Origin of the sequence: Microlunatus phosphovorus NM-1 (assembly GCF_000270245.1) — a bacterium.
GTDB classification, from domain to species: domain Bacteria; phylum Actinomycetota; class Actinomycetes; order Propionibacteriales; family Propionibacteriaceae; genus Microlunatus; species Microlunatus phosphovorus.
Genome location: NC_015635.1, coordinates 519042 through 575520, shown reverse-complemented (window position 1 = coordinate 575520; position 56479 = coordinate 519042). Strand labels below are relative to the sequence as shown.

57 protein-coding genes and 2 pseudogenes (2 of these 59 only partly in view) are annotated in these 56479 nt (G+C 67.8%); 38 read left to right on the top strand and 21 right to left on the bottom strand.

Going from position 1 to position 56479, the window contains the following annotated elements:
* Nucleotides 1-8 carry the 5' end (the start) of an Hsp20/alpha crystallin family protein gene (locus MLP_RS02500; RefSeq protein WP_013861428.1) on the bottom strand. The gene continues 415 nt to the left of window position 1, outside the view, so 8 of the gene's 423 nt are visible here — the first part of the coding sequence; the start codon lies at nt 6-8; its stop codon lies off the left edge, out of view.
* 113 nt (nt 9-121) lie between these two features.
* Here MLP_RS02500 and MLP_RS27810 point away from each other — a divergent pair, with 113 nt between their 5' ends.
* Nucleotides 122-424: a MerR family transcriptional regulator gene (locus MLP_RS27810; RefSeq protein WP_013861427.1), complete on the top strand. Its 303-nt coding sequence runs from the start codon at nt 122-124 to the stop codon at nt 422-424.
* Nucleotides 425-553: 129 nt separating this feature from the next.
* Here MLP_RS27810 and MLP_RS29410 read toward each other — a convergent pair.
* Both MLP_RS29410 and MLP_RS02490 read right to left on the bottom strand, forming a co-directional pair.
* Nucleotides 554-874: pseudogene (locus MLP_RS29410) on the bottom strand (FUSC family protein); the annotation flags it as partial.
* A 33-nt stretch (nt 875-907) separates the two neighbouring features.
* Entirely contained in the window at nt 908-1540 is a 633-nt protein-coding gene (locus MLP_RS02490; protein ID WP_013861426.1) for a hypothetical protein, read from the bottom strand.
* Between the two features lie 24 nt (nt 1541-1564).
* Between MLP_RS02490 and MLP_RS27800 the strand changes: the two genes are divergently transcribed.
* The 4 genes from MLP_RS27800 to MLP_RS02475 all read left to right on the top strand — a co-directional run bounded on the left by MLP_RS27800 (nt 1565) and on the right by MLP_RS02475 (nt 3455).
* The gene (locus MLP_RS27800; protein ID WP_013861425.1) at nt 1565-1729 is read left to right on the top strand and encodes a hypothetical protein; all 165 of its coding nucleotides are present in this window, start codon (nt 1565-1567) and stop codon (nt 1727-1729) included.
* A gap of 74 nt (nt 1730-1803) precedes the next feature.
* Complete coding sequence (locus MLP_RS02485) at nt 1804-2301, top strand: YybH family protein (RefSeq protein WP_013861424.1); 498 nt, start codon at nt 1804-1806, stop codon at nt 2299-2301.
* 12 nt (nt 2302-2313) lie between these two features.
* Nucleotides 2314-2724 (top strand): hypothetical protein, encoded by a 411-nt coding sequence (locus tag MLP_RS02480; protein ID WP_013861423.1) that lies wholly within the window; start codon nt 2314-2316, stop codon nt 2722-2724.
* A gap of 29 nt (nt 2725-2753) precedes the next feature.
* A complete protein-coding gene (locus MLP_RS02475) occupies nt 2754-3455 on the top strand; it encodes an HAD family hydrolase (RefSeq protein ID WP_013861422.1) in 702 nt (233 codons plus the stop codon).
* A 95-nt stretch (nt 3456-3550) separates the two neighbouring features.
* Here the strand turns inward: MLP_RS02475 and MLP_RS02470 are convergent, their stop codons facing one another.
* Entirely contained in the window at nt 3551-4207 is a 657-nt protein-coding gene (locus tag MLP_RS02470) for a DsbA family oxidoreductase (RefSeq protein WP_041789634.1), read from the bottom strand.
* A gap of 178 nt (nt 4208-4385) precedes the next feature.
* On the opposite strand from MLP_RS02470, the gene MLP_RS27210 reads away from it, so the two are divergent.
* The 4 genes from MLP_RS27210 to MLP_RS29175 all read left to right on the top strand — a co-directional run bounded on the left by MLP_RS27210 (nt 4386) and on the right by MLP_RS29175 (nt 7515).
* A complete protein-coding gene (locus MLP_RS27210) occupies nt 4386-4667 on the top strand; it encodes a carboxypeptidase-like regulatory domain-containing protein (RefSeq protein ID WP_083843672.1) in 282 nt (93 codons plus the stop codon).
* Between the two features lie 93 nt (nt 4668-4760).
* Nucleotides 4761-5153 (top strand): YciI family protein, encoded by a 393-nt coding sequence (locus MLP_RS02465; protein ID WP_013861419.1) that lies wholly within the window; start codon nt 4761-4763, stop codon nt 5151-5153.
* Nucleotides 5134-6414: an RNA polymerase sigma factor gene (locus MLP_RS02460; RefSeq protein ID WP_013861418.1), complete on the top strand. Its 1281-nt coding sequence runs from the start codon at nt 5134-5136 to the stop codon at nt 6412-6414. Before MLP_RS02465 ends, MLP_RS02460 begins: the two co-directional genes overlap by 20 nt.
* A gap of 351 nt (nt 6415-6765) precedes the next feature.
* Nucleotides 6766-7515, top strand: coding sequence for a hypothetical protein (locus tag MLP_RS29175; protein WP_013861416.1), 750 nt, complete (start codon nt 6766-6768; stop codon nt 7513-7515).
* A gap of 281 nt (nt 7516-7796) precedes the next feature.
* Here the strand turns inward: MLP_RS29175 and MLP_RS02440 are convergent, their stop codons facing one another.
* Both MLP_RS02440 and MLP_RS02435 read right to left on the bottom strand, forming a co-directional pair.
* The gene (locus tag MLP_RS02440; protein ID WP_013861414.1) at nt 7797-8528 is read right to left on the bottom strand and encodes an HAD hydrolase family protein; all 732 of its coding nucleotides are present in this window, start codon (nt 8526-8528) and stop codon (nt 7797-7799) included.
* Nucleotides 8529-8640: 112 nt separating this feature from the next.
* The gene (locus tag MLP_RS02435; protein WP_013861413.1) at nt 8641-9414 is read right to left on the bottom strand and encodes a helix-turn-helix transcriptional regulator; all 774 of its coding nucleotides are present in this window, start codon (nt 9412-9414) and stop codon (nt 8641-8643) included.
* A gap of 49 nt (nt 9415-9463) precedes the next feature.
* On the opposite strand from MLP_RS02435, the gene MLP_RS02430 reads away from it, so the two are divergent.
* The gene (locus MLP_RS02430) at nt 9464-10141 is read left to right on the top strand and encodes an alkylmercury lyase family protein (RefSeq protein WP_041790972.1); all 678 of its coding nucleotides are present in this window, start codon (nt 9464-9466) and stop codon (nt 10139-10141) included.
* A gap of 12 nt (nt 10142-10153) precedes the next feature.
* On the opposite strand, the gene pgi is transcribed toward MLP_RS02430, so the two are convergent.
* Nucleotides 10154-11821: a glucose-6-phosphate isomerase gene (gene pgi, locus MLP_RS02425; protein ID WP_013861411.1), complete on the bottom strand. Its 1668-nt coding sequence runs from the start codon at nt 11819-11821 to the stop codon at nt 10154-10156.
* Nucleotides 11822-11906: 85 nt separating this feature from the next.
* On the opposite strand from pgi, the gene MLP_RS02420 reads away from it, so the two are divergent.
* The 3 genes from MLP_RS02420 to MLP_RS02410 all read left to right on the top strand — a co-directional run bounded on the left by MLP_RS02420 (nt 11907) and on the right by MLP_RS02410 (nt 14534).
* Complete coding sequence (locus MLP_RS02420) at nt 11907-13427, top strand: deoxyguanosinetriphosphate triphosphohydrolase family protein (RefSeq protein ID WP_013861410.1); 1521 nt, start codon at nt 11907-11909, stop codon at nt 13425-13427.
* Between the two features lie 91 nt (nt 13428-13518).
* Entirely contained in the window at nt 13519-13800 is a 282-nt protein-coding gene (locus MLP_RS28790; protein WP_013861409.1) for a hypothetical protein, read from the top strand.
* A 14-nt stretch (nt 13801-13814) separates the two neighbouring features.
* The gene (locus MLP_RS02410; RefSeq protein ID WP_013861408.1) at nt 13815-14534 is read left to right on the top strand and encodes a M50 family metallopeptidase; all 720 of its coding nucleotides are present in this window, start codon (nt 13815-13817) and stop codon (nt 14532-14534) included.
* A gap of 115 nt (nt 14535-14649) precedes the next feature.
* On the opposite strand, the gene MLP_RS28255 is transcribed toward MLP_RS02410, so the two are convergent.
* From MLP_RS28255 to MLP_RS02390, 5 genes are all read right to left on the bottom strand, one after another.
* Nucleotides 14650-14799, bottom strand: coding sequence for a hypothetical protein (locus MLP_RS28255; protein ID WP_172641532.1), 150 nt, complete (start codon nt 14797-14799; stop codon nt 14650-14652).
* Nucleotides 14800-14965: 166 nt separating this feature from the next.
* Nucleotides 14966-15424 carry a hypothetical protein gene (locus MLP_RS25945; RefSeq protein WP_013861407.1) on the bottom strand — a complete coding sequence of 153 codons (459 nt, stop codon included), beginning with the start codon at nt 15422-15424 and terminating at the stop codon, nt 14966-14968.
* A 63-nt stretch (nt 15425-15487) separates the two neighbouring features.
* The gene (locus tag MLP_RS02400) at nt 15488-17044 is read right to left on the bottom strand and encodes an APC family permease (protein ID WP_013861406.1); all 1557 of its coding nucleotides are present in this window, start codon (nt 17042-17044) and stop codon (nt 15488-15490) included.
* Nucleotides 17045-17049: 5 nt separating this feature from the next.
* On the bottom strand, nt 17050-17955 hold the full coding sequence (locus MLP_RS02395; protein ID WP_013861405.1) for a universal stress protein: 906 nt from the start codon (nt 17953-17955) through the stop codon (nt 17050-17052).
* 424 nt (nt 17956-18379) lie between these two features.
* On the bottom strand, nt 18380-19171 hold the full coding sequence (locus MLP_RS02390) for a shikimate dehydrogenase family protein (protein ID WP_013861404.1): 792 nt from the start codon (nt 19169-19171) through the stop codon (nt 18380-18382).
* Nucleotides 19172-19391: 220 nt separating this feature from the next.
* Between MLP_RS02390 and MLP_RS02385 the strand changes: the two genes are divergently transcribed.
* From MLP_RS02385 to MLP_RS02375, 3 genes are read left to right on the top strand one after another with little or no spacing between them, the layout of a single operon-like run.
* Nucleotides 19392-20795: an MFS transporter gene (locus tag MLP_RS02385; RefSeq protein WP_013861403.1), complete on the top strand. Its 1404-nt coding sequence runs from the start codon at nt 19392-19394 to the stop codon at nt 20793-20795.
* Between the two features lie 5 nt (nt 20796-20800).
* Nucleotides 20801-21679 (top strand): helix-turn-helix transcriptional regulator, encoded by an 879-nt coding sequence (locus tag MLP_RS02380; protein ID WP_013861402.1) that lies wholly within the window; start codon nt 20801-20803, stop codon nt 21677-21679.
* Between the two features lie 8 nt (nt 21680-21687).
* Nucleotides 21688-22659 (top strand): aldo/keto reductase, encoded by a 972-nt coding sequence (locus tag MLP_RS02375; protein ID WP_013861401.1) that lies wholly within the window; start codon nt 21688-21690, stop codon nt 22657-22659.
* Nucleotides 22660-22704: 45 nt separating this feature from the next.
* Here the strand turns inward: MLP_RS02375 and MLP_RS02370 are convergent, their stop codons facing one another.
* Nucleotides 22705-23241, bottom strand: coding sequence for an ester cyclase (locus MLP_RS02370; protein ID WP_013861400.1), 537 nt, complete (start codon nt 23239-23241; stop codon nt 22705-22707).
* Between the two features lie 91 nt (nt 23242-23332).
* On the opposite strand from MLP_RS02370, the gene MLP_RS02365 reads away from it, so the two are divergent.
* A complete protein-coding gene (locus MLP_RS02365) occupies nt 23333-23953 on the top strand; it encodes a TetR/AcrR family transcriptional regulator (protein ID WP_013861399.1) in 621 nt (206 codons plus the stop codon).
* A gap of 352 nt (nt 23954-24305) precedes the next feature.
* Here the strand turns inward: MLP_RS02365 and MLP_RS25940 are convergent, their stop codons facing one another.
* The gene (locus MLP_RS25940; protein WP_013861398.1) at nt 24306-25250 is read right to left on the bottom strand and encodes an SH3 domain-containing protein; all 945 of its coding nucleotides are present in this window, start codon (nt 25248-25250) and stop codon (nt 24306-24308) included.
* A 159-nt stretch (nt 25251-25409) separates the two neighbouring features.
* Here MLP_RS25940 and MLP_RS02355 point away from each other — a divergent pair, with 159 nt between their 5' ends.
* The gene (locus tag MLP_RS02355) at nt 25410-26768 is read left to right on the top strand and encodes a mercuric reductase (protein WP_013861397.1); all 1359 of its coding nucleotides are present in this window, start codon (nt 25410-25412) and stop codon (nt 26766-26768) included.
* 95 nt (nt 26769-26863) lie between these two features.
* Here the strand turns inward: MLP_RS02355 and MLP_RS02350 are convergent, their stop codons facing one another.
* Genes MLP_RS02350 through MLP_RS02335 form a run of 4 tightly spaced genes read right to left on the bottom strand, consistent with a single transcriptional unit; the run spans nt 26864 to nt 32477 of the window.
* Nucleotides 26864-27463, bottom strand: coding sequence for a DNA-3-methyladenine glycosylase (locus MLP_RS02350; RefSeq protein WP_013861396.1), 600 nt, complete (start codon nt 27461-27463; stop codon nt 26864-26866).
* Nucleotides 27464-27500: 37 nt separating this feature from the next.
* Nucleotides 27501-30080, bottom strand: coding sequence for a PEP/pyruvate-binding domain-containing protein (locus MLP_RS02345; RefSeq protein WP_013861395.1), 2580 nt, complete (start codon nt 30078-30080; stop codon nt 27501-27503).
* Nucleotide 30081: 1 nt separating this feature from the next.
* Nucleotides 30082-31230: a Gfo/Idh/MocA family protein gene (locus MLP_RS02340; RefSeq protein ID WP_041789630.1), complete on the bottom strand. Its 1149-nt coding sequence runs from the start codon at nt 31228-31230 to the stop codon at nt 30082-30084.
* 53 nt (nt 31231-31283) lie between these two features.
* Complete coding sequence (locus MLP_RS02335; RefSeq protein WP_013861393.1) at nt 31284-32477, bottom strand: MalY/PatB family protein; 1194 nt, start codon at nt 32475-32477, stop codon at nt 31284-31286.
* Nucleotides 32478-32561: 84 nt separating this feature from the next.
* On the opposite strand from MLP_RS02335, the gene MLP_RS02330 reads away from it, so the two are divergent.
* From MLP_RS02330 to MLP_RS02305, 6 genes are all read left to right on the top strand, one after another.
* Nucleotides 32562-32969, top strand: coding sequence for an adenylyltransferase/cytidyltransferase family protein (locus tag MLP_RS02330; RefSeq protein ID WP_013861392.1), 408 nt, complete (start codon nt 32562-32564; stop codon nt 32967-32969).
* 268 nt (nt 32970-33237) lie between these two features.
* A complete protein-coding gene (panB, locus tag MLP_RS02325; RefSeq protein ID WP_013861391.1) occupies nt 33238-34077 on the top strand; it encodes a 3-methyl-2-oxobutanoate hydroxymethyltransferase in 840 nt (279 codons plus the stop codon).
* Nucleotides 34068-34940, top strand: a complete 873-nt coding sequence (panC, locus tag MLP_RS02320) for a pantoate--beta-alanine ligase (RefSeq protein WP_041789628.1) — start codon at nt 34068-34070, stop codon at nt 34938-34940. The genes panB and panC overlap by 10 nt, the downstream gene beginning before the upstream one ends.
* A 122-nt stretch (nt 34941-35062) precedes the next feature.
* Complete coding sequence (locus MLP_RS02315) at nt 35063-35938, top strand: hypothetical protein (RefSeq protein ID WP_013861389.1); 876 nt, start codon at nt 35063-35065, stop codon at nt 35936-35938.
* Between the two features lie 25 nt (nt 35939-35963).
* Nucleotides 35964-37031 (top strand): carboxylate-amine ligase, encoded by a 1068-nt coding sequence (locus tag MLP_RS02310; RefSeq protein ID WP_013861388.1) that lies wholly within the window; start codon nt 35964-35966, stop codon nt 37029-37031.
* A 12-nt stretch (nt 37032-37043) separates the two neighbouring features.
* The gene (locus MLP_RS02305; RefSeq protein WP_013861387.1) at nt 37044-37514 is read left to right on the top strand and encodes an NUDIX hydrolase; all 471 of its coding nucleotides are present in this window, start codon (nt 37044-37046) and stop codon (nt 37512-37514) included.
* 19 nt (nt 37515-37533) lie between these two features.
* Here the strand turns inward: MLP_RS02305 and MLP_RS02300 are convergent, their stop codons facing one another.
* Nucleotides 37534-38298 carry a DinB family protein gene (locus MLP_RS02300; RefSeq protein ID WP_013861386.1) on the bottom strand — a complete coding sequence of 255 codons (765 nt, stop codon included), beginning with the start codon at nt 38296-38298 and terminating at the stop codon, nt 37534-37536.
* A gap of 128 nt (nt 38299-38426) precedes the next feature.
* On the opposite strand from MLP_RS02300, the gene MLP_RS02295 reads away from it, so the two are divergent.
* Nucleotides 38427-40865, top strand: coding sequence for an ATP-dependent DNA ligase (locus tag MLP_RS02295; RefSeq protein ID WP_013861384.1), 2439 nt, complete (start codon nt 38427-38429; stop codon nt 40863-40865).
* On the opposite strand, the gene MLP_RS02290 is transcribed toward MLP_RS02295, so the two are convergent.
* Complete coding sequence (locus tag MLP_RS02290; protein ID WP_013861383.1) at nt 40849-41970, bottom strand: winged helix DNA-binding domain-containing protein; 1122 nt, start codon at nt 41968-41970, stop codon at nt 40849-40851. The two genes, MLP_RS02295 and MLP_RS02290, sit on opposite strands and share 17 nt — an antisense overlap.
* A 73-nt stretch (nt 41971-42043) precedes the next feature.
* On the opposite strand from MLP_RS02290, the gene MLP_RS02285 reads away from it, so the two are divergent.
* The 3 genes and pseudogenes from MLP_RS02285 to MLP_RS02275 all read left to right on the top strand — a co-directional run bounded on the left by MLP_RS02285 (nt 42044) and on the right by MLP_RS02275 (nt 43950).
* The gene (locus MLP_RS02285; protein ID WP_041789625.1) at nt 42044-42259 is read left to right on the top strand and encodes a hypothetical protein; all 216 of its coding nucleotides are present in this window, start codon (nt 42044-42046) and stop codon (nt 42257-42259) included.
* 472 nt (nt 42260-42731) lie between these two features.
* Nucleotides 42732-43295: pseudogene (locus tag MLP_RS02280) on the top strand (TIM barrel protein); the annotation flags it as partial.
* The gene (locus tag MLP_RS02275) at nt 43282-43950 is read left to right on the top strand and encodes a nucleoside/nucleotide kinase family protein (protein ID WP_013861380.1); all 669 of its coding nucleotides are present in this window, start codon (nt 43282-43284) and stop codon (nt 43948-43950) included. The pseudogene MLP_RS02280 and the gene MLP_RS02275, both read left to right, overlap by 14 nt.
* A gap of 162 nt (nt 43951-44112) precedes the next feature.
* On the opposite strand, the gene MLP_RS02270 is transcribed toward MLP_RS02275, so the two are convergent.
* Complete coding sequence (locus MLP_RS02270) at nt 44113-44550, bottom strand: VOC family protein (RefSeq protein ID WP_013861379.1); 438 nt, start codon at nt 44548-44550, stop codon at nt 44113-44115.
* A gap of 122 nt (nt 44551-44672) precedes the next feature.
* On the opposite strand from MLP_RS02270, the gene MLP_RS02265 reads away from it, so the two are divergent.
* The 10 genes from MLP_RS02265 to MLP_RS02220 form a co-directional block, all read left to right on the top strand.
* A complete protein-coding gene (locus MLP_RS02265) occupies nt 44673-45980 on the top strand; it encodes an NAD(P)/FAD-dependent oxidoreductase (RefSeq protein ID WP_172641530.1) in 1308 nt (435 codons plus the stop codon).
* 34 nt (nt 45981-46014) lie between these two features.
* Nucleotides 46015-46707, top strand: coding sequence for a class I SAM-dependent methyltransferase (locus MLP_RS02260; RefSeq protein WP_013861377.1), 693 nt, complete (start codon nt 46015-46017; stop codon nt 46705-46707).
* Entirely contained in the window at nt 46701-48104 is a 1404-nt protein-coding gene (locus MLP_RS02255) for a cytochrome P450 (protein ID WP_013861376.1), read from the top strand. The genes MLP_RS02260 and MLP_RS02255 overlap by 7 nt, the downstream gene beginning before the upstream one ends.
* A 26-nt stretch (nt 48105-48130) precedes the next feature.
* A complete protein-coding gene (locus MLP_RS02250; RefSeq protein ID WP_041789623.1) occupies nt 48131-49132 on the top strand; it encodes a hypothetical protein in 1002 nt (333 codons plus the stop codon).
* A complete protein-coding gene (locus MLP_RS02245) occupies nt 49129-51486 on the top strand; it encodes an MMPL family transporter (RefSeq protein ID WP_013861374.1) in 2358 nt (785 codons plus the stop codon). Before MLP_RS02250 ends, MLP_RS02245 begins: the two co-directional genes overlap by 4 nt.
* A 61-nt stretch (nt 51487-51547) precedes the next feature.
* On the top strand, nt 51548-52117 hold the full coding sequence (locus MLP_RS02240; RefSeq protein ID WP_013861373.1) for a hypothetical protein: 570 nt from the start codon (nt 51548-51550) through the stop codon (nt 52115-52117).
* Entirely contained in the window at nt 52110-53147 is a 1038-nt protein-coding gene (locus MLP_RS02235) for a bifunctional lysylphosphatidylglycerol flippase/synthetase MprF (protein ID WP_013861372.1), read from the top strand. The genes MLP_RS02240 and MLP_RS02235 overlap by 8 nt, the downstream gene beginning before the upstream one ends.
* A gap of 57 nt (nt 53148-53204) precedes the next feature.
* Nucleotides 53205-54350 (top strand): acyl-CoA dehydrogenase family protein, encoded by a 1146-nt coding sequence (locus tag MLP_RS02230; RefSeq protein ID WP_013861371.1) that lies wholly within the window; start codon nt 53205-53207, stop codon nt 54348-54350.
* 8 nt (nt 54351-54358) lie between these two features.
* Complete coding sequence (locus MLP_RS02225; RefSeq protein WP_172641529.1) at nt 54359-55480, top strand: SDR family oxidoreductase; 1122 nt, start codon at nt 54359-54361, stop codon at nt 55478-55480.
* A 2-nt stretch (nt 55481-55482) separates the two neighbouring features.
* Nucleotides 55483-56479 carry the 5' portion of an aspartate aminotransferase family protein gene (locus MLP_RS02220; RefSeq protein ID WP_041790946.1) on the top strand. The gene runs 311 nt beyond the window's last position, so the window shows 997 of its 1308 coding nt (coding positions 1-997); its start codon is at nt 55483-55485; the stop codon falls past the right edge of the window.

The following is a 56479-nucleotide window of genomic DNA, read 5'->3' as shown; positions in this document are numbered from 1 at the left end:
AGCGCCATCGGATACCTCCTTCGTGTCGATGGCCTATGCCATCAATAAACTATATTGACTGATATAGATTATCTAGCACTCCGATCATGACAGGTCAAGACTGAAATGGAAGGATGACCAGGTGAGCGAGGATCCGGAGCTACACGACCGCCAGCTGGCCGTCTATGGCATCACGGTCGCCGCCGGCTTGGTCGGCACCGGCGTGCAGAACCTCCGGGCGTACGAACGGGCCGGTCTGATCGATCCGCACCGCACCGGGGGCGGAACCCGCCTCTACAGCCAAGACGACATCGAGCGGCTGGCCGAGGTCCAGGTGCTGCTGCAGCGCGGCCTCAATCTGGTAGGCATCGCCATGGTCTTCGAGTTGCGCGCGGACAACGATCGGCTTCGGCAGTTGCTCGCCGATCTCGACCCCGACAACTGATCCACTCAGGACTCGACCGGCGACGATTCCCCACCACCAGGAGCCGCCGGCGCATCGGCCCGATACAGCAGGGCGGCGAGCAAGGCAGCGACCAGGGCACCGATCACGGTGAGCACCAACCGGAGCAGGCCGAAGAGCGACCGAGATCACGACGCCGACCAGGGTCCCGGTGACGCGCGCTCGCGCGGTCGGTACGGTCTCGTGCCGGACCGGTCGCAGCACCAGGGCGAGGGTGACCACCAGCCAGTATCCGTGGTCGATCTGGAACGCCAACGCGATCCCCAGAGCCACCCCGCACGACACCGCGGTAGCCACTGCGTGCCGCAGTGCGATGCGCGGTTCCGCCGGAGTCGGTGGCGCCTGCAGGCCGAGGACCGCGGTGATCACGATCACCGGTGCCAGCGCGATCGCTGCAGCTTTCAGCGCCGGTCGCGGCGGCAGCACGTGCATGGCCTCAGCCAACCATCTCCGCGATCAGCCGACTCAGCCTGCGCCCCGCTCAATGCCGAGAGTGGCGACCAGGTCCTCGTGCAATTCCATCCACACGGTGTGACAGGAGTCCTCCCGAACCTTGGTCACCCAGCTGAGATCGCCGCCGTGCACCCGCTCCAGCGCCCGGCTGAACCGATCGTGATATCCGGCGAATCGGCCGAGACACGCGGTCAGCCGCGGTTCCAACTCCCCGAGCGCCCGTGCCAAGACGTCGAAGACACCAAGCACCCGCGCGTCCCAGTTCGGATCGTCGTGCTTGTTCGCGGCCAGCGGGTCGGTGGCTGTCGGGCGCAGCTGCCAGTCGGTGCCGGCCAGCAACAGTCGGGCGTTCAGCGGCAGGAAGTCGCGGTGCACCGACTCGACCTGCGTTTGCGCACCCGCTGTCGTCAGCTCCTGCGCGAGTTGCTGCTCGTTGCGCCGCTTGCCCGCCTCGGTCAGCGTCCATCCTCCGGTGCCGGCAAAGTCGACCCGCGTGATCCAGCCGTACGCCTGGAAGTCCAACAGCAGTTCGCTGACCTCAGCCCGGTCCAAGCCGAAGCGCGCCACGACCTCGTCATCGTCCGCCATACCCTTCAGGCGTACGGCGTGCAGGACGAGAAGATCACACGCCGAGTCTTGGGACACGCGGCCGAGCCTAGTAGTGCCGAGATGCGGACGGACTCCGACGCGGACCGAGGCGAAAGCATCATCTTCGTTCTCGCCGTCCCTACCGCCGCCCTCGACGCAGAGACCGAGCATGCCCTGTTCGCCGGCTACGCCAACGGCTCGTACGCCGATCTCTACCGCCTCCAAGCCGCCGCCTACCGGAGCTGACCGAGAAGGTCTGGCTTTAATCTCCGTAGTCGCTACTGATGTGCGCGGGGCGCCGGCGGGGCATCCTCCAAGGTATGACCCCACACTCGCACCCGACACCACGTCATCCAGGCATCGACGACCGCCAACTGGCGGAACTGCTCGACCGAATGAGCGACGCCGCCTCGGCATATATCCGTGGCGACATCCGGCGCTACCTCGACCTCTTCGACCACCCGGACGACTACTCGCTGATGCCGCCGTACGGCGGCGAAACCAGCGTCGGATATCGCCCGACGGAAAGCGACCTCGAAGCGACGAGCCGATTCTTCGCCTGGGGTGAGGCGACTCTGGAGGTGCAGCACACCTACACCTCCGGCGATCTGGTGGTGCTGGTCGCTGTCGAACGCCAGCACGGCGAGGTCGGCGGCTACGCCGACCAGGACTGGTCGCTCCGGGTCACCATCGTGTTCCGGCGGGCGGGTGATCGCTGGCAGATCGTGCACCGACACGCCGACCCGCTGGTCGAGGAGATCCCGTTTGCCGACTTCGCCGAGTTGGCCCGCGGCCCCGAAGCGGACCCCGCCGCGTGACAAGGTTGCCGAATGGCCCTGCTGCATCGGTACAACCCACCACCGAACTGGCCGCCTCCACCACCCGGATGGACACCACCGCCGGGATGGCAACCGGATCCGGCCTGGGGTCCGCCACCGAACGGCTGGCCGCTGTGGATCGGTGAACGTGCCAACCCCAAGGCCTGGCTCTGGGCGTTCGTGGCAGCCGGCAGCTTCTATACGACGCTGCTGGTGATCATGGCCGTGGTGACCGGCGGCAACCTGAACCCCCGAACGGCCGGCGAGTTCATGTTCCCGTTCCTGGTGGGCGGGGTCGTCGTCGGCGCCATCGGCTGGGCTCGGCCCAAGCGATGGTCGATCGGCCTCTACTTCCTGCTCGTCTTCGCCATCTTCGTGGGGGTCCGCTTCCTCTCCGTCCTCGGACAAGGAGGGTTGAGCTGACGTCGGCCGAGCCCCCTACCGTGGATCCCATGCCGTACGACGTGCAAGGCGTCCTGTTCGACCTCGACGACACACTGATGGATCACACCGCCGCCTCCAGAGCCGCGGTGCTCGAGTTCGTCGCCGGCCTGCCCGAGTGGCCCCTCGACGAGGCCGGCACTCTGGCCCGGTGGTACGCCCTGGAGGATCAGCACTTCGCCCGCTACATGGCAGGTGAGGTCACGATGCTGGAGCAGCGGCGGGCCCGGATCGGAGGGTTCCTCGAGCTCGAGGACGCCGCCGACGACCTGCTCGACACGTGGTTCAGCCGCTTCCTGAGCGGCTATCAGGCCAATTGGCAACCCGTGCCCGGCGGACCGGAGCTGGCGCTACGGCTGCTCGAGGAGGGCTATCGGGTCGGGATCCTCACCAACGGCCAAGCCGCTCAGCAGCGGGCCAAGCTGGCGGCGATCGGGCTCACCGATCCGAGGCTGGTGGTCTGTGTCTCCGAGGAGCTACCGGCGCCGAAGCCATCGCCCTTGGCATTCGCCGCGGCCTGCGGCGCGTTAGGGCTGGCGCCGCACCAGGTGCTGATGGTCGGCGACAGCAGGGTCAACGACATCGACGGCGCTCGATCCGCCGGGTTGCACGCCGTCCACGTCACGGCGGAATTGCTCACCGACCCGGACGACTCCGTCGGTCGGATCGCCACTATCGCTGACCTCCACCGCCTGATCGGCGTCAGCATCTAGCCGGCCCACCGGACCGCACCAGCCGTCGACACAGATCTCGGCGTTCGGATCACCGAGGGTGACCAGCGGCGCCGCGAGGATGGTCGGGCGTTCGATCACGACACCCGCTCCCCCGACTCGGCCGCCACCTGCTCCAGCACCTGCCGGAACGTGTCGGTCTCCTGCGCCCCGGACACCCCGTATCGGCCGTCGAAGACGAAGAACGGCACTCCCGCGATCCCGTACGCGGCCGCCTGCGCGACATCGGCCTTGACGTCGCCGAGGTAACGGTGATCGGTCAACGCTGCCTCGGCCTCGGTCCGGTCGAGACCCACCTCCGCGGCCAGATCGGCGAGGTCGGCCACTCGACCGACGTGGCGGCCCTCGAGGAAGTACGCAGCCAGCAGTCGCTCCTTCAGCCTCTCTTGGAGCCCGTGGGCCTTGGCCAGGTGCAGCAGCTCGTGGGCGAGGACGGTGTTGGTCTGGTGAATGGCGTCATAGTCGTAGTCGAGACCGACCGCGGCGGCGATGCCGACCACCCGGTCGATCATGGTCTGGGCCTGTGACCGGCTGATCCCCTTGCGTTGGCTGAGGTAGTCCAGCGGGGTGCCGTCGAAGTCGACGGGGGTGTCGGGGGCGAGCTCGAAGGAGTGGTACTCCACCTCGACCTCACCGCCAAAGGCCGCGACGGCCGCCTCGAACTTGCGCTTGCCGATGTAGCACCACGGGCACTGGATGTCGGACCAGATGTCGACCTTCACGGGATTGCTCACGTCGAGAGTCAACGCGGGCCGCCCGGCTCGGCATTCCCGCCGTCGACCACGATTGACTCCGGCGACCCGCACCCTGCCTGCCTAGCGCGGTTGCGCTTGCTGTGGAATCCGAAGTTCGAGATTGTCATGCCGCACCACCGAGTGGTATTTGTTCGAAGCTCACACTAGGAGGCGTACGATGGATAGCGGAGTTATCAAAGGCACGGTCAAAGACGGAGTGACGAGACAACCGCTTGGGGAGGTTGTGGTCACTGCCAGCTCTCCGGCAGATCCGGACACCCACAGCGTCGTGACCGACGATTCGGGAGGGTTTCTCAGAACCGACCTTCCTCCAGGCACCTACGCGGTCCGGTGTGAGAAGGACGGCTACCAACCGTTTGAGAGGCACGGCATCGAGTTGCGAGCCAACGGGTTCCTGACAATCGAAGTCCAACTGTCGCCGGGGTCCGCAGAAACATGACGAGTGCCCGGAGCCCCGATGTCGAAGGGGCCTGGCCTGCTCCGACGTCTCGATGACAGGCTCGACCGGAGCCACCGAGATGAGGAGCATCGCATGAAGTACGTGATCTTGATCCACAGCAATCCTGACCCCTGGGGTCATCCCACCCAGGAGTTCACCGCCGAGGGCCGCCAACTGTCCGCGGCGCAACACACCGCGATGAACCGCGACTTCGAGGCGCTGATGCAGGAGATCTCGGAGTCCGGCGAGTTCGTCACCGCCGAGGCCCTGGCCGACCCCGTCTCGGCCACGCTGTTCGACTGGACTCCCGAAGGCCACCTGGCCAGCGAAGGACCCTACGCGGAGAGCAAAGAGCATCTGGCCGGCTTCTTCCTGATCGACTGTGCGACTCGAGAACGTGCCGAAGAGATCGCAGCCCACTTCGCCCAGCCGGGCGGGGTAGTCGAGCTGCGACCGGCGATGTGGGGTGGCGGCGACGACCAGTAGCGCGCCGAGTTCGACCAGTGCGGATCACGAGAAACTGTGGCGCACCAGTGCGCCGCAGGTCCTCGCCGCGCTGGTCCGCCACTACGGCGACTTCGATGCCGCCGAGGACGCGGTCCAGGAGGCTCTGCTAGCGGCCTCCCAGCAGTGGCCGAGCGACGGAGTCCCTGACAACCCGAAGGCCTGGCTGATCAGAGTCGCCTCTCGGCGGCTGATCGACCAGAAGCGTTCGGAGCGGTCCCGAGCCGAGCGAGAGCGTTTGGTCACTCGTCGCACCCCGGACGACGAGCTGGTGGACGCGGGCGTCGACCGTGGCCGACGCCCGTTCGACGACTCAGTGATCGTGCTGCTCCAGTGCTGTCACCCCGACTTGTCCCTGCCCAGCCAGATCGCCCTCACGCTGCGGGCGGTCGGTGGCCTCAGCACCGGTCAGATCGCGCATGCCTTCCTCGTCCCGGAGGCCACCATCGCCCAGCGCATCAGCCGAGCCAAGGCCCGCCTGCGCCAGCTCGACGCCCCGTTCGCTCCCCCACTCCCTCACGAGTTGCCTGGCCGGGTCAACGCGGTTGCCCAGGTGCTGTACCTGATCTTCACCGAAGGCCACCTGAGCACCGTGGGCGGACTGCTGTACGACATGTCGTTGAGCGAGGAAGCGATCCGGCTGACCCGTTGGCTGCACCGCCGGCTACCCCGAGCCGACGAGATCACCGGGCTGCTGGCGCTGATGCTGCTGACCGACGCCCGGCGGGCCGCCCGGCTCGCACCCGACGGTTCGCTGATCCCGCTCGCGGAGCAGGACCGCGCGCGGTGGGACCGACGCCGGGTGACCGAGGGGATCGCGCTGATCGAGTCGGTGCTGGCCACCGGACCGGTCGGCCCGTACCAGCTGCAGGCCGCTATCGCGGCGGTACATGCCGAAGCAGTCCGCGCCGAGGACACCGACTGGACTCAGATCGAGGTGCTCTACCGGATGCTGGCAGAGCTGGCCCCCAGTCCAGTCCTCACTTTGAACCACGCTGTCGCGGTCGCCATGGTCCGAGGGCCCGAGGCCGGACTGGCGATGATCGAACCGCTGGCCAATGACAAGGCACTGCGACGAAGCCATCGGCTGCCTGCCGTCCGCGCACATCTCCTTGATCTGGCGGGACGCGCCAGCGAGGCACAGGTCGAGTACGCGGCTGCCGCTCGGTTGGCGACCAGCATCCCGGAGCAACGCTATCTGGGAGCCCGCGCCACCGGATGGGCGAGCCGGCCTTCCGCGTAGTTCCAGGTACGACCGACGACGAGTTCACGAGCGATGTCCGGATGTCCGCTGTGTCTGCTACGACCAGCGACCAGGTCGCCGATCGGGGTATCGGCCTGCAAGCCGGGGGCGTCGTCACTGGGCGCAGCACTGATCCCGCTCCTCGTCGGGCTCGCGATGGGTTGGACGCTCGGCGCATTCGGCCCGCGATCACACTCCTGTGCTTGCTGACCGGTTGTCGGCACGCCCTCATCCGCATCCGGCGGCACGCTCGCAGCTAGCAGACCCGAACCTCTGAGAATCCAGGCGCTTGCGATATATCGGTAGATGTGTAATCATGTAATCACACATACACAGAAAGGAGTGCACGTCATGAAGACGCACGCATTCAATCCAGATCAGCCCGAGGTCGGTCCTCGGGGACGCCGCCGGATCCGCGGCGGCGAAGAGTTCGGTGGCCACCCGCGCGGACGCGGTCGTGGCATCGAAGACGCCGACGAGACCCCTGGTCCGCGTGGCGGAGGCCGCGGCGGGCGAGGCCCGCGTGGTGAAGGCCGTGGTGAAGGCCGCGGCGAAGGCCGCGGACGCGGCGGCCGGCATGGCTTCGGTCGACCGGGAGGCTGGCAGAACGCCGACCTGCCCGCGGCCGACGACGCCCAGTCCTGGTTCGAGGGACGGCTCCCTGAGGACTGGTTCTCCGAGGTCAGCGTCAGCACCGATCGCGAGGAAATCGTCGTGGTCGGCACCCTGACCGGCGAGACGACCGACTCAGCACAGGCGGAGGGCCGGATCAGCCGGTTCCGCGAAGAGACGCGCGGCACCCGGATGCAGATCGCCGACGAGGCCGAGGCCCGCTATGGCCGGAAGGTCTCCTGGGGCGCCCGATCCGGCGAGGTCACCGCGCTGTTCACCCACCTGTCCGTGCCTGTGATGACCCGGCTACGGCAGCCGGAGCGCCAGGTGCTCGACACCCTGGTCGACGCCGGTGTCGCCCGCTCCCGCTCCGAGGCCCTCGCTTGGGCCGTCACCCTGGTCGGCGAGCACACCGAGAGCTGGCTCGCGGGACTGCGCGACGCGATGGCCGAGGTGGACAAGCTCCGCGCCCAGGGCCCCCAGCTCTGAGCGACACATTGCACATCGGTTGGCCGAGTCCCCCGGTCCAGCTGGGGTTACCTACTCAAGAGAACGTCCCGCCAGAGATCGAAGATTCGGTCAACCTCGGCAGGGTCGACGAAGGTGTCTAGGTTGGACTTGACCCGTTCGCGGCTCACCTGGTCAGCTAGCACAGCGGCAGTCCACTCCACGCTCTGACGCACGTCGGGAGCAACATCGGCGTGATCGACGAACTTGACGATCACTGCCACGGTCTCGGCGGGTTCAGCGTCACCCCCAAGCCAACGATCTCATCCGATCTCGATCGTGGCGATCGCGTACGCAACGTCGTCGCGCGACAGATGGTGATCGGCGAAGGACAGCACCGGATGAACTCCCACGCAATAGCTGGTCCTGGCATGGCGGAGCATCAGTTCGTCGTTGGCGTCGTTACCGAAGGCGACGTATGCGCCGTCGGCGATGCCGAGTCGACCGAGCGCGTGGCGCTTGGTGATGCCGCTGGGAGCGATGTCGATGATTCCCTCGTCGGGATGGACGTTGATCGACAGCGGCGATCGGCGCAGCTCGTCCTCGATCCGCGAATCCGAGGCGAAGAGGACGACCTTGGAATACCGCTCGATCTGCTCGCGTGGGATGTTGCTGGCGAGTTGGCCGGCATCGAGTTGGCGAAAGATCCGGTGAGCCTGGTCACCAGTGAAGGAGTAGTCCCACTCTCCGTCGATCAGGACAGTCAGCTCGTACTCATCGATGAGGCGATCGATGAGTACGCGATCCGCATGATCGATCCCGAGCACTGTCAGCTCACCCCCAGTGCGGGAGAACGCGCCGTTGCCCCCGATCAGGGTGGCGTCGTGGAGATCGTCCGGCAGCACGGGTAGCAGATCACGGATCGGCCGGGCTGAGGCGAACACGAGATTGCATCGCTCCCGCAGCGATCGGAGCGCTTCGACGATGTCGGGACCGATCGTGCGACCATCGAAACAGATCGTGCCGTCGACATCGAAGACCACCACCTTCCGCATTCGGTGAAATCTATGCGAGAGGCATGGATGACTGCGACAGATGGCGCCTGCCTGCCGGCTCGCAACTCGACGCTCACGGTTCCTGCCAGGCGCATTGGATCGTGACCCGCAGCTACCTGCAGAAGACAGCAGGGGTGACACCGAGGACGCGCCGAAAGTGTCGGGTGAGATGAGCCTGATCATGGAAGCCTGCTTCCACGGCGGCATCCGCCGGCCGATGCCCCTGGACGAGCAGGCGTCGGGCATGGTCGACGCGACGGCTGATGACGTACTGATGCGGGGCGATGCCGTAGGTCTGAGAGAACACACGCACGAGATGACTGGGGTGAGCCCCCAGCTGCGCCGCACCGGCGGCGATGGTGAACGACTCGGTGTAGCGGTCATCGAGTAGCTCTCGCAGCCGCCTGGCCAACGGCACGTCACGCCGCGCTGTCGTCGGATTCCCCAGATGGGCAAGGACATGCCGGTGGAGGATGAGCATCCAGTACTCGGCCGCCATCTGGTCATCCGGATCCCGCAGCGCGGCATGGACCCGTTGCACCACGGCCAACGAACTCGGATCTGCGAGGGTGGGCCGGGTCGCCGCCAGACCCTGGGCTCTTGCTGGAAGCCATTCGGCACCCAGGTAGAGGACGCGTTTGCGGTAGCTCTTGCCATCGATCGCGGAGCGCCCGTCATGAGGCACGCCGGGCGGCAACAGGGTCAGTGCCGTGGTGGTCGCGTAGTGCCCAGCCCGGTCCAAGCGATAGGCAACGACACCGTCGTCGACGAGCATGACGGTCCAGTCGTCGTGAGTATGCACCGGGTAGGCGTGGTCGAAGCTTGCGTGGTAGACCTCGCGCAGCGCCGGCACTCCAGGGTGCCAGGCGCGTACGCGATCGACCATGCAAGAAACGTACAAGACCGCAAGGAAGGCACCTGGGGAGACTGAGGCCATGACCTCTGAGAGCTGGCGCGTCCGCAATCTCGTCTACGAGACCTTCACCGCGGAGGGCCGCGCTCCCTCCGTAGCCGAACTCGCCCGCAGGATCGAGAGCACGCCTAATCGGGTGCAGCAGCTCCTCCGCGAACTAGCCGATGCCCATGCCCTGGTGCTCAGCCAGGACGGTGATGCGGTGCGGATGGCACACCCGTTCACCGCGGCTCCGATGGCGTTCGTCCTCACCCCGGCGGATGGCCGCGATGATCGTCGCTGGTGGGGCGGCTGCGCCTGGGACTCCTTCGGCATCAGCGCCGCCCTCGACCTTGATGTGCGGATCGATACGACCTGCCCGCACTGTGCCCGGCACCTCGCCGTGCACGCCGGGCCGACGACTGCGCCTCCGGAAGAACTCGCAGTCCGGTTTCCCAGGCCCGCCGCCGAGTGGTGGGAGGACGTCGTGGCCACCTGCACGATGATCCGTCTCTTCTGCACTCGTGAGCACGCGGAGCGATGGACCGCCGAGCACAGCCCCGGCAGCGGGTACATCGCGGACGCGAGGACGGTGTGGGATCTCGCCCAGGCCTGGTATGGCGATCGCCTCGACGCCACCTTCCAGCCCCACACCCGCGACGACAACCAGGTACTCCTCGATGAGCGCGGCCTCACCGGAGAGTTCTGGCGCCTTCCCTGAACGCGACCCGCTTCAGCCCCGCTGAGTGCGGTAGTAGCGGATCAGCTCCTGGGTGGAGGCATCCTGCTCGGCGAGCGCGGCCTCGTCGCCACCGACCGCTGGGGTCACCTTCAGTGCCAACTGCTTGCCCAGTTCGACACCCCACTGGTCGAAGCTGTCGATCCCCCAGACGATGCCTTCGGTGAAGGTGATGTGCTCGTAGAGCGCGATCAGCTGTCCGAACACTGACGGAGTCAGCGCGGGGGCCATGATCGAGGTGGTCGGCCGGTTTCCGGAGAAGACTCGGGCCGGCACGATCGCCTCGGCCGTGCCCTCCTCACGGACCTCGTCGGCGGTCTTGCCGAAGGCGAGGGCCGCGGTCTGGGCGAAGAAGTTGGCCAGGAACAGCTCGTGGACGTCCGCGTCGCCGTCGGTCAGCCCATACGCCGGGTTCGCGACCGCAATGAAGTCGGCCGGGATCAGCTGTGTCCCCTGGTGGATCAGCTGATAGAAGGCGTGCTGACCGTTGGTGCCGGGCTCGCCCCAGAAGACCTCGCCGGTGTCGGTGGTGACCGGGGTGCCGTCCCAGCGGACGCTCTTGCCGTTGGACTCCATGGTCAGTTGTTGCAGGTACGCCGGGAAGCGGTGCAGCAGCTGCGCGTACGGCAGCACGGCATGCGTGGCCGCGCCGAAGAAGTTGCGATACCAGACATTGAGCAGCCCCATCAGCGCCGGCACATTCTCCCCGAGCGGCGTCGATGCGAAGTGTTCGTCGATGGCGTGGAAACCGGCGAGGAAGTCGGCGAAGTTGTCCCGCCCGATGGCCACCACCAAAGCGGTGCCGATCGCAGAGTCCACCGAGTAACGACCGCCGACCCAGTCCCAGAAGCCGAAGGCGTTCTGCGGGTCGATGCCGAAGGCGGCGACCTTGTCCAGCGCCGTCGAGACAGCGACGAAGTGCTTCGCGATCGCCTCCGCCTCACCGCTGTCGTCGATCGCCCCGGATGCCTTGAGACCCGACAGCAGCCAGGAACGCGCCAGCCGGGCGTTGGTCAGCGTCTCCAAGGTGGTGAACGTCTTCGAGGCGACGATCACCAGGGTCGTCTCCGGGTCCAGATCGGCGGTCTTGGTCGCCACGTCGGTCGGGTCGATGTTGGAGATGAACCGTGCGCTGAGCCCGTCCTGCACGTAGGGCTGGAGGGCCTCATAGACCATTACCGGACCGAGATCGGAACCACCGATACCGATGTTGACGATCGTCTCGATCCGCTTGCCGGTCACCCCCTTCCATTCCCCGCTGCGTACTCGATCAGCGAAGTCGTAGACCTTCTCCAACACCTTGTGCACCTCGGCCACGACGTTGGTGCCGTCCAGGTCCACCGCCACGTTGTCCGGGTCGCGCAGCGCGGTGTGCAGCACCGCTCGGTCCTCGGTCACATTGATCCGCTCGCCGGCGAACATCGCGTCCCGCCGCTCGGTCAGCTTGACCTCTTCAGCCAGCGCGATCAGGGCGGCCAGCACCTCGTCGTCGATCAGGTTCTTCGACAGGTCGACGTGCAGATCGGCGGCGTCGAAGGTAAACGCCTGAGCCCGGTCCGGGTTCGCGGCGAACCAGCCGCGCAGGTCGGGCACCAACCCGTTCTTCAGCTCGGTCAGCTTGGCCCAAGCGGCAGTGCTGGTGGCATCGACAGGTGCACTCATCGGTCAGTCCTCTGGTTCGTCGTCCGTGGCGGTCGGTCCGACACTAGCGAGCGGCGCTGACGTCGCGGATCTAGGGTGGGTTGTCATGGACGCCCGGTTGCAGCGACCTCGACCCGAGGCCGGTATGCCGAACGCCGGCCAGGAGTCGGGATTCCGTACCGATCTGGAGCGGATCCGCTTCGCCCAGTCGTACTCCCGGCTGGCCGAAGTGACCCAGGTGATCACCGCCGGGGCAACCGCGGGCATGGTGCACAACCGGTTGTCGCATTCCATCAAGGTGACCGCCGTTGCCCGGGCGATCGCGGTCCGGCTGCTGCGCGACGCCGACCCGGCGTTGCTCCGCGAGCTCGGCGGGCTGGACCATGTCGTCGTGCAGGTCGGCGCCAACGCGCACGACCTTGGTCACCCGCCGTTCGGCCACCTCGGCGAACGTGTGCTGGACGATGTCCTCCGGATCCGATTCGGGCTGCACGACGGCTTCGAGGGCAACGCCCAGACCTTCCGCATCCTCACCGAGCTTGAGGTGCTGGGCCCGGGCGACGAGGGTCTCAACCTGACCGCGGCCAGTCGCGCCGCGGTGCTGAAGTATCCCTGGGGCCGGTACGTGGTTCCTGACCCTCATCCTTCCGGGTGGCCCGAACCGCCGCGCGGCGCGGGCGTGGGTCCGGCCGGACCCGGGTCGACGAAGTTCTCCGCCTACACCCTCGACCTGGACGAGATGCTCAGCGCCTTGTCTGCCTTTCCCGAGCTGCCGCCCGGCCGCCAGACACTCGAGTGCTCGATCATGGACCTGGCCGACGACATCGCCTATTCGCTGCACGACGTGGAGGACTTCCACCGCTCCGGCATCCTGCAGTTCTCCCCCGTCTCCGGCGAGTTTCGTTCCTGGCTCAGCGATCGCCGGGCACTGGCCGCGATGAGCACCGACGAACTGGATCTGATGGGCCGGTGGCCGGGCGCCGGTTTGGAACAGCTGCGCCGGCGGCTGATCGAGAAGGACGACTGGATCTTCGACGAGGACCGCTTCGGCGCTGCCGTCAGCACGATCGGCGAGGAGTTCGTCGATGGCGTTCTCGCGGCCCCGTACGACGGATCACGGATGGCCGACCGCGCCATTTCCGGCTTCGTTTCGCGCTGGATCGACCTTTTCATCTCATCGGTCGAGCTGATCCGCGATCCACCGGTGCGGTCGGCGTACGTGTCACTCGCCGCCGATGCGTGGCACCAGGTCTCGGTGTTGAAGTTCGTGCATCAGTACTTCATCCTCGACCGGCCGGATCTGGCCATGTTCCAGCGGGGCCAGGCCCGCACCATCGATGCGCTGGTCACCGGATTCGACGACTGGCTCTCGGATCGGCAGGACGCGCCCAAGGCCCCGCGCCGGCTGATCGATCTGGTCCGGATCGCGACCGACGGATACGAGCGGGTCGCCCAGCAGCATCCCGACTGGCTCGACGGCGTCACCTCCCCCCGCCAGCTGGCCGGGATGGGCCGCGGCCGGGGCATCGCCGACTTCGTCAGCGGCCTGACCGATCAGCAGGCGGTCTCCTTCGCCCAACGGCTCAGCGGTGCCCGGGAACTGCTCTGGACCTCCGGCGCCCTCTGAGTTTGCCTAGGGGCCTGCTCCTAGCTGGGACGTTGAATAGACGGGACCTTCGACCCTATAGGGGCCGCCTCATGCCCCGGATCATTGATGGATGGCCACCGTCACCACCCGTGCCATCATCATCGCCGCCCCGCTGATCCGGGTGCGCCCGGTCGTCGACTCGGTCAACGAGCAGCTGGTCAAGGCCTGCGAGGAGTTCACCCTCAGCGAGCTGCCGCCGGTCCTGCCCGACGGGGCGCCCCGGACCCGCCTGATGGTCCGTGGCCACCAGCAATCCAACCAGCCACCAGGCCTGACGGTCAGCCAGGAGTTGCTGCGCAGCATCCGGGATCACGCCGAAGGGCGGCTGAACGGCAACTTCCTCGCTGCCTGAGGAGTTGGGACCGTGTGGGTGAGGTCCTGAGTCAGATCTGGTCGCGAGCGACGGCGTCCCAGCCGGCACCGGAGCCGGCGATCGTCGCCGGTATCGCCGTGCTTGCCCTCGGTCTCGTCCTGGTGCCGCGCGCCTGGACCGTCACCCGCCATCTGGTGACCATCAGTCACGAAGGCGGTCATGCGCTGCTCGCGGTCCTCACCGGGCGCCGGCTGGTGGGCATCCGACTGCATGCTGACACCTCAGGGGTCACCCTCTCTCGCGGCAAGCCGACCGGTCTCGGCATGGTGGCGATGCTGGCCGCCGGCTATCTCGCGCCGGCGGTCGCAGGCCTCGGGGCGGCCTTGCTGCTGGCCGGCGGGCACAGCCTGGCACTGCTCTGGCTTGCGGCGGGCTGGCTGTCGCTGATGCTGCTGCAGATCAGGAACGCGTACGGCCTGCTGGTGCTGGTTCTCTGCGGGGCGGCCGCCGGGCTGGCGAGCTGGTATCTGCCCGGCACGACCGTCTCGCTGCTCGCCTATCTGCTGACCTGGCTGCTGCTCTTCGCCGCACCGAAGCCGGTGCTGGAGCAGATGGCGCAACGACGCCGCGGCGCGGCGCGGGGCTCCGATGTCGACCAGCTCACCCGGCTGACCCATGTCCCTGCCCTGCTGTGGGAGCTGCTGTTCCTGCTCGCCAACATCGCCGGTCTGGTCGTCGGCTTCCTGGTCCTACTCCCGATCCCTCTTGGCTGACTGACGCGGAGCCCGGAGACGAAGCAGGAACGGGCCCGAGAAACGAAAGAGCCCCCGTCGCCATCGACGGGAGCTCGGTTTGTTGCGAGGAGACGGCTGCACGCAGCCGGCGACCTCAGATACGCGGGCTGATACCCGACCGCACCGCAGCCGCCATCAGCTCTTCGCGCATGGTGGCGCTAGGAGCCTCGGCGATCGCACGCTCCATGGCCCGGCGGTTGCGCCGTGCCTGGTTGCGCGAGCGGAGGTTGGAGACGAACGACATCTCGGATCATTCCTTCATAGGGTGTGTTGCTGAATCTTCTTCTATTTCGAAACCTTCGGCTTCGAAGTCAACTGTAGCAACTCCCGTACAGCCGCGCATATTCCCGAAGGGAGATCTCCGACACATCTGTCGGTATTGGCCGCGCGTGGGGAACCTGGGTTGTGGCTCAGGCAGCTTTGCCGTACCGCTTGTCGGTGAGCACGACGCCGGCCCGCTCGAGATCGGCCTCGATCCGGATCCGCTCGATGTCCCGGTCCAGGCCGGACAGGTCGGCGCTGAGATCGTGGGAGATGTCGAGCATGGCGCAGATGTCGGTCAGCACGCGGTCGTACGCGAGAAGATGGCCCAGTTGGTGTGCCGCGGACTGATGCTCATCGGAGCTCACCAGGGCACGCAGACGGCGCAGGTCGTTGGTGAGCCGCTCCAGCGGGACGCCCTGCTGCTGTCGCATCGAACGAAGATCGCGGCGACGCTCCGCACCGACCCGCCAGCGCTCACGCAAACTGCCGGGTCGCAGGTCCCAGCGACCGGCGAGGGCGTCGTAGGCCACGACCATGCCGATCGGGACGAGCACGATGATCGACACGGCCACCATGCCGAGGATCACCTGGTAGGCATCCGCCATGACAGCACACTAGGTCGGGCGCCGCGCCACCACAAGGCCCTCCCAGGCATCCCAGCCAATGGTCTACCGGCGTCGCAGGCTCTCCGGCGCCGCCTTGGCCAGGGTCTCACCACGGAAGAACGCCGGTCGCTTCATCCGCTGCCAGATCATCACCACGACCCCGACCAGGATCACGCCCAAGCCGAGCACGAACACCAGCCCCAACCCGCCGATGTTCGACCCGCTGCCGTAGTCGGGATCCATCGACTCGACCAGCGTCGTCACGAACATCACCGCCAAGATCACGCCGCCGACGAGAGGGAACACGAAGGTGAACAGCGTGCTCCGCAACGAGTCGAACCACTGCTTGCGGAAATACCAGACGCACGCGAACGCGGTCAGCCCGTAGTAGAAGCAGATCATCATGCCGAGCGCGGTGATGGTGTCCCACAGCACGTTCTCACTGAGGAAGCGCATCACCGCATAGAACACGGAGGCGACGACCGAAGAGACGATCGTGGCGTAACCGGGCGTGAAGAACCGCGGGCTGACGCGCGCGAACGACGACGGCAGGGCGCCGTAGTGACCCATCGCCAAGAGGGTTCGGGCCGGTGAGACGAAGGTGGACTGCAACGACGACGCCGAACTGGTGAGCACCGCGAGCGAGACCAGGAAAGCAAGCGGGCCGAGGATCGGACCGGACAGATAGAAGAAGACGTTCTCCTGGATCTCGGGGTTGCCAAGACCGAGCTCTCCGGTGCCGATGCCGGCGTACATGATCATCGCGACCGCCAGCAGCACGTACAGGCTCACGATCGTGAGCACGGTCACCGTCGCCGCGCGACCGGGCGTCTTCTCGGGATCCTTGGTCTCCTCGTTCATGGTGAGGGTGACGTCCCAGCCCCAGAAGATGAAGATCGACAGCGACACCCCGGCTGCGAACGCACCGAACGAGGCGACCTCGAACGGGTTGAACCAGGACCAGCTGAAGGCGGTGGAATCAAATCCGGTGCCGGACGCACCCTGGACGATGGCGCTTCCGGCGAAGAACAGCAGCACCACGACCTGAAAGCTCACCAGCACGTACTGGAGCTTCTGGGTGGTCTGCATGTCCCGGTAGGAGATGGCGGTGGCGCCGAGCATGAAGAGCAAGCAGACCCCGATATTGATCCCGCGGATGTCCGCGAGCCCGGCGATCGACTCATTGCCGCTCAGCTGGGAGATCAGCAGGAAGAGGAACTCCACCGCAACCCCGGCGAGATTGGACAGCACCAGGATCGTGGCTGCGACCAGTCCCCAGCCCGCCATCCAGCCGATCCAGGGCCCGAAGGCACGGCTCGCCCAGGTGAAAGAGGTACCGGAGTCAGGCATTTCGCGATTCAGCTCCCGGTAGCCGAACGCCACCAGAAGCATCGGGATGAAGCCGACCAGGATGATCGCGGGGACCTGCAGGCCCACCACCGACGCGGTCGGCCCGACGGCCGCCGTGAACGTGTACGCGGGTGCGATGCACGAGATCCCGATGACGACCGCGCCGATCAGACCGACCGTGCCGGCACTCAGGCCTTTGGTGGAGAGCTCACCGGCATGCTCGCCGGAAACCGGCGCCAGGGGCGCCTCCGCACCGTGGTGATCGTCCATTGCCGTCATCCCTTCGCTGGATCGGACGCTGAGCCGACATTGGGGCCGATCCCAGGCCTGGGCCGGGGAATCACGGCCACGGGGACCGGCAAGGCTCGCAGGAGACGGACGCCGGCCGCGCCCAGGAACACCTGGCCAGGCTGGGCGAGCCGGCTCGATCCGACGAAGAAGATCTCCCCAGCCAGCCAGTCGAGCCCGTCGACGGCCTCCATCATGTTGTCACCTTCGGCAGCAAGCACCTCGGCCTCGATGTCGAGGTGCTCGCGGACGTGGTTGACGATCTCCTCAGTGTGTGCGGCGGCCGCGATGCGGATCAGACCGGTGTCGAGGTCGGCAGGGAAGTTCGTGGTCACCAGCGAGACCAGCCGCAGGTCCGCGCCGGTCGCGGTGGCGAAGGCAGCGGCTGCGGCCAAGAGCCCGTCGGCGTCCAGTTCCACCCCTACCCCGGCCGTGATCCGCGGGATCCCAGCGCCTTCCCGCTTGCGGAAGCCGCGTGGGGCGAGGATCACCGGTACGTGGGACAGATGTAGCAACTCATTGGCGGCGGTGCCGATCCGGTGGTGTCGACGGGGTGCTCCGTTGGCAGCCCCGACCACCAGAACCGAGGCACCGAACTCGTCCGCCGCCGCTACCAGACCCTCACCGACGGAGTCGGCGGCGCGGAGGTAGGTCATGCAGGTGATCTCGCTGGGCACGGCCTCGATCGCCTCGGCGAGCCAACCCTCGGCCTGCTCACGCACGTAGCGGTCATAGGCGGCATCAGGTGGAGTGATCACGCTCCGGCCGATGCCCGGCAGCACGACCACGACATCCAGTCGCGCCCCCGTCGTGATCGCGATCCGGGCGGCCAACGCGAGCGCGTCCCGTCCGGCCTTTGTTGCGGTGTATCCCGCCAACACACGAGTGATCACGCGGCCTCCGCCTCTCGTTCGTCATCGTCTGAGACGACCCTGAGGTGATTATTGCCCAGAACCTCAGCCAACGGGGTGAGAACTGGTCAGCAAGCGGCTCGGGATCGCCCTGTCCACGCGCCGAGGTGACGGCGCGCCACGCGCGTGTGGTTTCCCCTACGAGGGGGAACTCGTCACGGAGGCGGAGAGCCTGTCGACCTGGGAGAACATCCGCAGCGTCATCCCGCTCATCGAGAGTGCCGATCGGATCAATATCGTGTCGAACGCTGTCCACGCCGAGAAGGGCCGTCTCCATTTGGAGCGCCTCCCCTCCAGACCTCACGGAGCGGTTGGTGAGGGCGGAGGATCGCAGACGTGCCCACCTGCTCGGCCAGCTCGCCCACCACCGGCTCGTCGCCACGGACGGGAAGGAGGGTGCTGGGTGTCATCGCTGGAAGAAGTCGGCCATGACGTCCTGTGCGGCCTCGACCATGTGGCCGCCGTCGGCCGTCTTGCAACCGGCGGCCTTCGCCGCCGCGAGGAACGGAGTCAGTCCGTGGCCGGAGATCACATCGCCGACGAACATCGACGAGGTCAGCAAGGCGGGATCGACCGGAAGCGGGTCTCCGGCTTCCATGCCCATCGGGGTTGCGTTGCAGACCAGATCGCAGCCGGTGGGATCCGGCGGGCCGGCGATCACCCGACCTCGGCCGAGGTCGGCGACCAGCTCGAGGAGCGCGTTGACCCGCGACTCGTCGGCGTCGTGGACGATGAGCTCACGGACTCCGGCCTCGAGCATGGCAATGGCGATCGCGCTGCCCGCACCACCCGCCCCGACCAGGAGGACCCGGGCACCCGCCGGCTCGGCCCCGTGATCCACCTGCGCCTTGACGAAGGCGAGTCCGTCGAGCATGTCGCCGTGCCAAGTCCCGTCCGGATTGCGGCGGATGACGCTCACCACCCCGAGCATCCTGGCGCGTTCGGAGCTGGTTGCGCAGTAGCCGAACGCGGTGAACTTATGGGGCATGGTGACGAGGATCCCGTCCACGTTCCGCGAGGCTGTGAGACCGGCCATCACGGCATCGAGATCCTCGGCCGACACCTGCATCGGGACGCAGATGCCGTGGTAGCCGCGTTCCCCGAAGGTACGGGTGAGGCGCACCGGGGACTCGACGTACTTGATCGGATCACCGATGATCGGGAACAGCCGCGTAGCGCCGCTGAGCTGGTCGAGCATGTCGATTCGTGCCTTTCTGGTCGCGCTGGCTGGGTCTAGGTGTGGGTGTGGGTGAACGGTCTCACGGCACGTCGGTCGGCGGTCCGCGGATTCCGCGTGAACCGGCAGCCGGCCGGCTCAGGGAGACCCTGTCAAGACATCCTCCGTCCAGACATGCCCTGGCAGGGCACCCTTCGACAGGGTGTCCCTGCGGGGCCGACCGGTTGGTTAGATCTTCATCATGCCCCAGGACGCCACCGAGCCAGCGAGCCTGCCGCGAGCTCGGGTCTCGCTGCTGCTGGCCTCGCTGGGGTTCTTCCTGATCACTCTGGACATCCTGATCGTCAACGTGGCGCTGACCCAGATCAGTCGTGAGCTGGGCGGTGGCACGGTCGGGCAGCAGTGGGTCGTGGACGGATACACGCTGCTGTTCGCAGCACTGCTGCTGTTCGCCGGGAACCTATCGGACCGAGTCGGGTCGAAGCGGGCCTTCTCGGTCGGGGTGGCACTCTTCGGGCTGACGTCCGCGGCGTGTGCGTTCGCGCCGACGATCGCGACGCTGATCGCGGCCCGAGCGGGTCAAGGTGTCGCAGCAGCGCTGATGCTGCCGTCCTCGATGGCCCTGATCCGGGAGGCCTTTCCCGATCCGGCCCGGCGGGCTCGCGCCCTCGGCACGTGGGCGGTGGGCGGAGCGGTCGCCGCGGCGGTCGGGCCGTTGCTGGGCGGGATCTTGACCACCCTCGACTGGCGCTGGGTGTTCGGTATCAATATCCCGGTCTGCGCGGTGATGCTGCTGCTCGTGGCTCGGATCCCGACCTCACCCCGCCGCGCCATGCCCTTCGACTGGGCTGGGCAGATCCTTTGCTTCGTCGCGCTGTCCGCATTGATCTACGGGCTCATCCACGGCGGGTCGGTGGGATTCGGCTCGGTGCAGGTCATCGTCCCGCTGGCGGTCGCGGTGACCGGCTTCGTCGCTTTCGTCGCCGTGGAGGCTGGGGTGACGCATCCGATGATGCCGCTGTCGTTGTTCCGTCCGCCGGACATGCGGATCGCGTTGACGATCGGGTTCGCGTTCATGGTCGGCTGGTTCGGCACGGTCTTCCTCGGCAGCCTCTTCCTGCAGCAGCATCTTGGTGTTCCGCCACTGTGGGCAGGGCTGGCCTTCCTGCCATCGGCTCTGATCAGCGTGGCCGGAAACCTGACCAGCGGGCGGATGACCAACCGATTCGGCCCCCGCGCCCCGGTTCTGGTCGGTTTGACGTCGATGGTGGTCGGCCTGACGGCGATGACCCTGACGGCGCCCCTGGGACTGCCGCTGCTGACGGCGGCGCTGATCATCCCCGTCGGTGCCGGCGGTTCCTTGGCGATGCCACCGACCACGGGGTTGGTGTTGGCCAGCGTGGCACCCGAGCTCGCCGGCACGGCCAGCGCCGTCTTCAACACCTTCCGTCAGGTCGGCGGCGCCGTCGCGATCGCCGTCTTCGGCGCCCTGATCGTCGACCGGGAGCGATTCGTCCCCGGCATGCAGGTCAGCTTGACCATCGCGGCAGCCGTCCTGCTGGTGGCGGCCCTGGCCAGCCTCCGCATCCAGCGCCGAGGTGTACTGACAGAGAACCCCACCAACGGCCGACCCCTCCTAGGCTGACCGACATGGCTGCACCTAATCGGGAGGAGGTCCGCGACTTCCTCATGACCCGCCGCGCCAAGGTCCGACCCGACCAGGTTGAGCTTCCCGCCGGCGGCATCCGGCGGGTGCCCGGACTGCGCCGCGCCGAGGTCGCGATGCTGGCCGGGGTCAGCGTGGAGTACTACTCCCGACTCGAGCGTGGCAACCTCGCGGGTGCCTCCGAATCGGTCCTGGATGCGATTGCCCGCGCCCTGTTGCTCGACGAGGCAGAACGCGATCATCTGTACGACCTCGCCCGCGCCGTCAACTCCTCCCCGGCTACGCGACAACGTCGCAACGCCCGCACCACCGCGGTGCGGCCAGGGCTCCAACTCGCGCTGGACGCGATCACCGGCGGACCGGCGCTGATCCGCAACGGCCGGATGGACATCCTTGCCGCCAATACCCTGGGCCGGGCCCTGCACTCGGTCGCGTACGCCCAGCCACGCCGGCCCGTGAACCTCGCCCGGCACTGCTTCCTCGCCCGCGACAGCGCCGAGTTGTTCTACGCGGACTGGGACAAGGCGGCTGCCACCATCGTCGCAATCCTGCGCGCCGAAGCCGGCCGAGACCCGTACGACAAGGACCTGCAGGACCTGATCGGGGAACTCTCCACCGTCAGTGACGACTTCCGTGCCAAGTGGGGCGCCCACGACGTCCGTCGCCATGCCAGCGGGGAGAAGAACTTCAACCACCCCGTCGTCGGGCGGCTCGACCTGCTCTTCGAGTCCGCCGACCTGACCGCCGAACCCGGTTGGAAGCTGCTCATCTACACCGCCGAACCCGCGAGCCCCACCGCCGACGCGCTCGCCCTCCTCGCCAGTTGGGCCGCCACCCACGATCAGCTCACCGCTCAAGCCTAAGGATTCAGATGAAGTACACCCGTCTCGGCAGCACCGGACTCAGAGTCAGCCGTCTCGCGCTCGGCTGCATGAGCTACGGCGACCCCAACACCCCCGGCGCTCACCAGTGGGCGCTGCACGAAGGCGACGCACGGCCGTACTTCTGGCAGGCCGTCGAGCTCGGCATCACCTTCTGGGACACTGCGAACAGCTATCAGGCCGGCACCTCCGAGGAGGTGGTCGGGAGGGCGATCACCCGCTACTCGCGGCGTGAGGACATCGTCTTGGCGACCAAGGTCTTCGGCACCATGCACCCCGGGCCGGGCGGCTCCGGCCTGTCCCGCAAGGCGATCCTGGAGCAGGTCGACGCCTCTCTGTCCCGGCTCGGCACCGACTACATCGATCTCTATCAGATCCACCGCTTCGACCCGAACACTCCGGTCGAGGAGACGATGGAGGCCTTGCACGACATCGTCAAGGCCGGCAAGGTCCGCTACCTGGGCGCCTCCTCCATGTACGGCTGGCAGTTCGGCAAGCTGCAGCACGCCGCCGACCTCGGCGGCTGGACTCGGTTCGTGTCGATGCAGAACCAGTACAACCTGCTCCGCCGCCAGGACGAGCCGGAGCTGATGGCGTTGTGCGCCGACCAGGGCGTCGGGCTGGTGCCGTACTCACCGCAGGGCAAGTGCCGGCTGGCCCGGCCGTGGGGCGAGCAGAGCCTCCGCTCCACCGTCGACAAGGTGGTCAAGGCATTCGACTCCGACCACGACGAGCCCGTCGTCAACGAGGTTCAGCGCATCGCCGACGCGCGCGGGGTCACCATGGCGCAGGTAGCCCTTGCCTGGGTGCTCACCAACCCGATCGTCTCCGCCCCGATCGTCGGCGCCACCAAGCCCCACCACCTCAGCGAGGCGGTCGAGGCCCTCGACCTCACCCTCACCGAGGAGGAGGTCACTGCGTCCGAGGCGCCCTACGTGAACAGCGGACCATCCTGGTTCTGACTGCCGTCACTCCGTCAAGAGTGGCCCGGCGTTGATCGTCGTTGCCTACACCGCTACACGAGCGGCGGCCCGGGCTCGCTTGGTGGCTTGGTGGCAGCGGAAAAGGAAGCCAGGTGTGGGCGGGATCCAGCCGAGCTGGATGGCCATGCCCTGGTCATCACGGACCGCCCAGTGCTCGATGACGAGCCCATCGGCGATCCGCTGGAAGTGGGCCTGACGAACGGTGAAGGACTTGCCCGTGGGCACGAAGGCTCGATCGACGGTGCCATCCGGGGTCCAGACGACGAACTCACCCGTCTGACGACCCGAGAGCGTGCCGTAAGTGACGACGAGATCGTCCTCGACGACATCGCTCTCGGTGGTCCACACGAGGTCGCTGAACGCCGCGCGCAGCCACTCGCCGGTCGCATGGAAGGCCAGGGGGCCGACACCTCGAGTGGCGGGCGGCTCAGTGATCGCCTCGCGATTGACGGCGTGGGGATGGACGAGCGCCGCGAGGTCGGCGACGGAGCCTCCGAGGGTGGCATGGATCGAACGCTCGGCGACACCTGCGACGTCGGCTCGCGTGAGAGTGAGGGACATGATGAACCTTTCAATACAGTGAACTGGAATCAATTACTACAGTAGGCTGTATCGAAAGATTGCGCAACACCCTTTTTCGACCGGAGACCACGTGGCCTACGACAACAGCGCCCGCACCGCCGCTGCCCGAGCAACACGAGCCCGCGTCCTCAGTGCGGCTCGTGTGTCGTTCCTCGAGCACGGGTTCGCCGGCACGACCATCCGGCTCGTCGCCGAGGAAGCTGAGGTGTCACAAGAGACGATCTACAAGACCTTCGGCGGCAAGGCCGGACTCCTGAAGGCGGTGTACGACACCGCGCTCGTCGCCGACGACGAGGAGGTGCCGCTCGCCCAGCGGCCGGAGGCACTCGCGGTGTTCAACGCCACCGGCCCCGTCGAAGCCGTCACCGCCTACGCCAAGCTGGCCCAGGTGATCTCCGAACGCGTCGATCCGCTCCTCCGCGTGTTTCTGGGCTCAAGCGACACCGACGCCACGCTGGCCTCCTTCGCCCGCACGATCAGCGAGGAACGACGGATGGGAAGCGCCATCTGGGTCCGACACTGGCACGCCGCCGGCTGGCTGCGCGAGGACCTCGAGGTGGAGAAGGCCGCCGACATCCTCTGGGCACTGAACTCCAACGAGCCCCGCTGGCTCCTGCAGGACCAAGGCTGGACCCCAGACGAGTTCACCGCCTGGTTGGCCGACACCTTTCGCCACGCCCTGCTCCGCTGACGTGAGCCGCATCCTGGTTGGCGCCGCCGGGCCACGAATAGCCACGGATGACCGCGAGCTGTCGCCGGCACTGGAACACGGTTCGCCGGACACCTCGACGCGACCTGGCACGAGGACCTCGACACTGGACACCTCCCGATGATCGAGAGACCTCGAGCGCTCGCCGGACTGATCACTCGTTTTCTCGATGCGCACCCCTGACGTCGACGGCATACGGCGCATCGTTGAGTGCTTCATCGAAAAGGAGCAGTTACAGGGGAATCGCAGGTTTGCCCTGTAACTGCTCCTTCTCGAGGGCGGCTTCTCCTTTTCGGTGAACCACGAAGGTCCGATCGAGCCACCCAACTCTTCCTCAGTAGACGCTGACGTGCACGTGGTCGTAGTGGTTGGCGGTCGCCGAGCCGCGGTCGGACATGCCGCGCCAGCCTTCGCCGGAGCGCTGCACGGTCCAGATCTTCTGGGAGTAGATGACCTCGCTGACGCCGAGTTCGGAGGCGTGGGCACGTACCCAGTTCGCCAGCCGCCACCCGGCGGCCGAGTCAGAGATCATCGCGTCGACGGCTTGGCCAGTGCCGTGGAAGTCGTTGCTGGCCCGACGACCGCCGTACGAGCTGACCTCCGGGAAGGCGGCGCAGATGGCGCGGTAGACCAACTTGGCGTTCGACACCAGGCCCGATTCGATGCCGCTGCTCTTGCTGCAGGCCGCACCGGAGACGCCGGCGGCCGAGTCCGCCGACGGCTTCTTCTTGCTCAGGTACTCATTGGTGACCCAGCGAGCCTTGCCGTCGACCACGATCTGCCGGTAACCCTTCTCGACGGTCCCGGTGACCTTGATCTTCTTGGCGGAGTCGATGACGTCGACCGACTTCGCGTTCTTGGCGGGCTTGGTCCGCACCTTGAGGGCCGCCGTGGTGTAGCGCGAGCCGATGATGCTCTCCCGCAATTCCTTCGTCCGGCGCTCGGCGGCAGCCTTCCTGGCCTCCGCGGCTGCCTTCTTGGACGCCGCCTCGAGCATGAGGACCTTCTCGTCGGCCTCGGTCAGGGCGGCTCGGATCCGGCTGCGATCGGCGCGCACGGCTCGATCCCCGCGCTGCGACTCCGCCGCTGGGACGGTCGCGGACGGCGACGCCGACGCAAGCGGAATGTCCTCGACCGGGACAGACGCCAGCGACGGATTCGGCCATGCCGAGACCGCTGCGGTGGTGATCAGTGCGCCGGCAACGACCGCCGGCCCAGCGACTCGGGCAGCGCGGACGCCAAAGGGCGTCTTGAGTGCCCGACGGGGCTGTACTCGCACAGCTAGGGTCCTTTCCGAGACCATTTCGTTATCAAACGACGGGTAAGCGAAGCACAGGTCACCGGCGGTACCCAAATCCAGAGACGTACGTCACAGGCCGCTGCTAGTGCCGGTGAGCACTATCTTGGGCGGCGAGGAAATACCGATGGGGAGGACTCCATGAGTCACTACGACGCGATCGTGATCGGAGCCGGGCAAGCAGGACCGAGTGTGGCGGCGGCCCTGGCGGCCGAGGGCGACCACGTGCTGCTGGTGGAGATGGATCGCGTCGGAGGCACCTGCCTGAACCACGGGTGTCGGCCGACCAAAGCGCTGCGAGCCAGCGCTGTGGTCGCCCATCAGGCACGGCGAGCAACCGAGTACGGCGTCTACACCGGCCAGGTCGAGGTCGACTTCCCGGCCGCGATCCAGCGGGTGCACACGCTGATCGACGACATGCGCGACGGCCTGCACAGCTGGCTGCTGAGCATCGACGGGCTCGAGTTGGATACTCGAACCGCCACCCTGATCGGCGATCCCACCGGTCGGGAGCATCGGGTCACGGTCGGCGATCAGACGCACGCCTCCGGCCGGATCTATCTCGATCTCGGCGGCCGGGCTGCCATCCCGGCGATCCCAGGCCTGGACACAGTGCAGTACCTGACCGAGGTCGAACTACTCCGGCTGACTGCGCTCCCGCGCCACCTGGTGATCGTCGGCGGGGGCTACATCGGGCTGGAATTCGGCCAGATGTTCCGCCGGTTCGGCTCCGAGGTCACGATCCTGGCCGGCAGCGGCATCGCCGCCCGCGAGGATCCCGACGTCGCGCAGGCGCTGCACGACATCCTCACCGGCGAGGGCGTGGTCATCCGCAACACCCGACCGACCCGGGTCGGACCAGACGGCGACGGCATCCGCGTCGAGACCGACGACGGCGGCGAGCCGGTCATCGGATCGCACCTGCTGGTGGCCACCGGCCGGACCTCGAACCTCGATCTGCTGGGACCGGACCACGGCCTGGCCACCGACGAGCGCGGATTCGTCCGGATCGGACCTCGCTACGAGACCTCGCTGCCCGGCATCTGGGCTCTGGGCGACGTGAACGGTCACGGCGCGTTCACCCACACCGCCTACCAGGACAGCCAGATCCTGCTGACTCCGCCGCGCACGGTGACCGGGCGGGTGACCACGTACGCGATGTTCACCGACCCGCCGCTCGGCCGGGTCGGGATGACCAACGCCGAAGCCGGAGCCTCAGGCCGCCAGGTGCTGGTCGCTGAGACGCCGATGTCCGCGGTCAGCCGGGCCCGCCTGGAGGGCGAGACCGCCGGTCTGATGCGGATCCTGGTGGACGCCGACACCGAGGAAATCCTGGGCGCCACCATCCTCGGGATGCAGGCCGACGACGTCGTCCAGATCGTCGGACTCGCGCTGCAGGCCGGGATCAGCTACCCGATCCTGCGCGACGCCTTGCCGATCCACCCGACGGTCGCCGAGTTCCTACCGTCAATCCTGGGCTCCCTGAAGCCGCTGGAATGAACTCTGCGGCAAACTCGCCCCGACCGGCCGGCCTATTGGCGTGTCGGACCCGTTTGAGCCCAGTCGGTGCACATATTCCGCACGCCGAGCCCGCCTCAAGGCGCGCGCGGGCTGCGCTTGTAGTCCGAGACGTACGGATCGCCGGCGATCCAGAACCGCCAGGGCACATCGGCGGCCAGGCTGACCCCGACCCGCGGGCCTGTTGCAACGAACTCCGGGGGATAGGCGTCCAGCACCAGCCGTGCGGGACCGTCCGCGAACAGATCGGCACCGCCGTCGGCCAGCGTGATGCCCAACGCCTGGGCCAGCCGGCCCGGTCCACGGGCCAGATCGCGTTCCCGGACCCGCGCACCGCGCCGATCCCGAGCCAACTCACAGCCATCGACCACCTCGCCGGCACGGACCAACGCTCCGGTGCCGACGCCGGCCGGCCCGCAGACCACATTGCAGGCGTGATGCATGCCGTAGGTGAAGTAGACATACAGATGCCCCGGCGGACCGAACATCACCGCGTTTCGCGCGGTCTCGCCTCGATAAGCATGCGAGGCGGGGTCCCGCTCCCCCGCATACGCCTCGACCTCGGTGATCCGCACGGTCACCCCGGCGTGCGACAGCGTCGCCCCGAGAATGGTCGGCGCGACCAGCTCGACAGGGCCCAGCAGCCGATCCCGGGGTGGGTGGTGGGAGGAATTCAAGGCAGCGGGGTGGTGGGAGGAATCAATGCAGCATCGCTCAGGATCGCAGCACCGAGACCCGGCCGGTGGAGCCGTCGACCCGGACCCGATCACCATCGGCGATCACCTCGGTCGCGTTGCCGCAACCGACCACCGCCGGGATGCCGAGCTCGCGAGCCACGATCGCCGCGTGCGAGAGCGGGGCGCCGACATTGGTGACGACCGCAGCCGCTCGCGGGAACAGCGGCGTCCAGCCCACGTTCGTGACATTGGTGACCAGGATGTCGCCAGGCTTCAACCGGGCGCCCTCGGCCGCCGAGATGATCACCCGCGCGGTGCCCTCGACGATGCCGGCCGAACCGGGGAAGCCGCTGACCGTGGCCGCGACGTCACCACCGGCCGGAGCCTTCTCGCTGGCGCTGACCGCGCGCGGATCCACCCGGCTGCTCGGGTTCTTGGCCCAGGCGAACGGATCGAACCGTCCCCGGATCAGTCCGGGCAGCGGCGGCAGCGCCACGTAGTCGTCGTAGACCTTCCGGCGGAGCTTGATCTCGTCGGCGTCGAGCACGTCCCCGGCCAACGCATCGAGGATCTCCGGCAGTTCCAGGAAGAAGATGTCGTCGCCCAGGCCGGTCAACTCGCCGGCTCGGAGCGCGAAGGCCCGGAGCACCCAGAAATAGCGGATGACCTCGCTTCGGGCGAGCTCGCGATTGCGGGCGATCCGTCCCCACTGAGCAACCTGTCGGCGCACCACCCACGCCTGCAGTGGGAACTTGCGTCCCAGTCGGATCCAGGCCAGCTCCCGCACCTGGGCCTGCTTCTCCTGCCGAGCCTCGACGCCGGCCTGCACCTCGGGGGTGCGCTGGCCGCGCTGCGCCGACAACCAGGCCGGGTCCTCCCCGGACCTGGGCTGGGAGATCTCGAACTCGTGCGGCCCGCGATGGCCGTAACGCTCGTTGAAGGTGGCCTCGTCGATCTTCCCGGCATCGAGCAGATCCAGACCCTTGATCAGATCCATGCTGGCGAGTTGGCCGGCCTCGCCGCCGAGTCCGGTGGTCACCGCGTTCGCGCCGATCGGACCGACCATGCCCTGCAGTCGTTTGCGCGTAGTGACGAAGGAGGCACCGCTGCTCCGGGTGGCCGCCGAGAGCATCAGGCTGGCCTTGTGGAACTCCGGCTCCAGCGTCTTGCGCCACATTCTCGCCAGGGCCGCAGGCTCGGTGATCTCGGCGATCTCGGTGCGCCGCCGGGAGCACAGCGCGGGATGCTCGGCCAGATAGTCGTCGAGCTTGCGTACATCTCGATGGACCTCCGACAGCACGTGCAGCCCGACCGGCACCACCGACCGCATCACCGTCGACCAGGACGCGGGCACCGGTGGGATCACCACATCATCGGGAAGATGACCGAAGACCTCCTCGGTCAGGGATCGGAAACTCTTCTCGTTGACCCCCACGATGCCGCTGAGGGTCTTCATCACGCTGACGTTGAGGTAGATGTGGCCGGCGATCCGGCCATAGCCGACGTACGGCGGGATCGAGGCGGTCGCCATCGCATCGCGGAGGAAGACCTGGACCATCGACCAACTGGCCGGGGTCATCACATCCGGGATCGCCTCGCCGACATTGGTATTGCTCCACAGGAAGTCGCCCCGGTAGCTGTCGTTCCAGGGGTCGGTCCGGCCGGCCGCGGTGACCGGCCGAGCCTGCAGCACATGCAGTTCGGAATCGACCCGGCACCATTCGACATCCACCGGCTGCTGGAAGACAGCCTCGATCCGCCGCCCCAGGCGAGCCAGCCGAAGTGCTTGCGCCTTCGACAAACTGGGCCGGTGTCGCAGATTCTGCGGCACCCGGGCCAAGGTGATGCCGCGGGCGGACCGGACGGCCATCACCTCCTTGGTCCCGGTGCGCTGCTTGGTCAGCCGGCCGGAGCGTCGGTCGATCACGAAGGTGTCGGGGCTGACATCCCCGTCCACCACGGCCTGGCCGAGCCCCCAGGCGGAGTTGATCGTGATCGCACTGTCCAGGCCGGTCACCGGGTCGACCGTGAACAGCACCCCGGAGACCTGGGCGTTGATCATCCGCTGGACGACGACGGCCACTGCCACGTCGGCGTTGGAGACGCCCTGCCGTGCCCGATAGACCAGCGCCCGCGGCGACCAGACCGAGGCCCAGCACCGGCGTACCGCCTGCAGCAGCGACCCGATGTCGCCGATGTCGAGGAAGCTGTCCTGCTGGCCCGCGAAGGAAGCGGTCGGCAGGTCCTCCGTGGTCGCCGACGACCGCACCCCGACCCGGACATGACCGAGCGCGGCATAGCCGCCGCGAACCTGGTTGACCACGCTGGAAGGTACGTCGCCGGCCTCGAAACCGGTGGTGATGATCCCCGACACTCGCTCGACGGCCGCCAGATCGTCCGGGTCGAGCGTGCGGGTGAGATCCGCGATGACCGGACCGAGTCCGTTCGCGGCGACGAAGGCGGTGTACGCGTCGGTGGTCAGGCAGAACCCGTCCGGCACGTTGAAGCCGGCCTCGGTCAGCCGCACGAGGGCCTCGCCCTTGCCGCCGAGCAGCGACAACTCCCCACCCGGCACGTTCAACGGGTGGATGAAGTCGGTATGCGTCATCACGGCCATGTCAGCCCTCCACAGTGACCCAGGTGCGGCTGACTGCCGACCGTAGCATCGCGTCACAGATCGCTGCGGCTCGGGCACCGTCGGTGAACGTCGGCAGCCCGTCCGGCACCTCTCCTCGGCCCTGGTACGCGTCCACGGCGGCATAGGAGTCCGCGACGTAGGCTTCGAAACACTGGGCATACCCCTGCGCGTGGCCAGCCGGCAGCGTCGCCAGCCGCCGTTGCTCAGCGCTCCCCTGATTGGGATCGCGGACCAGGAGGTGGGAGGCCGTGTCCTCTCCGATCCACAGCCGCTCCGGCTGCTCCTGATCGAACACCGCACTCTGGTGCATACCGTCGACCTCGATCCACAGCCGGTTCTTGCGGCCGGCGCTCAACTGGCTGATCACCGCGGAGCCGGCCACGTCCTTGGCGGTCCGGAACATGATCAGCGCGGAGTCCTCGGTGGTCACATCGATCAGCGGAGCATCGCTGGCCACCGCGGAAAAACTCGCTGCGGTCGCCGCCGGCCGTTGCTTGACCGTGATCGAGGTCGTCGACACCAGTTCGGCGATCCGATCACCGGTCACCCACTCGACCAGGTCGCACCAGTGCGAGCCGATGTCGCCGAACGCCCTGGACGGCCCACCGGCCGCAGGATCGACGCGCCAGGACGTGGCCCGCGGGTTGAGCAACCAGTCCTGCAGGTAGCTACCGTGCATCAGGTTGACCGCACCGAACTCCGCGCTCTGCACCCGAGCCCGCAGCTCGCGGACCATCGGATGGAAGCGATAGGCGAACGGCATCGTGTTCACCATGCCGGTGCGCTCTGCGACCTCGGCCGCATGGCGCGCATCGGCCAGACCCACTCCGAGCGGCTTCTCGCACAGCACATGCTTGCCGGACTCCATCAGCGCGGTCGCGTACGGCACATGGGAGGAGTTCGGGGTGCAGATGTGGGCGATCTCCACATCGCTGGCCAGCACGTCGTCGATGCTGCCGTACGCCTGCTCGACGCCCCAGGCCGTCGCCACCGCGGCCGACCGCTCGGGAGTCGAAGCCATGACCCCGACGATCTCCGCACCGGCCAGCAGGGCAGCTCGACGATGGACCTCCCCGATCATGCCGGCACCGAGGATCGCCACTCGTCGTCGTGTGGACGCGTTCACCATGACGTAACCCTATTGGTCGTCACTCTGTGTTGTCGTCGCTCACTGTGCCTTCGTCACTCGCTATTCGGCTGCGCTCCCAGGACTCGCTCCGCCTCACGGCCGCTCGCGACGGAGCGCATTCGGGTCACGACCTCGGTCAGCGTGCTCGGCGCGGTGGCGAAGTTCAGTCGCACATGGCCCTCGCCATCCGGACCGAACGCCAGGCCGCTGCTGAGCCCAACCTGGCTCCGCTCGAGAAAGACCGCGGCCGGGTCATCGCCCAAGTCGAGTGCTCGACAGTCCAGCCAGGCGAGATAGGTCGCCTCGGGCTCGCGCCAGCGTACGGCCGGCAGTTGCTCGGCGAGCAGGTCGGCAAGTAGGGCCCGGTTGGCCGCCAGCCCGTTGAGGTGCTCGGTCAGCCAGCTCCGTCCCTCGCTCAGCGCGACCGCGTGGGCAAGGATGCCCATCGAGCTGGCGCTCATGTCGACCACCGGCGGCAGTCCCTCGGTCAGCTCGGCGATCGCCTCCGCACCGGGCACGATCAGGGCCGCCTTGAGCCCGGGCAGATTGAACGCCTTGGATGCCGAGTGGACGGCGTACGCGCGTTCGGCTCCGGGCACCGACAGATACGGCGTGAACACCACACCCGGATGGACGATCGGGGCGTGGATCTCGTCGGAGACGACGCGGGCGCCGTACTCTCCCGCCAGCGTCGCGAGTGCGGTCAGCTCCGCACGGGTGTGCGCCACGCCGGTGGGGTTGTACGGATTGCACAGCAGCAGGGTGGGCTGGAGTCCCTCCGCTCTGATCGCCGCAAACGTGGCCGCCAGTGCCTCGAGGTCGAGGCGCCCCGCTTCGGTCTGCGACACATACTGAACGGCCCGCTTGGTGAGCACGGGCAGAGACAGGAACGGCGGATAGATCGGCGTGGTGATGACGAGCACACCGTCTGCTGGGGTGACGAGCTCGGCGACATGCGCCATTCCCGTGATCACATCCGTGGTGTGCCGCAAGGTGTCCGGATCGATCGGCCAGTCCCACAGCTCGGCGGCGAAGCCGGCCAGTGCCTCGGGATAGGCCCGTCCGCTGGGATAGCCCACCTCTCCCCGGCGCACGGCGTCGATCACCGCCTCGCGTACCGGTTCGGCCAGATCGGTGTCCATCTCGGCCACCCACATCGGGATCACGCCGGACGGATACGCCTGCCACTTCAGGGTCCGACGACCGACCAGATCGGCGAAGGTGTAGCGCGCGAAGGGATTGTCCACGCCGACATTCTCCTGTCGACTAAGGTGACCCGAGCAGACGGGTGATCGGCCCGCCTGGAGAGACTGCCCCGGAGGAAATGCACCATGGCCAAGACCGTGATCACGTTCGGCACTTTCGACGTGCTGCACGTCGGCCATGTCCGGGTCCTGAACCGCGCTGCAGCGTACGGTGACCGGTTGGTGGTCGGGGTCTCCTCCGACGCTCTGAACTTTTCCAAGAAGGGCCGCAATCCGGTCTTCTCCCAGGACGAGCGAGTTGAACTGGTGTCCAACCTCAAGGTCGTCGACGAGGTGTTCGTCGAGGAGAGCCTGGAACTCAAAAAGGACTACATCCTCCAGCATGAGGCCGATGTGCTGGTGATGGGCGACGACTGGACGGGCCGATTCGACTGGGTGTCCGACGTCTGCGAGGTCGTCTATTTGCCGCGCACGCCGTCGGTCTCCACCACAGCGATCATCGAGCACATCGTCACCACCCGCCCGATCGGCTAGGGATTCGCTGATTGATGGGGTCCGACAGCGAGCGGTGTCCAGGTGCATGCCTCGCCAGGCCGAGGAGGGAGTGATACCGGGGTTGTATCGCGACCGACGAGAACGCCGCGAGGTGCGTGCCTGGGCACCGCGCAGCCGGGCCGCATTGATCAGCGGGTCCCTAACCCCCCCGGCTTGGACTGGAATCAGCCCTCTCGCCGATGCGTTAGGTTCGTCGTTGGCATTCGGTCCACCGCCTGGCGGACCATGACGGAGGAGGTGTGGCGACGTGTCGCGGACGACCGCAGACGTACCCGCTCGCCGGATCAGGATCCCCGACCTCCAGCAGGCCAAGCAGCGTCATGAGCGTTGGGCGATGCTGACCAGCTATGACACCTACACCGCGGCCCTGTTCGAGCAGGCCGGTGTCTGGGCGCTGCTGGTCGGTGACTCCGCCGCCAACACCGTCTACGGCTACGACTCCACCCTGCCGATCACGGTCGATGAACTGATCCCTCTCGCCCGCGCGGTGGTCCGGAGCACCAACCGGGCGCTGGTGGTGGCCGACCTGCCGTTCGGTTCGTACGAGAGGGGCCCCGACCAGGCGTTGGGGACCGCGATCCGGTTCATGAAGGAGACCGGTGCGCACGCGGTCAAGCTCGAGGGCGGCGTGCGTGTCGTCGAGCAGATTCGCAAGGTGGTCAGCGCAGGCATCCCGGTGATGGGACATATCGGTTTCACGCCGCAGAGTGAGCATGCCCTCGGCGGCTACCGCGTCCAGGGCCGGGGCGGCGATGCCGCCGACCGGGTTCTCGCCGACGCCCACGCGGTCGCCGAGGCGGGCGCGTTCGCCGTCGTCTTGGAGATGGTGCCCGTCGACGTGGCCAAGCGGGTGACCGCCGAGATCCCCATCCCGACCGTCGGGATCGGCGCCGGCCCGGACTGCGACGCGCAGGTGCTCGTCTGGCAGGACATGCTCGGGCTGCGGACGGGAAAGCTGCCTCGCTTCGTCAAGCGGTACGCCAACCTGGACAGCGTGATCAGCGAAGCAGTCGAGCACTACGTCACCGACGTGCGTGACGGATCCTTCCCGAGCGAGGAGCATGCCTTCACCGGAGGATGGTCGTGAAGGTCGCGGCCAGCATCTCCGAGTTGGAACTGGCTCGATCAGAGCTGATGGCCGGCGCCACCCCGCCCGTGATCGCGTACGTGCCGACCATGGGCGCGCTGCACGACGGGCATCTGTCTCTCGTCCGGCTGGCCCGCGGGATCGCCGATGTGGTGATCATGAGCATCTTCGTGAATCCGTTGCAGTTCGGACCCAACGAGGACTACGCGAAATATCCGCGAACGCTGGAGCGTGACCTGAAGAAGGCCAAGAAGGCCGGCGTCGACCTGGTCTTCACGCCGACCGTCGCGGAGATCTATCCGGCGGGGCGTCAGGTCAGCGTCAAGGCCGGAGCGATCGGCGAGGTGCTGGAGGGTGCGTTCCGACCGGGCCATTTCGACGGCGTGCTGACCGTGGTGCTGAAACTCCTCAACATCGTCCGACCCAGTGTGGCGATCTTCGGCCGCAAGGACGCCCAGCAGCTGGCCTGCATCCGGCGGATGGTGCGTGATCTCAATGTCGACGTCGACATCGTCGGGGCGCCGATCGTACGCGAGGAGGACGGGCTCGCCATGTCGAGCAGGAACCGGTTCCTCAGCCCGGCCGAACGCGCCTCTGCTCTGGTGCTGAGTGCCTCGCTTCGGGCCGCGGCGCAGGAGCCCGCTCCGGCTGCTGCATTGGCGGCGGCATCACGTCTGCTGACGGTCGCGGTCGATGCCGGCGAGATCGAGGTGGACTACATCAGCGTCGTGAACGGCACGACGATGGCGCCGCTGCCCGACGACTACACGGGGCCCGGACTCGCCGTGGTCGCCGCTCGGGTCGGCACCACCCGGCTGATCGACAACATCGAGTTGGTCTTTCCCGGACCTGAGCGGCCCTGAGTCTCGAAGCTGCGCGATCCTGCCGGGAGTTCACGACAAGATCGCGCAGCCTATTGCGGCTTGTCGCCTTCGTCCCTGTGCCACAGCGGTGAGGTCTTCCGAAGTCGTGAATACTGAGCCAAGTGGATCTGGAGTCGGCAGCCGCGGAGCTCTACGGAGTCGACCCTGACGCCTTCATCCCCCGGCGTACGGAGCTGGTGCGGGCCGCTCGACTGGCCGGTGATCGATCCCTGGCAGCGGCGATCGGCAAGCTCCGCAAGCCGACCAGATCTGCTTGGTTGGTCAATCTGTACGCCCGTTCGGCAGCCGAGGAACTCGCTGAGCTGCTGGAACTCGGGGCGGCCCTGCGAGTTGCGCAGGAGCAGTTGTCGGCCACGGAGCTGCGACGACTGTCGACGCAACGGAACGCGGTGCTGACCGCAGCCAGCCGGCGGGCGGTCACGCTGGCCGAGGCTCGCGGCTATCGCGCGACCGAGACGGTCCGCCAAGAGGTCAGCCAGACGCTTCAGGCGGCGCTGGCGGAGCCCGCTGTCGCCGAGCAGGTACGAGCCGGAGTCGTCACGGAAGCCCATAGCTACGGCGGATTCGGACCACTCATTCCTTCCCCGAACGCCGCTGCTCCGCCAGGCGTTGCTCCTTCTCCAACCGCTGGTGAAGTGAGCGAGTCGGCGCCCGACGAGCCACCGATGGACGAGCTCGAACGGGCTCGGGCGCGGCGGGCTCGAGAAGAGCAACTGCGAGCCGAGCAAGCCCGCACCGAGGCCGAACACCGTCTGCATGCCGCCGAGGCAGCGCTCGATCGAGCCGCTGACGAGGCGGAGGAAGCTGCCGAGCAGGTCGCGGAGTTGGCCGACCAGATCACCGCACTGAAGTCCCAGCTGAGCGACATCGAGCAAACGAAGACTCTGGCGGAACAGCGGGCCGCAGACACCCAAGCCACCGTGGCTGAATTGCAGGGTCAGGTCCGCGCGGCGCGGGAGGCGTACGACGCGCTCTGAGCCGGACCCGGCAGACTGAGTGCCCATGCGGACTATCGGTGTCGAGGAAGAGCTCTTGCTGGTCGATCCCGACAGCGGCGCACCGGTCGCCGTCGCCGGATCGGTGCTGGCAGTTGGCGACGACGGGCTCGAAGCCGAGTTGCAGCAACAACAGATCGAGATCGGCACCCGGCCATGCGAGACGCTCGACGGGGTCGCGGACGAGTTGCGGCACTGGCGTTCGGCGGCGGCCTCCGCAGCCGAGCAGGCCGGCGCCCGGATCGTGGCCGTCGGTACCTCTCCCCTGCCCGTGACTCCGGAGGTGACGATCAAGCCGCGCTACCAACGAATGGTCACGGCGTTCGCGTTGACGACCGCCGAACAGTTGACGTGCGGCTGCCACGTACACGTCGGGATCGACTCCCGCGAGGAGGGCGTCGCGGTCATGGATCGGATCCGAGTCTGGTTGCCGGTCCTGCAGGCGCTGTCGGCGAACTCGCCGTACTGGCAGGGCGTCGACAGCGGGTACGCGAGCTTCCGATCACAGGTCTGGCGGCGCCTGCCCACCGCTGGGCCGACTGACCGGTTCGGCTCAGCGGCCGGCTACGACACCGAGATCGAACGGCTCCTGGCGACTGGGGTCCTGTTCGACAAGGGCATGCTCTACTTCGATTCCCGGCTCTCGCATCACCTGCCGACGGTGGAGATCCGAATCGCCGACGTCTGTCTGCACCGAGACGACGCCCTGCTCATCGCGGCCCTGGTGCGGGCACTGGTCGAGACCGCCGCGCGCGCCTGGCGCTCGGGCGAGCCTGCTCCAGCCGTCGACACCTCGGTGTTGCGACTGGCGACCTGGCGTGCCAGCCGGTCCGGTCTCGCGGACGACCTGTTGGATCCGCTGCTCGGAACCCCGCGGCCCGCGACACAGGTGGTCGCGGCACTGATCGATCATGTCGGCGAGGTGTTGGCCGACCAGGGCGATCAACAGATCGTGGGAGATCTGCTCGCGCAGTTGCTGGACCGAGGCATCGGCGCGGAGCAGCAGCGTCGTTGGGCCCGGAACGGTGACCTGAGCTCGGTGGTGCGTCGCACGGCTGAGCTGACCGCGAGCTGAGAGGATCGTCCTGTGCCGGCTGAGCAGCGGATACCGCTGAATCGACACGCAGCTCGAGTGCTGCCGATCAACCCGGCCGGCGAGGTGCTCCTTCTCCATTGCATCAACCCGAGCACGCCGGAGGCTCCGTTCTGGGTCAGTATCGGTGGAGGTCTCGAACCAGGCGAGGACGAGCGCCAAGCCGTCGTACGGGAGTTGTGGGAAGAGACGCTGATTCGCTGCGATCCGGCGGACCTGCGTGGTCCCGTCCAGCGCGAGGTCGTGGAGTTTGCCTGGGCGGAGTACGACATCGTGCAGCATCAGGCCCACTACCTTGCTGAAGTCGGCGACCCCGACGTGAGCTTCGAACGCATGGACGCGATCGAGACGGCGACGACACTCGGCTATCGCTGGTGGAGTCTCGAAGCGCTCGACATCACGACCGAGTACGTGCTGCCGAATGTGATCACCGCGATCCACGCAGCATTTGCCGCCCGGAACTGAGGGTCCAGTGCTGGGTGCTTCAGCCCGACGAGCCCTTGGCCGATGACTCGATCGCATCGAGATCGCGAACGGCGAACCTGAGGTGCTCCCACTCCTCCTCGAGCATCACCTGCAAGCAGGAGAGCGTGGTCTCCGGACGGGTCGGTGACCACGGATTCCGGCGCGGCGTCGCCAGCTCCTCGGGCGTGACAGCGGCGATGAAGTCGCGCACCATCGCGACACGGCCGGCCCGAGCCTCGAGCACGTCGGCGTACGCGGGCGTCTCCACCGTGAAGACCGACAGATCGAAATCGGTATCCTCGGCGCCACGCCAGGGCAGACCCAGCGGATGGAAGGGCTGCTCGAGCGCCAGGACGGCCTGCCCCAACCAGATATCGGTGGCGAGCACCAGATGCCGAAGCGTCTGCACGAAAGACCATTCCCCGGCTACCGACACCTCGACCGTGCCGGCCGGCATCGTGGCGACCCGATGGATGGTGTCCGCCCACGCCCGTTCGACTGCAGACCAGGCCGTACCCAGTCCTTCCGGAGTCTCGGCACGCCGGTCCGCCCGGCCCGCGAAACGACGATTGAGCTCTGCCTCGACAAACGGGACCACGTCGACGCCGTTGACCAACAGGGGTTTGCCGTGAACCAGCCAGGGCGCGTCGATCTCCATGCCGGAGACCTCGACGGCGCGCATCACGGCACCGGACAGATCGGACTCGACGATGCGGGCATCGCGCAGGTCCACATAGCTGAACTGTGCTTCCTTCAGCTCATTCGTGTGCGAGAAGTCGACCATGGTCCTCCTCAGGCCAGCCAGGCTGCCTGCAGTTTGCTGGGTCGGACAATGCCACCAACATAGATGTCGACGACGACATCCGGTTGGCGATGCCTGGTCGCTAGTGGGGTGTCACTAATGTCTGGCTTATGGCCACTGCGGGCAGTGAACAGACGGTGACCGTCGACGGTCACGCGATCAAGCTGACCAATCTCGACAAGGTCCTCTATCCGCTGACCGGCACCACGAAGGCCGAGGTGATCGGCTACTACGCCGAGATCGCCGCCGTGATGCTCCCGCACCTGGTCGACCGGCCGGCAACCCGCAAACGCTGGCCGGATGGCGTCGGCGACGGGACCGACAGCCCCACGGTCTTCTTCAACAAGAATCTGGCCCGCGGGACCCCGGACTGGGTGACCCGCTTCACGATCGCCCATCGCGATCATGACAACGACTACCCCGTGGTCAACGACCTCGCCACCTTGACCTGGCTGGGCCAGCTCGCCGCTCTGGAGATCCACGTACCGCAGTGGCGGTTCGGCAAGGACGGGCAGCCGCGCAAACCGGACCGGCTGGTGCTCGACCTCGATCCCGGGGAGGGGGTCAGTCTCGACGAATGCGCGGAGGTCGCCCGATGGGCGAAGCAGATCCTCGACGACATCGGCCATCTGTCCGTACCTGTGACGTCCGGCAGCAAGGGCATCCATCTGTATGCACCCCTGGACGGCAGTCTCGATGCGGAGCAGGCGACCGAGGTTGCCCGCGAGCTGGCCCAGGCGCTGGAGGCGGATCACCCCGACGAGGTCACCGCGACCATGAAGCGCTCGCTGCGCGCAGGCAAGGTGTTCATCGACTGGAGCCAGAACAATGGGGCCAAGACCACGGTCTCGCCCTATTCGCTCCGCGGCCGACTGCATCCGTGGGTCGCCGCGCCGCGGACCTGGGAGGAACTCGCCGAGCCGGATCTCGCCCAGCTCGACTACACCGAAGTGCTCGAACGGGCCCGCAACCGACCCGATCCACTCGCGGCCTTCGTGACGTCCGCTTCCGGTATCTCTGATCCCGCGACTGCAGATCGGCTCACGACCTATCGCAGCATGCGCGACCCGGCCAAGACCCCTGAGCCGGTGCCGGCCACCCCGCCCAGCGGCGGATCCGGGGACACCTTCGTGATCCAGGAGCATCACGCGCGACGGCTGCACTACGACTTCCGGCTGGAGCACGACGGGGTCCTGGTCAGCTGGGCGGTGCCGAAAGGGCCGCCGACCGACACCGGCAGCAACCATCTGGCCGTCCAGACCGAGGATCATCCGCTGGAATACGCCACGTTCGCCGGTGACATCCCGAAGGGCGAGTACGGCGGTGGACACGTGAAGATCTGGGACTCCGGCACCTACGAACTGCACAAGTGGCGCGACGGCAAGGAAGTCATCGTCACTCTGCACGGCCAGCCGAACGGTGGTCTTGGTGGGCAGGCCCGCTCCTACGCCCTGATCCACACCGGTGGCGGCAGTCGCCAGCCGGAAAAGAACTGGCTGATGCACCTGATGAAGGAGAAACCTGCCTATGGCGGGCAGGAGATCCCCTTCCCCGCTGAGGTCGAGGCGATGCTGGCCAGTCCGGCCACGCCGGAGGAGATCCGGCCGGCCCAGGACGAGTACGCGTACGAGATGAAGTGGGACGGGGTCCGCTCGATCGTCTCCTTGGCCGGCCATCGGGTCCGGATGACCAGCCGGCGCGGTCGCGACGACACCGCCGCCTATCCGGACCTGGTGTCCGCACTGACCACCATCGACGTGGAGACTGCCGTATTGGACGGCGAGATCGTAGTGACCGACGAGAACGGCCGCCCGACCTTCGGGCTGCTGCAGAACCGGATGAATCTGACCCGGCCGGCCGACATCCAGCACGCGGTGGCTGCCTGGCCCGCCCAGTTGATGGTGTTCGACCTGCTCGAGTTGAACGGGCGATCCCTGATCCGCGAGCCGTACGAGCGTCGCCGTGAACTGCTCGAAGAGCTGCTCCCCGAGCCTGTCGGGGGCCGGGTCCAGGTGCCACCGATCTTCGAGGGCGATCTCGATGCCGCTCTGGAGACCAGTCGAGCGCTGCGGATGGAGGGGGTGGTCGCCAAGCGACACGGTTCGATCTATCAGCCGGGTCGACGTAGCTACACCTGGCGCAAGATCAAGTACCAGCAGTCCCAGGAGGTGGTGATCGGCGGCTGGCGGCCCGGTCACGGCCGCCGCGAGGGTGGCATGGGCTCGCTGCTGCTCGGCATCCCAGACTCAGAGGGACTGCGCTATGTCGGACGGGTCGGCTCCGGGTTCAACGACCATCAGCTCGACGAGATGGACCGGCTGTTGGCCGGTCTGGCGCGTCACGACAGCCCGCTGCACGGCGTGCCGCGAGAGGACGCGCGGGACGCCAACTGGGTCGAGCCCGAGCTGGTCGGCGAAGTCGTCTACGGCGAGCTGACCGGACCGGGCCGGCTGCGGCATCCAGTCTGGAAGGGACTCCGCACAGACAAATCACCCGACCAGGTCGTCTGGGAAGGCGTCGATCTGGAGGGCATCAGCTCGGAGAGCTGAGCGAACCCAGCTGCAGGCCACGGTGCTGGGCCAGCCGTTCCGCCTGCTCGCCGAGCTCGGCCTTCGTCGCGGCCCGCGGCTGCCATAGCTCCAGTTCCAGATCGAGCTTCTTGCCTTTGGCCCGCGGCCGCCACCACCCGACGATCTCACCGCCGGCGAGCACTGGACCGGGTCGCCCGAGGATCGGCCACAGCTGCTTGCGCTGCTCGGCGTCCGGCACCAGGAGGTCGCGGTCCTTGCCCTGGCCAAGCAGGTCGTACGGTCCGAGCAGCCGTACGACCGGTCGTGATTCCAGGAGGTCGCCGAGCAGCCACTTCTTCTTTCCCTCGACCTTGACCTCGACGGCGTCGTCCGGCCAGTACTGCTTGATTGTCGTCGCGGCGCCGTCGAGAAAGCCGGCGACCTCGCTCGGCGTTGCCGGGCCGAGAAGTCGCAGATAGGCCCGGATCACCTGGAGCTGCTCCGGCGCCGCGGTGGGATCCGACGCCAGCCCTGCGGGACGCCGTGGCCAGTCCGGGATTCGGCGCAGCACCGGCGGCGAGGTCGTCGGCTCGAGCTCGAGTCCGCCGAAGATCCCGGCCATCCGAAACGTGGACTCCCAGGCATGGATCGCCTGGCAGGGCCGGCACTCGCGCAGATAGGGGGCGGACAGCTGCTTGGTGAGCGCGGTGGATGCGTCGCCCTTGACGGTGGGCTCGGCTACCACGGCCCGCAACTGACGGGCGATCTCGGCCATCCCGTCCCGAGGCGAGATCCCGGCATCGACCATGGGCTTGGCAGCGCCGATCAACCGTTTGACCAGGTCAGCATCGTCGTATGGCGAGATCGCGGTCATCACCTCGGCCAGCTCGGATCGCCGGTAGTAATGCGGTGAGACCCGCAGCGACCAGACCAGGGCCAGCTCATCGCTGTCGGCCAGTGCCTGCGGCGATGCAACCGGTACGCCGCGATTCGCCAGCGCCCAGCTCGCGCCGTCGCGGCCAGAATCCTGGACGCCGAGATCCAAGATCGCGGCGTCGGTGATCGCCCGATCGCTGTCCAGCTCACGATCCAGCTGTTGCACGGCGATCCGATGTCTGATGACCTGCTCGCGGGAGACCTCCATCTACCCATCGTGACGCACGCCGCTGACAGTCCGTCGTGTACGTCTGAGGCCTGAGTGTCAGACGCTGCTGGCAATGTCCACGCACGAGAAGGAGGTCAGCGTGATTGTGCCGAGCGACGTTCACGCCGGACGCCATGACGGTGATGATGTGGACCTCGCCGCTAATGCCGTCTTGGAAGCAGCATTCGTAGTTGAGCCGGTTGCCACCGCGAAGGTGCAGGCGGCCGCGGCCGCAACTGGCGGGGCCGTCGAACAGCTACTGGCGTGCCGCCAAGGAAACGGTAGGTGAGTTCCAACTCAACGGCTGGTCTGTCAAGGATATTGCTCGCGGCTGGACGGCCCGGGGGTACAAAGGGCGCAATCTCACGATCATCACGCCCGGCGGCTTCCACTTCGAGGTCCAACTCCATACGTCCCAGAGCCTGGCAACGGCGGAGCGCACCCATCGACTCTACGCGGAGCAACGAGACCTCTCGCGGCGCTCCAAGCGCTGGCGTGAGTTGGAGCGCATCCAACAGGAGGCGTGGAACACAGTTCCCGTGCCAAGCCGAAGCTCTCAGCGCGGTCGGCATTCTCCAATCCGCCTAATCACATCGTCTTCGCATGACTCGTTCAACTCTTGGTGGCCCGCTGTTCTGGACCTGAGCCTGGACGGCCGCAGCCCTAGACGTGAGTCATTCGATCCTCGAAGCCGGCCGGTGACAACAGCTGGCCCGCCGTGATGAGGGCCAATCCGGTGACCCCACGCACTCGGCGGAACCCACTTCACCGGCGCCCTCTACAGTGCCCTTGGCAAGTACGGCGCCCCGCTGTCAGCGGCTGGCAGGAGGAATGTCGTCACAGTGCTGCAGGATCTGGCCAAGGAAGCGGGGAACCTCGAGATGACGCTCGGTTTGGAGGTGTGCAACCGATACGAGACCAACGTGATCAACACGGCCGCCGACGCTCTCCGGCTGGCCGACGACATCGGAGCCGACAATGTGACAATCCACCTGGACACGTACCACATGAACATCGAGGAGGACGATTTCGCCCGACCGGTGCTGCTGGTTGGTGATCGGCTCGGCTACGTCCACGTTGGGGAGAGTCATCGCGGCTATCTCGGCAGCGGGCATCTGGACTTCACCGCGTTCTTCCATGCACTGGCCGACATCAACTACACCGGCCCGATCACATTCGAGTCGTTCTCCTCTGCGGTCGTCTCGCCGACCCTGAGCAACGACCTGGCCATCTGGCGGAACCTGTGGGACGACGGGCCAGCGTTGGCCGCGCACGCCAGCAGATATCTGCGCAACGGTCTGGAGGCCGCCTGTGTCGGAGACTGACCAGCAGCTGGTTGCCGGCCTGGACGCACTGACCGCGCGAGCTCGCGCGCTCGTCCAGGCCGGCGACCGGCGATTGCTCGGCATCACCGGCAGTCCCGGAGCAGGCAAGACCACCCTGGCGACCAAGCTCGTCGAGACGCTCAACGGCGGAGCCGACCCGCAGGTCGCGGTCTATCTGCCGATGGACGGCTTCCATCTGGCCAACGCCACCTTGGATCGGCTGGGCCGCCGTGATCGCAAGGGTGCCGTCGACACCTTCGACGGCTGGGGCTTCGTCGGGCTGCTCGAACGGCTCCTGGTCGAGGTCGACCATCCTGTCTATGCCCCCAGCTTCCGTCGCACCGTCGATGAGCCGATCGCCGGCGAGATCGAGGTCCCCGCCGGCAGCCCGCTGGTCATCGTCGAGGGCAACTATCTGCTGGTGGATCAGACACCGTGGAACCGGATTCGCGGTCTGCTGGCGGAGTCCTGGTTCTGTGTGACCCCTGAGGAAGCCCGACTGGAGCGGCTGGTCGACCGGCACACCCGGCACGGTCGTACCCCAGAGGCGGCGACCGCCTGGGCCCAGCACGTCGATGGCCGTAACGCCGTACTCATCGAGAGCACCCGGTCGCGCGCCGACCTCCTCGTCTCGGGCACCGATCCGCTCCGGTGAGCGGCGGGGGTCTGTTCTGACGGCCCTCCCCCGGGCCGATTCCCTCATTGAGAGGTGCGCAGATGTCGCGTCAGCTCAGGGAAACGACATCCACGCACCTTTCATCGCGCCGGACCCGCGTTGAGACCGTACGGTTCATCGCAATGCCTGCGCTTCTCCCGCTCACACCACGCAGAACTCGTTGCCCTCCGGGTCGGTCATGATCACGTGGTCCAGGTTCCCGTCCTGCTCGACCTCGCGCTCGACCTTCGCGCCGGCCTTGGTCAACCGATCGACCGCCTTCTCGATCCGGGATCGTCGCTTCTTGGCGGACTGATGTCGCCCGCCACCCACCTTGAGATCCAGATGCACCCGGTTCTTGGCCGTCTTCGACTCCGCCACCTTCAAGAACGACAGGGTCGGGCCCTGGTCGGCCGGATCGACCAGGTAGGCGGCGTCGTTCCATTCCTTCTTCGGCACACCGTTGTCCTTGAGCCATGCATTCCACGACTCGTAGCCGTCCGGCGGCTCCGCCTCGACATATCCGAGAGCATCTGCCCAGAATGCGGCCAGCTTCGCCGGATTCGCGCAGTCGAACGTCAGGCCCCACGAAGTGTGCATGCGCTCAAGCTTTTCATGTCTGCGATCTGCTATCGACCCGCGGCACCTGAATCTGGTGAGATTCAGCTCCATCGCAAAGATCTGGCGAGGGAATCCGCCACGCGACACGTAACGTCGATGTGTTGCTGCCGCCGGATGCCGACGTCGTCGTGGTCGGCGCGGGGTTGACGGGGGCATCCACCGCGCTGCACCTGGCAGAGCAACGACCCGAGTTGGAGATCGTGCTGCTCGAGGCGGACCACGTGGCCGCCGGCGCGAGCGGGCGCGGCACCGGGCTGCTCGGTCCCCGTCTCGGGCCGCCGATCGACATCGCCCGCCGCCGAGACGGCGATCAGCTCGCCCGCCGCCGCCATCTGGACAGTGTGGCTGCCGTCGATCGGGTACGAGCGCTGGCCGGACGCTGGGCACCGCAGGCGATCAGCCCGGCCACCGGTCAGCTGGTCGTCGCCCAGACCGCCGCCGAGGCGTCGCTGCTGCGCCGCCGAGCCAGGACGTACGCCGCCCTCGGGCTCGATGTGTCTCTCGCCGTCACCGACGAGCCATGGGCGGCAGCCACTCGGACGGCACTGGCGTACGCGCCTGCCGCGAGCGTCGATCCCGGCCTGCTGACCCGCGGTCTGGTCACGGCAGCGATCGATCTCGGAGTCCAGCTGTTCGAGCGGACACCTGTTCTCGGCCTGGAGCCCGGCTCGGTCGGACACTCGCTGAAGGTCGTCACCCGCCGCGGATCGATCACCGCCCGTGCGGTGGTGCTCGCCGTCGACGTCACCCAGCACCCGGGATCGCTGCCGGTCGTACCGGGCCAGCTGGCCCTCCAGGTGAGTGCCGGCGTGACCGATCCACTCCCCGAGGATCTGATCACCGAGCTCGGCGGGCCGACCGCGCCGCACATCCTGTCGGCGGCCGCCCTTGGTCCGTACCGTCGTCTCACCGCGGACGGGCGGATCGTGATCGGCGGTGGACCGGCCGCGGTGCTGGCCGGAGCGACGTCACGCACTCTGGCCGCGGCCGAACGCAACGCCTGGGCCTGGCAACGCCGCCAGCTGGACGCGGTCCACCCAGCCCTCGCCGCAGTGGCCATCTCCCGCTGCTGGTCGGGACGGATCAGCCTTACTCGAGACGGACTGCCGCAGGTGGGCCGGCTGGCGCCGCCGGGGCTGCCCTCGACGGCGGAGGTGTGGAGCGCCGGCGGGTGGAACGGCCACGGGCTGGCGGCCACCGTGGCCGCCGGGCAGCGGCTCGCCGATCGGGTCCTGACCGGCAGCGCCGAACCCCCGTTGCGGCCGATTCGTTGGCCACTGGCCACACACCCAGCAGCGCCGATCGTCCGCGCCGCGCTGCGATTGTCGACTCCGGCCGCGCCGGCCAATCGTTCGAGAGGGCCAAAATCGTTCGAGGGTCAGCCGGGGGCGACATCGTATTCCAGCTGAAGCCGCCCGTCCCCACCCCCGAGGAGTCCCCGCGATGACGCTGACGGCAACGTTGCGCCGACCGCTGGAACAGATCGAGACGAGCCTGAGTCGCCCCACCGGCCGACTCGGCGTCGCGGTCGGCCATGCGATGAGTCTGCAGCACTACACGCTGACCGCCTGGTGCCACCGGCTACTCGCCGCCCCCGCCGATGCGGATGTCCTGGACATCGGCTGCGGCAGCGGCAACGGCCTCCGGCTCCTCGGCCGGCGCTGTTCCGGCCGGCTGGCCGGCGTCGATCCGTCACCGACGATGGTCGAGATGAGCCGCCGGTGCAACGCCGGAGCCGACAGCGAGGGCCGGCTCCAGATCCGACTCGGCAGCGCGACCGAGCTGCCGTTCGACGACGGCTCCTTCGACGTGGTGACCGCGATCGAGACGCTCTACTTCTGGCCCGCGCCCGAGCGGGGCCTGCGGGAAGCGCTCCGAGTGCTGCGGCCGGGTGGCCGACTCGCGATCGCCCTGGAGATGACCAAGGACGCCGCTGAGGAACCGACCTGGCTGCAACGGGTGTTCGGCACCTCGTTCACCAGGCGATCGGCCGCCGAGGGCCTGGCCATCGTCTCCGGCGTCGAGCTGACTGCCATGGTCCGCTCGGCCGGGTTCGACCGGGTCCAGTTCGCCGTCGAACCGCGACGGTCCCTCGGCTGGCTGTGTGTCCTGGCACGGAAGCCGGACCCATGCTGAACCCCCGCCAGCGGCTGCGCCCACGACTCCCGCTGCTCGGCGACGCCCCCGCCTTTCGTCAGGACCTGCTCGCCGCGTTGGCCCGGGGCCGGTTCGAGCAGGGCGACGTCGCGCGCTATCGGCTGGGCCCGGTCGAGGTCTACGGTGTGTCGTCACCAGAGGTCGCCGAACGCGTACTCACCGATAGCGACACCTTCGGCAAGCTCGGCCCCGACAACCCGCTGCGACTGGCCCTGGGCGACGGGCTGCTGACTCGCTCCGATCACGAGAGCTGGCTGCGCAACCGCCGGATGGTGGCACCGATCTACCACCGCCGCCGGGTCGAGGCGATGTACACCACGATGCAGGAGTGCGTCGAGGAGATGCTCGCCCGCTGGGACGCCGAGCTGGCACCCGGCGCGGTGATCGATCTGCACACCCAGCTGATGCACGTCACCCTCGACATCGTCAGCCGCTGCATGTTCAGCACCCCGATGATCTCGGCGGACTCGGCACTGCGGCCGGAGTCGGTGGAGTACGCGGTGACCTACACCTTCCTGCGCCTGCAGAACCCGGCGGCACCGCCGACCTGGGTGCCGACCCCGGCCAACCGCCGGTTCGGCACGATCATCGGCGGTCTCGACGACCTGATGGCCACCATGATCACCGAGCGTCGGCAGGAGCTGGCCGCGGGGTTGCCGGGGAAGGAGGACCTGCTGGACATGCTGATGCAGGCGACCGACGCCGACACCGGCGACCGGATGAGCGATACCGAGCTCCGCGACGAGATCATCACCACTCTGGCCGCTGGGCACGAGACCACGGCGATCACCCTCACCTGGGCGTTCTATCTACTGTCGATCAACCCGGGTTGGCGACGCCGGGTGATCGAAGAGGTCGACACGGTGCTCGGCGGCCGGCCACCGACGGTTGCCGACCTCCCCCGGCTGCCGCTGATCGGCCAGGTCTTCGACGAGGCGCTGCGGATGTTCCCGTCGTCGCCGACCGTCCCCAGGCAGACCCGTAAGCCGGTCCGCCTCGGGCCGTACGACATCGAAGTCGGCTCCCGCATCCTGATCGACGTACACGGCCTGCACCGCAACCGCAGGCACTGGCCCGATCCGGACGTCTTCGATCCGTTGCGGTTCAGCCCGGAAGGACGCGCCGGCCGCAGCCGCTGGGCGCATCTGCCGTTCGGTGGTGGCCCGCACCTGTGTGTCGGCAAGCAGTTCGCCCTGCAGGAGGCCCAACTGCTGCTCGCCTCCATCCTGGGGCGCTACGACGTACGCCACCATCCCGGCTACCCGGTGGATGACCGGGCCACCATCACCCTGCGCCCCCGGCACGGGCTGCACGTGGTGCTACACCCCCGGATTGCACCCGCTCGTCTGACTCCCGCTCTTCCGAAGGTGGCCTGACCGTGTCCAATCGAGAGGCTCCGCCGATGACTGTCGCACCCTGGATGACCAGCACCCGCTACGCCTCGGGTCAGCAGGCCGGGCACTACGAGAGCTTCTACCAACGAGGCAACCATCCGACACGCCCCCTCGCGTTCTGGATCCGTTACACGATCTTCAGCCCGACCGGACGGCCCGAGGCCGCGATCGGTGAGCTGTGGGCGATCGTGTTCGACGGGGAGACCGGCCGCCACGTGGTCGCCAAGGAAGAGCACCCGATCGCCACCTGCTCCTTCAGCCACGACCAGCTGGCAGCCCGGATCGGTGACGCCGAGCTGGCAGCCGGCCGATTGGTCGGATCGGCGACGGGTCCGGCCGAGTCCATCTCCTGGGATCTGACCTGGAGCGGGGACAGCGACCCGATGTTTCTGCTGCCGCAAGCCAGCTATCGTCGCTCCTTCCCGGCCGCGAAGAGCCTGGTCGTCACCCCGCTCGCCCGCTACGACGGACGGCTGGAAGTCGCCGGGCGCACCATCGACGTCGACGGGTGGGTCGGCAGCCAGAACCACAACTGGGGCAGCCGACACACCGACGCGTACGCCTTCGGCCAGGTGGCCGGCTTCGACGATCACCCGGACTCCTTCCTCGAGATCGTCAGCGCGCGGGTCAAGGTCGGCCCGGTCCGGCTACCGATGATCACCTGCCTGTCGCTGCGCCATGCCGGCACCACCCACGAGCTGGTCGACCCGCTCCGCGGCCTGCGATCCTCCAAGGCCGACTACGGCTACTTCTTCTGGCGATTCGCCCACCACGACGACCGCGTCGCGATCGAGGGCGAGTTCAGCGCCGAGCCAGAGGCCTTCGTCGCGTTGAACTACTACAACCCGCCCGGCGGCACCAAGCAGTGCCTGAACACCAAGATCGCGTCCTGCACGCTGACCGTCACCGACCGCAGAACCGGCCGGGCCGAGCGACTTTCGACGGCCCACCGCGCGCTGTTCGAGATTCTCACCGATCACCGCGGTCACGGGATCGACGTCCGGGCGTGACCAGCTACGTCGTGGGTCTGCGGCGGCTGCGCTGGCCGGTGCTCGCCGCCTGGCTGCTGTTGCTGGCCATTGCGGGGGCCGGAGCGCTCGGCCTGGCGGACCGGCTGAGCGGCGGTGGCTGGTATGCCGCGGACTCCGATTCCGCCCGCGCCATCGAGGCGACCCGGGACGGGTTCGTCGGCCGCGGCGACACCACGATCACTCTGGTGATCCGCGACGATCGATACACCGCAGACCAGCGGAACTTCACCACCCGCGCCACAGACGCGTACGACCATGTGATCGGGATGCCGGGACTGGCGGTCGACTCCGCGTACGGCTGGGGAACGACCAGCGGCGCCGCGCGTGAGCCGTTCGTCGGTGACGACGACCGCACCACCGTGACCACGCTCGGGCTCGACCTCCCCGACGGCGACGCACGCCGGGAGCTGCCCCAGCTGCAGGCCGATCTGGACCGGATCTACGCCGATCAGGACCTGGTGGTGGCGCTGGTCGGGCCGGCGTCGGTCTGGGGCGAGATCAACGTACTGTCCGAGCACGGGCTGCTGCGCGCCGAACTGCTGGCGCTGCCGCTGCTGGTGGTGATCATGCTCGCCATCTACCGCGGCTGGATCGCCGCCGGCATGTCTTTGATGGTCGCGATCACTTCGGTGGTGTGGACACTCGGGCTGCTGTCGGTGGTCACCCGGTTCACCGAGCTGTCGGTGTTCGTGCAGAACGCAGCGACCATGCTGGGTCTCGGTGTCGCCGTGGACTATTCGCTGTTCTTGATCGCGCGCTATCGAGAACAGCGCCTGGCCGGACAGAACGGCACCGCGGCGCTGACCGCCGCATTGCACACCGCCGGCCACACCGTGCTCGGCTCCGGACTCACCGTGGTGCTCGCCATGAGCACCCTGTTCCTGATCGACCTGCCGGTGATCAGGTCGCTGGCGCTCGGCGCCGTGGTCGTCGTGACGGTCGCGATGATCGTCAACCTGATCGTGCTGCCGGCCTTCCTGCTGGTGCTCGGCGACCGCATCTTGGGCGATCGGCCATGGCCACTGCCCGCCCGACGTCCAGGTCCTGCCCCGCGCCGCGCGCTGGTCGAGCCGACTCGACTCAGCTGGCAGTCGTGGGCACGCTGGGTGATGCGCCGACCAGTGGTGTTCCTGCTGCTCGGGCTGACCGTGATGGGCATCCTGGCCGCCCCCGCGACCCAGCTGGCCACCTTTACTCCCGACGCCCGGATCGTCCCGCCGGGCGTGAGCGTACGCACCGGCTGGGACGCCATCCGCGACGGCTTCGGCGACGGCGCGGCATCCCCGATGAACGTGGTCGTGGAGAGCGAACGGCCGCTGACCAGCCTGCCGACAAGCCAGGAACGTGAAATCCTGATCGAGTTGGTGAACGACCTCGACAACCTGTCCCATGTCGACTCGGTCACCTCGGCGACCACGGTGCTCAGCGACGCCAAGGTGCCGCGGCCATTGACCGCGCTGGAACCTGACAACCGCGATCGGCTGCCCGACGAGCTCGCCGACGCGGTCGGGCACTTCCTGTCCGACGACAGCCGCACCCTGGTCGTCCAGGTCATCCCGGACGGCACCGCAGCCAGTCCTGACACCCTCGAGTTGCTCGACCGGGTCCGCGAGCGTGCGGCCGAGATCAGCATCCCCGGTGTGACGGCGGTGGTCGGCGGCGAGACCGCCGAGGGTGTGGACGGCAACGCGGCTATCCGCGATGGCCTGCCGCTGGTGGCGGGCACCATGCTGGTCGTCATCTATCTGCTGTTGCTGATCATCTTCCGCTCCGTCTTCCTGCCGCTGAAAGCGATCGCGCTCAACGTCGCCTCGGTGGGGGCCACCTACGGCGTGGTCGTCCTGGTGTTCCAGCACGGTCTGGGCGCCGAGCTGCTCGGTTTCGAGCCGACCGGCCAGGTGACCAACTTCGTCCCGGTGCTGCTGCTCACGCTGTTGTTCAGCCTCAGCACCGACTACGAGGTGTTCCTGCTCAGTCGGGTACGCGAGGAGTGGCGCAAGGGCTACGACAACACGACGTCGGTCGCTCGTGGCCTCGAACTCACCGCACCGTTGATCTCGGGCGCCGCCGTGTTGATGATCACCGTCTTCTCCGCGTTCGCGCTGGCCAGCGTGCTGCCGGTCCAGGAACTGGGCCTGGGCATGGCCTTCGCGATCGCCATCGACGCCACGCTGGTGCGTCTTGTCCTGGTGCCTGCCTCGATGCGGCTGATGGGCCGCTGGAACTGGTGGAACCCCTGGTCGAAGCACGCCCAGCAGCCCGCCGGAGGCGATTCAACTCCTTCGCAGAATTATTCCTCAGAACGTATTAATGAGGGGATCCGCGTCTCCTGATCTTCGAGGGCGACACGACCCGGTGGCCGCAATCCGGGCGAGTCGACAACAGGAGATCACCATGGACGCACGCAACACCTTCGAGACCCCCACCACAGCCCGGCTGGCCCGACTGGAATGGTTCGGCTTCCTGGCGCTCGCCGCGGCATTGACGATCATGCACTGGTCGGCCATCGACTGGCCGCTGTTCATCGGCCTGTTCTTGATCATCGATGTGATCGGCTACCTGCCGGGCATGATCGCCCACCGGCGCAGCAGCGACGGCTCGGTGGCCAAGATCTACTACCTGCTCTACAACTCGATGCACTGCCTGTTCACCTGGACGGTGATCTTGACGATCGCCACAGTGCTGTTCGGCTGGCAGTGGGCGATGTTGGCCGTGCCGCTGCACCTGCTCGGGGATCGGGCACTGTTCGGGAACTCCCTGAAGCCGTTCGGGGTTCCGTTCGAGCCGCAGGTGCATCCCGACTTCGCCGACTTCACCGAGCGCTACGCCAGGCGTCCCACGCCGTGGGTCCCGCAGCCATCCGACGAGGACACCAACCAGGCCGCCTCCGTCGATCCCGCAGGCCCCGCCGACCACGCCGCACCCGCCGACCAGGAACAGTCGCTGGAGGGTTCCCGTGCCTGAGTCCGCCCTCTCGACCGCGCCAGCGGCCGAAGCTCCGCTACGGCCGCCGTTCGACGCCGCCCTCCTGAACCTGGTCAGCCGGTACGCCGACGACCCGAGCGCGATCCTCGCCTTGGACGACGACACCCACTCGTTCACGGTCCCCGGCATCGAGGGCTTCCTCGCCTACCGACGCCACGGGCGATGGCTGCTGCAGATCGGCGGCGCGTACGCTGCCGAGACCGATCGGCTGCCGCTGCTGCGCGCCTTCCTCGCGGATGCCGAGCGGCAGCGCTGCCGGGTGCTCGCGGTGCAGCTCCAGCAACGTGATGCACGCGACGCCTGGCAACTCGGCTGCACCGTGAACCAGCTCGGCGCCTCGTACGCGCTCGCCGTCGACGGCTTCGGCCTCCGCGGCCGGCACTTCATGCAGCTGCGGAACAAGATCTCCCGGGCACGGCGGGCCGGCGTCCTGGTCGAGCACACCACCTTCGCCGAGCTGAGCGAGGACGATCGGAAGCAGTTGAACGCCCTGGACGCCGCATGGCTGGCCGGCAAGCACGCCAAGCCGCTGCGATTCATGGTCGGCCGCCTCGGCGGGCAGGCCGAGCCGCTCCGCCGACTTGTGCTCGGACGACTCGATGGTCGCGTCGTGGGCTATCTGAGTCTGAGCCAGGTGTTCGGGTCCCGCCCGGGCTGGCTGCACGACCTGAGTCGGCGGTCCGGAGAGGCCCCACCGGGAGTGATGGAACTGCTGGTGGCCGACAGTCTCGACCAGCTCGGCGAGACGCCCGGGTGCTGGTGGCACTTCGGGTTCACCCCCTTCACCGGCCTCGATCCCGCCCACGAGCTGCCGGGGGCCAGCGCAGGCGTCGCCCGCCTGATCCGGCTGTTGGCCGACCGTGGACAACGGATCTATCCCTCGGCCAGCCAGGTCGACTACAAGCGCAAATGGGGTGACCTCGAGGTGTTGCCCGACTATCTCGCGTTCGCCGGCCGCCCCGGCCCAAGTGGCGTAGCAGCGCTGGTGCGCGCCGCCAATCTGCTCTGACCTCGTCCCCACGCCCACCCGCTGACCACCCAGCCGAGCATCCACGCAGGAGACCCGATGCAGACCGAACGTGCCACCCTCGACCGCCTGATGCCAGGCCTGGACGACAAGCTCGCCGGCATTCCCCGTACCGCACTCGAATCGCCCGGTTCGCCGGGTCTCGACCTGTTCCGCGCCGCCGACGGCCCGGGGCTGCTCGCGCCGACGATCTCCGGCGGGCTCGGCGCGACCGCTCGGGAAGCGGTCGAAGTCCAGTACGCGGTCGGCTCCCGCTCCGGGTCGCTTGCCGTGGGCACCACGATGCACCACTTCTCGCTGGCGAGCCTGCTCGCGCTGGGCCGGGCCAGCGAGACCGGTCTGGAGTCCGTCCTGGTCGAGGCGGTCGCCACTCAGCGGCACCTGCTGGCGTCCGGTTTCGCCGAGGGCCGACCGGGCTCGGGGATCCTGAGCCCGACCATGTCCGCCCGCCCGATCGAGGGTGGGCTGCTGGTCAGCGGAGCCAAGAAGCCATGCTCGCTGGCGCGCTCGATGACCATGCTCACCGCCAGCGTGGAGGTTCGCCATGACGACTCCGATCGTCGTGAGCTGGCCGTCGTCCTGGTCCCGGCGAACGCCGAGGGCGTCCGGATCGAGGACTTCTGGGTCAGCCCGGTGCTCGCGGGCGCCGAGAGCGACGCCGTCGTGCTGACCGACGTGGAGGTGCCCGACGCCCTGGTAGTCCGCACCGCCATGGTGCCGGGTGGCGCGCTGGACGCCACCCACCGGCTCGGCTTCATCTGGTTCGAGCTGCTGATGACGGCCTCCTATGCCGGGATCGCGGCCGGTCTGGTCGAGGAGGCGCTGGCAAACGTCCGGGCTCCGGACAGCGAGGTGGTGCGCTGCTGGGCCCAGCTGCGGACGACCGTGGCGGCGCTCGGCTCGATCGCGGATGCTCTCGACCGCGGTCTGTCGACCCCCGCGGGCCGGCTCGACGACAGCCTGCTCGGCGAGGTGCTGCTGGTCCGCTACCAACTGCAGGAGGCGCTGCCGCGACTGGCGGCCAGCTGCGCGGAGGCGCTCGGCGGCATGGCGTTCATCCGCTCCGCCGATCTCGCCCACCGGCTGGCAAGCCTGCACTGCCTCGCCTTCCACCCACCGGCCAGGAATCGCGCGGCCGCCGCCCTGCGCGGCCTGCACGACGGACACTCACTGACCTTCGACTGAGGATGATGATGACCACCGCCTTCGACCGTCCACAGATTCTGCTCACCGGGGCCAGCGGTGTGCTCGGCTCGGTGATCGCCGCCGAGCTCGGCCCGGTCGCCGACCTGACCTGCCTGACCCGCCGGCGGAGCGTCACCATGCCCGGCGTACGCACGCTCACCGGCGACCTGTCCCTACCAGGGCTCGGCCTTCCCGAGCGGGCGCTGGCCGACCTCGCCAGCCGAACCGACGTCGTGCTGCACTGCGCCGCGCTGACCGCCTTCACCAGCGAGCCGGGCGCCTCCGACCAGGTCAATCGGGACGGCACTCACCGGATCCTCGATCTGGTGGCCGCCGCCGGCGCGGACCTGCTGCATATGAGCACCGCGTTCGTCGACCGCGGTGCAGAGTTCGCCACCGCCGCGTCGTCGGCCACCGCATCGTCAACCGCGTCACCGGCCGCCGCGTCACCCGCCACCGATGAGCTGCGAGTCCGCAGTCCGGAGCACTACCTGCGTTCCAAGATCGCCGCCGAGGAGGCGGTGGCCGGCAGCGGCTTGCCGCATCTGATCGTCCGCCCGTCGGTCGTGATCGGGGACTCTGCGACCGGCGCAATCAGCCAGTTCCAGGGCTGGCACCAGATGTGTGCCGGGATGATCACCGGCCGACTGCCCTTCCTGCCGGCCGACGGCTCCGCGTCGGTCGATTGCGTACCGGTGGATCTGGTCGCCCGTGCCGTCGCCCGGCTGGCGCTGGCCGGAGTCGGTCGCGAGGTGGCCGACGGCAGTCAGTGGTGGCTGACCGCCGGACCGGCGGCGACCACCATCGACGCCACGATCGACGCCTGCATGGAGATCGCGCTGGACCGTGGCCTTGCGGTGGATCGGCCACGGACCGTCTCCCGGGAGATGGTCGAGCGACTGGTGCTGCCGGCCTTCGGCCAGAGCGCCCCGCCACGGCTGCTGAAGCAGATGCTGGAGGGGATGGAGCTGATGCGTCTGTTCGGATCCCAGCACTGCTTCCCCCGGCGCTGGCCGACCGAGCTCGGCGACCCAGGTCCCGATCAGGCCACCATCGAGTCGTCGGTGTTCGCCTCGCTCGACTTCCTGGCCGACACGATGGCGCTCGGCCGCCGCAGCGAGGTGGCGTGATCATGGACGACCCCACCAGGAACGACAGCGGGACGCTGATCGATCTCTATCGTCGCCATCTCAGCCGCGGGCGAGCCCTGTTCGGCCAGGTCTCCGGCGGACTGAGCGAGGTGGCCTCCGAAGGGGCCTGGGTGATCACCGCCGACGGCCGACGGCTGCTGGACTGCGGCGGCTACGGCGTCTTCCTGCACGGCCACCGGCATCCGCGAGTGGTCGCCGCGGTGAAGGACCAGTTGGACCGCCACCCCCTGGCCACCCGGGTGCTGCTCGAACCCGTCACCGCGTCGGCGGCGGCAGCACTCAGCAAGGTCGCGCCAGGCTCACTGCCCCACGTGCACTTCGTCAACTCAGGAGCTGAAGCGACCGAGACCGCACTCAAACTGGCCCGGGCCCTGGGCCACAGGATCGTGATCGCCACCCATGGCGGCTTCCACGGCAAGACGCTGGGAGCGCTCAGCGTCACCGGCAACCCGACCTATCGCGACCCGTTCATGCCGCTGTTGCCCGTCACACATGTCCCGTACGGTGACCGCACCGCGATACTGACCGCGATCGCCGAGCACGGGCCGCAAGCCTGCGTGGTGATCGAGCCGATCCAAGGCGAGGCCGGTGTGATCGTGCCGCCGCCCGGCTACCTGGCCGAGATCGCCGCAGCCTGTCGCCACCACCACGCCCTGCTGATCGTGGACGAGATCCAGACCGGTCTGGGCCGCACCGGCCTCTGGTGGGGCGGTGATCACGACGCAGTGGTGCCCGACATCGTCCTGGTGGGCAAGGGACTCAGCGGCGGCGTGGTGCCGGCGGCCGCCGTCGTCGCGAGCAGATCCGCGTACGCGCCGTTCGATGCCGATCCGTTCCTGCACAGCTCGACCTTCGCCGGTTCGCCGCTCGCCTGCGCTGCCGCCCGGGCGGCCGTGGAGACCATTGCCGAAGAGGGCCTGGTCGAGCGAGCACACGAGATCGGCGCCCGGCTCGCCGAGGGCATCGCGAGCACCATGA

Bases quoted from the DNA above. Each gene is read 5' to 3' on its own strand.
- MLP_RS27800 (WP_013861425.1), top strand. From the start codon at position 1,565: ATGCGGACGGACTCCGACGCGGACCGAGGCGAAAGCATCATCTTCGTT.
- MLP_RS02485 (WP_013861424.1), top strand. From the start codon at position 1,804: ATGACCCCACACTCGCACCCGACACCACGTCATCCAGGCATCGACGAC.
- MLP_RS02480 (WP_013861423.1), top strand. From the start codon at position 2,314: ATGGCCCTGCTGCATCGGTACAACCCACCACCGAACTGGCCGCCTCCA.
- MLP_RS02475 (WP_013861422.1), top strand. From the start codon at position 2,754: ATGCCGTACGACGTGCAAGGCGTCCTGTTCGACCTCGACGACACACTG.
- MLP_RS27210 (WP_083843672.1), top strand. From the start codon at position 4,386: ATGGATAGCGGAGTTATCAAAGGCACGGTCAAAGACGGAGTGACGAGA.
- MLP_RS02465 (WP_013861419.1), top strand. From the start codon at position 4,761: ATGAAGTACGTGATCTTGATCCACAGCAATCCTGACCCCTGGGGTCAT.
- MLP_RS29175 (WP_013861416.1), top strand. From the start codon at position 6,766: ATGAAGACGCACGCATTCAATCCAGATCAGCCCGAGGTCGGTCCTCGG.
- MLP_RS02440 (WP_013861414.1), bottom strand. From the start codon at position 8,528: ATGCGGAAGGTGGTGGTCTTCGATGTCGACGGCACGATCTGTTTCGAT.
- MLP_RS02435 (WP_013861413.1), bottom strand. From the start codon at position 9,414: ATGGTCGATCGCGTACGCGCCTGGCACCCTGGAGTGCCGGCGCTGCGC.
- MLP_RS02430 (WP_041790972.1), top strand. From the start codon at position 9,464: ATGACCTCTGAGAGCTGGCGCGTCCGCAATCTCGTCTACGAGACCTTC.
- pgi (WP_013861411.1), bottom strand. From the start codon at position 11,821: ATGAGTGCACCTGTCGATGCCACCAGCACTGCCGCTTGGGCCAAGCTG.
- MLP_RS02420 (WP_013861410.1), top strand. From the start codon at position 11,907: ATGGACGCCCGGTTGCAGCGACCTCGACCCGAGGCCGGTATGCCGAAC.
- MLP_RS28790 (WP_013861409.1), top strand. From the start codon at position 13,519: ATGGCCACCGTCACCACCCGTGCCATCATCATCGCCGCCCCGCTGATC.
- MLP_RS28255 (WP_172641532.1), bottom strand. From the start codon at position 14,799: ATGTCGTTCGTCTCCAACCTCCGCTCGCGCAACCAGGCACGGCGCAAC.
- MLP_RS25945 (WP_013861407.1), bottom strand. From the start codon at position 15,424: ATGGCGGATGCCTACCAGGTGATCCTCGGCATGGTGGCCGTGTCGATC.
- MLP_RS02400 (WP_013861406.1), bottom strand. From the start codon at position 17,044: ATGGACGATCACCACGGTGCGGAGGCGCCCCTGGCGCCGGTTTCCGGC.
- MLP_RS02390 (WP_013861404.1), bottom strand. From the start codon at position 19,171: ATGCTCGACCAGCTCAGCGGCGCTACGCGGCTGTTCCCGATCATCGGT.
- MLP_RS02385 (WP_013861403.1), top strand. From the start codon at position 19,392: ATGCCCCAGGACGCCACCGAGCCAGCGAGCCTGCCGCGAGCTCGGGTC.
- MLP_RS02380 (WP_013861402.1), top strand. From the start codon at position 20,801: ATGGCTGCACCTAATCGGGAGGAGGTCCGCGACTTCCTCATGACCCGC.
- MLP_RS02375 (WP_013861401.1), top strand. From the start codon at position 21,688: ATGAAGTACACCCGTCTCGGCAGCACCGGACTCAGAGTCAGCCGTCTC.
- MLP_RS02370 (WP_013861400.1), bottom strand. From the start codon at position 23,241: ATGTCCCTCACTCTCACGCGAGCCGACGTCGCAGGTGTCGCCGAGCGT.
- MLP_RS02355 (WP_013861397.1), top strand. From the start codon at position 25,410: ATGAGTCACTACGACGCGATCGTGATCGGAGCCGGGCAAGCAGGACCG.
- MLP_RS02345 (WP_013861395.1), bottom strand. From the start codon at position 30,080: ATGGCCGTGATGACGCATACCGACTTCATCCACCCGTTGAACGTGCCG.
- MLP_RS02340 (WP_041789630.1), bottom strand. From the start codon at position 31,230: ATGGTGAACGCGTCCACACGACGACGAGTGGCGATCCTCGGTGCCGGC.
- MLP_RS02330 (WP_013861392.1), top strand. From the start codon at position 32,562: ATGGCCAAGACCGTGATCACGTTCGGCACTTTCGACGTGCTGCACGTC.
- panC (WP_041789628.1), top strand. From the start codon at position 34,068: ATGGTCGTGAAGGTCGCGGCCAGCATCTCCGAGTTGGAACTGGCTCGA.
- MLP_RS02310 (WP_013861388.1), top strand. From the start codon at position 35,964: ATGCGGACTATCGGTGTCGAGGAAGAGCTCTTGCTGGTCGATCCCGAC.
- MLP_RS02300 (WP_013861386.1), bottom strand. From the start codon at position 38,298: ATGGTCGACTTCTCGCACACGAATGAGCTGAAGGAAGCACAGTTCAGC.
- MLP_RS02295 (WP_013861384.1), top strand. From the start codon at position 38,427: ATGGCCACTGCGGGCAGTGAACAGACGGTGACCGTCGACGGTCACGCG.
- MLP_RS02290 (WP_013861383.1), bottom strand. From the start codon at position 41,970: ATGGAGGTCTCCCGCGAGCAGGTCATCAGACATCGGATCGCCGTGCAA.
- MLP_RS02285 (WP_041789625.1), top strand. From the start codon at position 42,044: ATGTCCACGCACGAGAAGGAGGTCAGCGTGATTGTGCCGAGCGACGTT.
- MLP_RS02270 (WP_013861379.1), bottom strand. From the start codon at position 44,550: ATGCACACTTCGTGGGGCCTGACGTTCGACTGCGCGAATCCGGCGAAG.
- MLP_RS02260 (WP_013861377.1), top strand. From the start codon at position 46,015: ATGACGCTGACGGCAACGTTGCGCCGACCGCTGGAACAGATCGAGACG.
- MLP_RS02255 (WP_013861376.1), top strand. From the start codon at position 46,701: ATGCTGAACCCCCGCCAGCGGCTGCGCCCACGACTCCCGCTGCTCGGC.
- MLP_RS02250 (WP_041789623.1), top strand. From the start codon at position 48,131: ATGACTGTCGCACCCTGGATGACCAGCACCCGCTACGCCTCGGGTCAG.
- MLP_RS02240 (WP_013861373.1), top strand. From the start codon at position 51,548: ATGGACGCACGCAACACCTTCGAGACCCCCACCACAGCCCGGCTGGCC.
- MLP_RS02230 (WP_013861371.1), top strand. From the start codon at position 53,205: ATGCAGACCGAACGTGCCACCCTCGACCGCCTGATGCCAGGCCTGGAC.
- MLP_RS02225 (WP_172641529.1), top strand. From the start codon at position 54,359: ATGACCACCGCCTTCGACCGTCCACAGATTCTGCTCACCGGGGCCAGC.